Below are 57671 nucleotides of genomic sequence, written 5' to 3'. Positions count from 1 at the left end.
CTGGGGCGTCCGCCCTCGAGGCGCCTCCTCGGCGTCTCCGCCCAGCACTACTCGTTCGTCGTCGACGCGTTCGTGCGGATGGTGAAGGCGACGGATGCCGCGGAGTACGAGTTCTCTCTGCGCGAGACCCGCACCTTCGACATCATCGAAGACGTCCGGACGTTGCGCAGCGAGCTCGGCATCCTGTTCCGCAACGACTTCAATCGGAACGTCCTCGACAAGCTGCTGCGGGACTCGGGCCTCGCCTTCCACCCGCTCTTCCGTGCCGAGCCGCACATCTTCGTCTCGCGACGCAATCCGCTCGCCACGCGCGAGCGCGCGACCCTCGACGACCTGGCGGACCTCCCGCGTCTCACCTTCGATCAGGGCGCGAACAACTCGTTCTACTTCGCCGAAGAGATCCTCTCGACCCTCTCGAGCAAGCAGGAGATCCGGGTCTCCGACCGCGCGACGATCTTCAACCTCATGATCGGTCTCGACGGGTACACGATCTCGACGGGCATCATCAGCGACGACCTCGACCCCGAGATCGTCGCCGTCCCCCTCGACGTCGACGAGCGGATCGAGATCGGCTGGATCGGCCGCACCGCCATCCCCCTCACCGAGCAGGCCCAGCGCTACCTCGGCGAAGTGCGCGACGTGGTGGCGGGATTCGGGGTGGAGTTGCTGGATTGAGGCCTCGCTGACGTCGTGAGAGGCGACGACTCCTCACATGAGCCGCCGCCTCTCGCGAGCGATCAGCTCGCGCGGGTCCGCGGGCGACGCACCGCCCAGCCGGCCGCACCGGCAACCAGCAGCGCTGCTCCGAGCAGGGCGATGCCGAACGGAGCCTGTGCTCCGGTCGCGGCAAGAGTGCCCTTCGCCGAGACAGTGACGGGCAACTGCGCGATCTGCGTGCCGTCGGCGGCCCACACCACGATGTGGTGCTGACCGGTCGGCAGCGCCGCCGGGATGCGCACGTCGAAGCTCACGTGTCCGTTCGCGTCCGCGGTGGGGATTCCCGTGATGCGGATCGGGTCGCTGCGCAGCTCGGCTGCGACCTGCTCGCTGGCGGCGAGACCGCTGACGCTCACGCGCACGACGCCACCACGCTCAACAGCGCTGACCGACGACGTCGCCGAGCGCGGGGCGGAAGTGCCGCCCGTCGGCGAGCCGGTCGCCGACGGGCCGGGGCCTGTCGTGCCGGTCGGCTGCGGGCTGACAGTGCTGGTGGGTTCAGGGCTCGCCGTTCCCGTAGGTTCTGGGCTCGCCGTTCCGGTGGGTTCTGGGCTCGGCGCATCCGTGCGGACGACGGTCACCGTATAGGTCGTCTTCGTCCGGTGGTCCTGCGCGTACGCCTCGAGGGTCAGCGCCGGGCTCCCGTCGCCGATTGTCACCGTGCGCTCCTGCGTGTCGTCGATCAGGATGCCGTTCGCGAGGATCAGTCCGCTGGGAACGGCCGGGTCGGCGTCGAAAGAGACCTCCGTGCGGCCCTTCGCAACGCTCAGGGTGTACGAGGTGGTCGCCCCGTCGAACGCGGGCGAGAGCGTCCCGCCCTGGAAGGAGAGCTTGCTCAGCGCCGAGGTCGTACCGAAGGACGTCTGCGTGGCCGTGAAGACGCCGTAGACACCACCGACGTAGCTCGTACCGTTGCTCTGGAAGCGCACCGTGACGACGGGGATCTTCTTGCCCGCCGTATCCAGGACGTACTGCCCGTTGGCGTCCTTCCTGTAGCGGTCCTTCGCTTCAGTGTCGGCCAGGAACGATGCGGGGATCTCGTCGTACTGCACGTACCACTGGTCGGCGCCGGAGGCGTTGATGATCCTTTCGCTCTTGAGCTTCTGGTCGTTGACGTAGACGTCGAAGGTCCTCCCGTTGTCGCCGCCGTAATAGCGCACACCGAGGTAGTTCTTCGGTGCCGACGAGTCGACTTCCAGGTCGTACTGGAAGAACGCCGCAGGGTTCATCTGCGCGTCGCGGTAGCTCATGCCCCGCCACACGCCGACCTGCGAAAGGTTGGTCTTGTAGTTCTTCCCCGCCTCGCTGTTGTTGTTGTCGAACGAGACCAGGGAGTCGGTCGTGGTCTCGTCGATGCGGAGCTGCTCCTTGTCCTTACGGATCATCGCCTGGGCGGCGTCGGAGTCGGGCTCGATGAGGTTCATGTACAGGCCGTAACGGACGTTGTACATGCTGTAGTACGGCTCGAAAGTCAGGGCCGCCGAGGCACTGTCGACGTTCTTCAGACCGAACCGCATCACCGACCGCTTGTTGTTGTCGAGACCGTTGTCCAGACGCACCAGGTTGGCGGTGATGTTCTTCTTGAAGTCATCGACGTGGGACACCAGCACGTTGTTGCTGACCGACTTGTCGGCCACGCTCATCTGCACCAGGATGCCGGCCTCGTACGAGGCGTCGACATTCGTCGAGCTGAGCGCCGTCGACAGCACGACCGGACCGTACCGGAACGCGACCCAGTTCGGGTTCCCGGCGTCGGAGTCGACCGTGACGGAGGCGGGGAGGGTGTAAGCGAGCGTGTCGCCGGCCGACACCGGAACCACGAGGTACCCGTTCTCGCTCTTCCCGTCGAAGGCCTTGCCGTTCACCGTCAGCGTCGCGTTCGGCGACCAGCTCGGCACGCGCAGGCGCAGCGTCGTCCCGTCGACCAGGGCGGTGCCATCGAGCGCGGCGACCGAGAACTCCGCCACGTCGGTGTTGGGGATGTCCGCCGTCTGCGTGAGCTTCAGGTTCTGCTCGGGCGAGCTGAGCTCCGACGAGCGGAACATGTTCACCCACACCGAGGTGCCCTTGTGGAAGTAGATCGAGTCACCGAGCTTCGTGAAGCTCTCGGTCGCGGTGCCGTGGTCGCACCAGAACTCGTCCTCCTTCTTGCCGAAGACCTTGGCGTAGCCGGCGGTCTGCGGCTGGAAGTACGTCATCATGCCGGTGTCGGGGTTCTGCGAGGCCAGGATCGTGTTGATGTAGGTGTTCTCGTAGTAGTCCGCATACTTCACGTCGGGGTTCGCCCGGAACAGCGCCCGCGTGAGCTTGAGCATGTTGTACTCGTTGCAGCCCTCGACGGTCGAGTTCTCGCCGTACCCGCTGGTGTTGCCGTTCGTGGCGAAGTCGTACAGCGTACCGGGCTCCTGGAAGTGCTCGGAGTAGCTGTTGCCGCCGCCCACGTACGAGTGGTCCTTGACCACCATGGCCCAGAAGTTGTCTGCGGCCTGACGGTACATCCCGAGGTCGGCCTTCTCGGCGTCGCTGAGGCGGGCGTACAGCGCGGGGTTGTCGGTGAGGACCGTGTACCGCTTGAGCGCGCCGATCAGCTTCGGGATCGTGGTGTTCGCGTGCTTGCCGGCGAGAACGTCTTGACCCGCGGCGAGTTGGCGGAAAAGAGCCGTCTCGTCGAAGTACTGGGCGGCCTTCTTGTGGTTCTCGTCCATCGTGATGCTGTACAGGTCGTACAGCGCCTCGTTCATGCCTCCGTACTCGGTGTTGATCAGTTCACTGGGGTTGGCCTGGCGCGAGCCCCACGTGTTCAGCCACGTTCCGAAGCCCTTGGCAACGGTGAGCGCCTTGTCGCCGACCGCTTCGGGCGCGTACTGGTGCGCTTTGAGGAGTCCGGCCAGCACCTTGTGCAGGTTGTAGAACGGCACGATGAGGCCGTCGCGACCGCCGGGCAGGTACGACACCGGGAAGGGGGAGACGTAACCGGCGTTGTCGGGGTCCTTCTGCGCGTAGGCGTCCTGAGCGGCCTTCAGACCGTCGACGGCCGTCGTCAGCTTCTCCAGAAGCTGCGCCTTGCGCGTGGCATCCGTCTCCGTGGCGTACGCCTGCGACAGCGCGGAGAGGAAGTGTCCGAAGAAGTGACCCTGGAAGCGCGCACCCGTGGTGCGCTCCCATCCGCCGTAGGGCTGGGCGGTCGTCGGGATGCCTGAGAGCTGGTCGAAGGAGTAGAGGAAGCGCTTCGGGTCGAGGGTGAGCAGCCAGTCGACCATCTTGGTGTGGCTGTTCTGCAGGTAGGGGTCTCCGACGAGCACCTCGTTGAGGTCGGTGTCGTCGACGTACAGCGACGCGACCGAGCCGTCCGCCGGCACGGTGACCGTGAACGTCTTGGTCTTCGCGGCGCTACCGCCGTAGGTTGCGCTGGCCGTCAGGGTGACGGTCGCGTCGGCACCCTGCGGGCGCGCGACCGTGGCCTGACCGCCGTGAACGGAGATGGCGCCGGTGTTCGAGGAGGTCCAGGAAAGTTCGGACCCGTTCGCCGTCGAGGTCGGCACGCCGAAGTCGGTGGTGGCGTTGGTGGGGACCGATACGGAGTCGAGACCCTTCTGCGCGACGGTCGAGGGGTCGAAGGTCGGGTCGTTCTGCTTCTGCAGGGCGACGACGTCCGTCGTGGTGGCGACGGCGTCGTAGAGCGTGAAGTCGTCGAGGGCGCCGCGGGTGTACGCGCCGTTGTGGACGACTCCGTTGAAGCCGATCGTCTTCTCGACATCGGTGGTGCCGAGCACGCCCGAGGCGTTCGGGCCCACCGGGTTGATGACGGTCGAGGTCTGCTTCTCGCCGTTGCGGTAGAACGACACGGCTTTGGTGGCCTTGTCGTAGGTGACGGTGACGTGGGTCCACGCGTCACTCGGGAAGAACGTGTCGCGGGCGCCGGTGACCGCGATCTTGTAGGGCTGATTGTTCCCCGGACCCACCGAGAGTGCGAGCGGGGTGTTGGGACCTTCGGAGGTCAGGTACCACCCATCGGTGAACCACTCTCGCTTGTTCCAGGTGAACACCTGCTCTCCGTTGCCCATGCTGCCGTCGGGCTTGAACCAGAACGATGCGGTGAGGTTCTCGGGCTGCAAGGACGGGGACGTCCCCAAACCGAGCGCATCGTCTCCGGAGAGCTTCAGCGCCCGCCCGTCGATCCCCGCGGTGTACTCCGCCGTTCCTCGGATCATGGAAGTCGGGTTGTTGTTCGGACCGCTGTCGGCGATCGAATCGTCGAATGTGAGGTCGAGAACTTTGGAGCCGTCGAGCCCGGTGGCCGCCGCTGCGGCGGCGGGCACCGTAAGCGCCACCGCCCCGCTGGCGACCATGAGGGCCACGGCACCGAGCGCGACCGACTTTCGGATACGGGACATGCTGTTCCTTCCTGCGGCGTCGCAGAACGAGGAAGCCGGGCGTGCGGCGGAAGGCCTCAAGGCCTTTCACGAAAGGGGGCCGGACCTCCGAGAGGAGCGTCATTGCGCAGCGACGTCTTCGTCGCCTGAATAAAATGTTAACGCTCACAGTTTTCGTAGGACAAGGCCCGTTGTAAAAGAGTTACCTGATCGACCGACTATTCGACTGCAGGCGGGAGCGCCTAGATGAGAAACGGATGAGAAGGCTCTCCAGCTCCTTTCACACGCCTGCAAGATGCGTTTACTGTCTCAGGACGCGGCGCCGATGCCGCGGACCATTCGAAGGAGAATGACCATGCAGCACGTATCCCCCCGTCCTCGTGCCCTCCTGCAGCGCGTCGTGGTCGCCTCGGTCGCTCTGGCCGCGGTCGTCGCCCCGCTGACGGTGACGTCGACCCCGGCGGAGGCCGCGGGTCGGATGACCTACACCCTCTACACCGAGGCGAACCCGACGGCCGACCAGGCCGACGCGTACGACCGCATCCGAGCCGCCATGGATGCCGCGGTCTCGCGCTACAACGAGTTCAGCGACTTCGACCGGCACCTCAACGTCTACTACGTCCCCGGGGTGCCCACCGCCGAGGCGAGCATCGACGGGACCATCCGATTCGGTGACAACCGCGGCTTCATGCAGGAGCGCACCGCGCTTCACGAGATCTCGCACACCGTGGGCAACGGCACGGCCAACGCCTGGTACGCGATGTGCCAGAACGGGCGGTGGACCGGAGCGAACGCCAACGCCAAGCTCGCCGAGTTCGACGGCGCCGGTGCCGTGCTGAACTGCGGCGGTTCGCACATCTGGCCCTACGGCCTGAACTACGACAACGAGATGTCCGACCTCAACGCCGACCGGCACGTCCAGATCATCTGGGCGATGATCGCCGACGGCATGTGAGTGCCGCGTCCGGGGCACGCGGCCCGCGCTCAGGCGCACCAATCGGGCCGCGTGCCCCGGACCTCCGCCACGACCGCCCCCGATTCCGCATCGACGATGCGCGTCGACCGCCCCACACGGTCGGCGCGAGCGGGGTAGCCGTCGATGGACGCGCCGTCCGGCACGCTCCCGGCGGCCACGTGCCGGCCGCTCGCAGAGACGCACACCTCCTGCAGGCGCTCGCCGCCGGGCGCGGTGGCGAGAACGGATGCCGCGTCCTCCGGCGTCGACCGCGTCACCGCCGATGCGTCCCAGGTGAGGAAGGCGTCGGGCGTGAGGACCAGGCTCTGCAGGGTCGAGGTGGCGGCGGGGGCGCCCGGCACGACGTCCACCGATCCGTTGGTCAGGTCGAGGACCGAGGTCGCGGCATCCGACGACACCACGACCGACGTGGTCCCGGGGAGGATGCCCCGCAGGTCGCCCAGTTGGCCGAGCGCTCGTGGCGGCGCCACCCCCGTGGCATCCACCAGGACGAGACTGCGGTCGGCGGACTCCGCGACGAGATAGGAGGTCCCGGGCACGAAGAACCAGGCGTCGGTCCGCAGGGGCAACCCGTCGATGCCGATGACCGCGCGCGGCGCGGCGTCCGGGGCGCCGGGGTCCGCGATGAACAGGGCGTTCGTGTACTCGGCCGTCCCGTCGGCGGCGGGACCGGTGAAGACGTACCCGATTCGCCCGGCGTCCGCCGATGCGCGCAGCAGCCGGACGTCGCCCCGACCCGGGGTCGGAAGGGTACCCTCGACGCCCGCGCCGTCGACCGTCTGCAGGCGCGCACTGCCGTCGCCGTCCACGACGAGCGCCACGACCCCGTCCGGGGTGCCGGCATACTCCTGGATGCGCGGTGCCGCCAGCAGCGTGGTCTCGGTCCCGCGCGACAGGTCGTGTCGCACGACGCGGTCCGGGGTGTCGTCCGCCCGATCGAAGAGACCGGCTCGCTCGAGGACGGTGACCGTGGCCGGGGGCGTGGTGAAGGCGTAGTCGAGCGTGCTCCTGGCCCCGGTGGCGCGCGATCGCAGCTCGGGGGCGACGATGCGGTACGCCGTGTCGAAGGCGAGAAGTCCGGTGAACCGCACGCGCACCGCGGCGCCGTCGATCTCCATGTCGGCGGGTGCCTCGGGTTCGATGCGCAGGCCCTCGAGCGAGGAGTCGTCGAGGGGCTGGTCGGTGCGGAGCGTAAGGGTCAGATCGCGTTGCGAGACCGCGAGCGCTGCGTCACCGGTCACCGCGCGCACGCGGGGTCCGCGGTCCAGGGCGGCGGTCGCCATCGCGACGCTCGCGCCGATCAGCGCCAGGACGACGGTCGCGGCCACGAGCGTGAAGCGGCGCGAGCGCCGCCGGGGCTCAGGAGAGGTAGGGGTCATCGGGTTCCGGCACCTCCTCGATCGTGTCGGGGCTGAGCACGGTCGTGCCGTCGTCGTCGGTGAATGTTCCCGTGACGTGCACCCAGGTGCCGGTCTCGGCTCCGGCGGGCAGAGACGACCTCTCGATCCCGACCGCGAACAACTGGGCGTCGACCGTGCAGCACGTGACGGCGTAGCGGCCGACGCGCGCTCGGCCGGTGGCGGCGTCGAGGAGGACGAAGCCGGTCACATCGGCCTGCTGTCCCACGAGATCGGATGCCGAGGACCCTGCGCCGAGGATGGTGGCCCAGTCGCGCAGCGAGAAGCGCGTCGGGTCGCTTCCGACCAGCACGGGGGCTGCGACATCCCCTCCGCCGCTGGTCGCAGCCGTACTCGTGAGGGCGCGCTCGGCGCTGAGCACCGCGGGAGGAGTGACGAGCAGGGCGAGGGCCGCGGCCCCGACGAGCACGGCGCTCGTCACCGTCGCGACGGGGCGCTGGCCGGGAGCGTGGTCGTGGTCGTGGTCGTGGTCGTAGTCGTGGTCGAGCTGATCGCGCCGGGTCACCGAGAACCACACGGCGAGGGCGAGCAGAACGGCTCCGAAGAGCGTCACGAGGACGGTGAAGACCACGTACCGCGGGTGAATGTACAGGGTCAGATCGCCGTGGGCGGCGAGAGCGAGGGTGGAAAGGATGCCGATTCCGCAGAGGATGAGGCCCGTCCAGCGCGAGAGGAAGTCAGACAAGGAGGTTCACCGCCAGACCGATCGTCAGGGCACCGAGGGCGACGAGCACCGTGAGTCCCGCGAGGGCGCGGACGCGGAAGGTCGTCGACAGCATCGCGAGCATCTTCACGTCGATCATCGGTCCGAACACGAGGAACGCCACGAGCGCGCCCGGTGAGAAGGACGACGCGAGAGACAGGGCGAAGAACGCATCGACGTTCGAGCAGATCGCGATGACGAATGCCAGCACCATGAGCGCCAGGATGCCGATCACGGGATGCCCACCGATCCCGGTGAGGGTCTCGCGCGAGATCGCGACCTGGATGATCCCCGCAATCGCAGCCCCCAGGAACAGCGCCGGGAGCATCGCCGAGACCTCGTCGCGGAACATCCCGGCTGCACGCGCGAGAGTGGCGCGTTCGCGCGAGGAGGGAGCCGCGGCGCAGGCCGCCGCCCACGCGGGGGCCAGCAGCCGCTCGGGCTCCGGGTGCAGACTCACCAGCCATCCGACGAGGTTGGCGATGACGAATCCGCCCACCAGCCGAGACACCAGGATGCCGTCGTCCCACCCGAACGCCTGATAGGTCGTGACAAGGGTCACCGGGTTCACGATCGGGGCGGCCAGGAGGAAGGTGACCGAGTCGGCGACGGAGAACCCGCGCAGCATGAGCCCGCGCGCCAGGGGCACGTTGCCGCACTCGCAGACGGGGAGGATCACCCCGAGCAGCGAGAGCACGGCGCGACGGGCGATCCCGCGGCGGGGGATCACGGCATCCATGATCTTCGTCGGCACCCACAGCTGCACCGCGATCGAGATCACCACGCCGAGGAAGACGAAGGGGAGGGATTCGATCACGACGCTGGCGGCGAGGGTGATCCCATCCGACAGTGCGCTCGGGAGGGGGGAGTACGCACCGAGGGTGAGCAGTCGCACGGCCGCAGCGACGGCCACCACCGCCGCGACCACGAGGAGCGGGCGTGCGAGGCTTTTCCGCCCGGGGCCGGTCGGGGTGGTGGAGACCGGCGACCTGCGGTCCCTCACCTGCCCCGATCGGCCCTCTCTCACGAGAGGCGGCGGCGGCGCAGCGCCCGCACGGTGAGTCCCGCCAGGAGGGCTCCGGCGCCCAGCAGGCCCGCGGCGAATGCCACGTCGGTGCCCGTCTTCGCGAGGGACCCGGCCGCGACGACCTCGATGCCGAGGCGAGCGAGGACGCTGCCGTCGGCGCGCGTGACGTCGAGGGTGTGCGCGCCCGGGGCGAAGTCCGCGGGCACGGTGACGCGGAAGACGACGCGACCCGAGGCGTCGGCCGCCGGGATGCCGGTGACCGTCAGCGGGGTGCTGTGCAGGATCGCCGAGACCTGCTCGCCGGGCCTCAGCCCCGTGGCGGTGACGGTGAGCGACTCGCCCTGGGCGACGCGCGTCTTGTCTGCGGTCGCCGTGACGGCGGTGGTCGCGGTGCCGCCCGGGGTCGACGCGCTCGACGAGGGCGAAGGCGAGGGCGACGGCGGGTTCGTCGGCTCAGGCGTCGGCGTCGTCGTGCCGGTGGGGGTGATCGTCACCGTCATCGTCACCGTGCGCAGGGACGGCAGCACCTGCTCGCCCGTGCTCATGTCGAGCACGGGCCGGTCGCCGGCGGCCCAGTGCACGCGGCCGATGCGGGTGTCACGGCCGTTGCCGGCCACCCCGTCGCCCCACGTGTGGTACACGTACAGCTCGTTCCCGTCGCCGTCGGTGGTGACCGCGCCGTGGCCCGGGCCCTGCGGGTAGGTGAGGTAGTCCCAGACCCCCGCCGGCATCGGCACGCTCTTCATGAGCGGGGTGTTGTACTTGTGCCAGCTGTCGATGTCCGTGAGGTCGCTGTCGAGGTCGGCCCAGACCCCGCCGACCACGTAGCGCGGGCTCACGCCGTCGCTCGAGTAGATCAGGTAGATCTTGCCGTCGCGCTCCATCGCGAACGATCCCTCGGCCAGGCGCAGCTCCCACGACAGCGACGGCGAGATCACGGGCTTCGCCTCGCCGATGATCCGGGTCGGGTTCGCGGGATCGACCTTCGCGATCCACGTGAGCGGGTCGCCGAATCCGGGGGAGGTGTAGCGCTGCGACCACGTGTAGTACGCCTGGCCGTTCGCCTCGAAGTAGGTCATATCGAGGCTGATGTTGCTGTAGCCCTCGCGGCCCAGGGCGGTCCCGTCGGCCTCGAGTACCGGCGCCGGCTTCGACCAGTCCGCGGGATTCGCGGGATCCCCGCCCTCGCGCATCTGCATGATGTACGCCTGCACGGTGCGCCAGTCGGCGCCGTCGTTGGCTTGCGAGTCACCCGAGTTGAAGCAGGGCGAGAACAGGATCGACAGCTTTCCGCCGATCTCGTGGATCTCGGGCGCCCAGTAGCACCCGGCGATGGTCCGGCCGTCGGCGGTCGTGTCGCGTCGCGTCCACCGGTTGAGCAGGTCCACTTCGCGCTGCGCGCCGCCGGCGGCGTCCGAAAGACCGTCAAACGTGTCGGAGACGCGGATCGGCAGGTGCGCCGAGGCGATGTTGTTGTTGTTCGTGTCATCGGTCGCGATGAACAGGTACTGCGTCTTGCCGTCGCGCTCGTAGCGGTAGATGGTCGGGTCGGCGCGGTTGGCGGCGAAGGGGACGGTGTAGTCCTTCTGCCGGACCGTGCCCGTGACGGTGACGGTGCCCTGCGTGGCCGCGCGCGCCGCGGCGAGTTCGTCCGCGTTCCAGTCGACGGGGAGGGTCGCGGTCGATCCGTCGTTGTACGTCAGGTTCGCGCGGGTGCGGTCGAGGTCGGCGCCGGCGCCCGCGTCGATCGTGACGGGGGCGACCGAGACGGCCGTGTTGACGACGCGGTTGTACCGTTCGGTGAGGGCCGTGGCGATCGTGCCGCTGACCGGCAGGATGCCACCGGGCTCGGCGTTGGCGACACGACCGGCGAACGAGCCCCAGGACGGGTCCGCGACGCCGATGGGGGAGCCGGCGACGACGTCACCGCGGTTTCCCGTGGAGACGACGCGGCTGCGCGTGCCGTCGTCCTCGGCGTTGAACGGGTCGGCGACCTGCTCGGTGCGGGCGAGATCGGTCACGGTCGTGTACCGCGCGGCGCCCGAGGAGTCGTTCCACGACACGAGGTAGCGCTTCTGCGCGGAGTCCCAGACAGCGCGCGGGGCGACGACCCCGTCGGTGGTGCCCAGATCGATGGTTCCGAGCTCGTCGAACTGCGAACCCCGGTCGTCCTCGGCGCGGAACACGAGCGCACCGCTGGCTGCCCTGGAATCCGGAGTTCCCGACATCTCGACGCGCGTGGCGATGAAGCCCAACCGGCCGTCGGCGAAGAAGAACGGCGAGGGGGAGTCGATTCCGCGCTGCTCGACGTTGTCGACGCCGACGTGCTCGCCGCGCGCGAAGACCACGCCGTAGTTATTCTGCAGGGGCTGGGCCGTATCGGCCGACGAGCCCACCGCGAAGTGGATGCTGCGCGCGACCGTGTCCTGGTTCGCGTCGTGATCGTTGGTCGGCGTGCGGGTATACGCAACGAGGCTCTGCGCCGTGGCGGCGTCGAGCACCGTCACGGTGAAGGTCTTCGAAAAGGTGACCGCTCCCCAGCTCGCGGAGGCGGAGACCTGCGAGGTGCGATCGCCCGAGCCCGTATTCATCAGCGCTCCCTCCGCGACGGCGTCGCCGCTCCAGCGCAGATCGACGCCCGCGACGCTCGGGAGGGAGGTCCCGGATGCCACGACCGGCGGCACGATGAGCGAGGCGCTCAACCGTGCCGAGAGGTCGGCCGCGAAATCGGCCCGCACCGTGACCTGCACCGGGGAGCCGGTCGCCGTCGCGCCGGCGAAGGCCGCGGTGGGCGTCAGAGTGACGGTGGCGTCGGCGGAGCCGGGGGCCGGGCGAGTGACCTGTCCGTCAGCGGAGACGACGGTGGGGGCGCTCGAGGTCCAGGTGATGGCCGAGCCGCCCGCCCCGGTGCGCGGGAGCGCGAGGTCGGAGGCGACCGCGGAGGTGTCGCCGAGATCGATGGCCGCGGCGTCGCGGCGGGCGATGGCGTCGGCCGTGGGAGCGGCGATCGCGCGGATCTGCTCGGTATCGAGCACGGCGCGGTCCACGCGGACGTCGTCGAGGGCGCCGGCGAAGAACGGGTCCCCGGGGTAGAGCGACTTGCCGAGCAGTCCCGAGAAGACCGAGGTGCCGGCAGTGGCGGCTCCGGTGGCGGTCGTGGCGGTGGATGCCACGGCTTCGCCGTCGACGTACGTGGTCACGCGCTGCCCCGACTGCAGGGCGACGGCGACATGGCTCCAGCGCGTCGACGAGGCGGGGCCCTGACCGGTCGCACGCTGCTCCGAGCCCGATTTCACGGCACCGATGAGGTTGCCTCCGCAGCGCGGCGTGGCGAAGAGGTAGCGGTCGCTGGAGCTGCCGAGGCTGTACGCCCACGAGCACTCCTGGCCGCCGGACCAGCGGATCCACGCCGAGATGGTGACGTCGCCGGTCGCGGTGTCGGTGAGCCCCGGCGCGATCTCGACGAAGGCCGCCTGCGAGCTCGATGCTCCGCCCGGCAGTGACAGCGCGCGGTCGGAGTCACCGCGGGGACCCTCGACGATGTTCGCGCCGGAGCCGCGCACTGTCCCGGGGTGGGCTCCGGCGGCATCCTGGATCCGCGTTCCCGGGGCGAGAGGGCCGACGGCGAGGTCCTGGAAGCCGTAAAGAAGAGCGGCGGAGGGATCCGCGGCCTGGGCAGGAGCGATACCGCCGACCAGCCCTCCGCCCACCAGAGCGGCGGCGAGGGCGAAGGCGGCGGGACGACGTGAGCGCATGCGGAGGAGCCTTTCGGGCGTACGGCGATACGTCTCGTCCGAGCCGCCGTCGAGGCGACCAAGACCGCACGTCGTCGTGTCGGTCCGTGCCGGTGGTGCGGTTTCCGGCCTGGGTCGCGACCGACACTAAACACTGCGCCGGGTCGAATGCAAGACAAATGTGAACCTTCACTTTCCGACCGTTTCGTTACTTGACGGCAGTTCACGGCGCCTGTACCTTGGCCGCAAGTGTGAGCGCTAACAACGCGCCGACCCGAAAGATCAGCAAAGTTGCTGGCCGTTCGTTTCCGGTGAGGAGCGCCGCATCGCCCGCCCGTCCCCGCACCGAAACGGAGCGTCCTTCCTCATGCGCGTCCCCCGTCTTCTCGCCGCCACCGCCGTAGCCGCGGTAGCCGCGTCGACGTTCGTCACGATTCCCGCGGCCTCAGCCGCAGGCGTTCCCGAGCCCGGCCTGCATTACACGTTCGACACGCTCAGCGGCACGCTGGGAGCGGGTGCCGCGATTCCCGACACAGGCGCACGCTCACCTCGTGCGGACGGCATCGTGGGCAACGGCGGGATCACGATCGTTCCGGGCGTCACCGGGTCCGCCGGCGACTCGGCCATCCGCCTGTCCGGCGGGCGCAACGACGCCGATACGGTCGCGTCCTACGTGTCCCTGCCTGACGACATCGTTTCGTCGACCGACACTGCCGTGACGGTCAGCCTGTGGACGAAGTGGGAGGGCGCGGGCAACGGTCAGTGCCAGCTCGCCTTTGGTCTCGGCCGCTCGACCGTGAAGAACGTCCTTGCCTCGACCAGTTGCAATGGCACCTACGGGGCGGTGTCGGACGGAGCAGGGGAGCGTCGCGTCGGCAACGGGGGATCAACCCTCCCGGTAGGGCAGTGGGCCAACGTCACCCTCGTCTTCCAGCCCGGCCAGCGGTTGTCCTACTACGTGAATGGTCAGCTCGATGGTGCCGACGCTGACCTGACCGGGATCACACAGACCATCGACGCCGCTCTCGGGCAGAACGGCGTGGGCGGGTACCTCGGTCGATCGTTCTGGGACGACCCGTTCTACGTCGGAGCGATCGACGACGTGCGGATCTGGGACAGCGCGCTGTCGGCCGACGACATCCGCACCGTGGGCGCGGACGGGTACCGCGCGGTCCTGGCATCCGACTCCGTCTCGCTCGGCGACACGTCGGGCGTCGATCGCGATCTGCAGCTGCCCACCAGCAGCGCGGCCGGTTCCTCGGTCTCGTGGGCGACGAGCAACGCGGCTGTGGTGGCCGCGGACGGTAGCGTCACCCGACCCTCGGCCAGCGCCGGCGACACGACCGTCCAGCTCACCCCGACTTTTACCCTCGGCGGTCAGACGCGCGTGGGATCCCCCGTTGCGGTGACCGTGCGCGCGCTGTCGGCGACGGAGCAGGACGAGGCCGTCCGCCAGGTCGCCGATGCGCTGCCCGCACAAGCGGGGCTCTCCGGCGACGTGCGCGGCTCGATCACGCTCCCCGGGACCGGCGCCGACCTCAAGAGCACCTTCTCGTCGGCGCAGGCCGATGACGTCGCCATCTCATGGTCGTCGTCGAACACGTCAGTGATCACCGACGCCGACACGGGCGTTTCGCCCAACGTCGTCGAGAAGGGTCGCGTGACGCGCGGTGCCGCAGATACGGCAGTGACGCTCACCGCGACCCTGCGCCTGGGGGCGGCGACCCGGACCGTCGAGCTCCCCGTTACGGTGCTGGCCGCGGCCGAGCACACGCGCGACGACGACGAGGCGTACATGTTCGTCTACTTCCGCGACAACTCCATCGACGGCGAGAAGATCCGTTTCGCCGTCTCGGAGGGCAACGACGCGCTCAACTGGCGCACGCTGAACAACGCCAACCCCGTCCTCGAGTCGACGAAGGGCGACATGGGTCTTCGCGACCCGTTCGTGCTGCGCTCGAAGGAGGGTGACCGCTTCTTCCTCATCGCCACCGATCTGTCGGCCGCGCGCAAGGGCTTCCCGACCGACAACGGCAGCCGCTTCCTCGAGATCTGGGAGTCGACCGACCTCGTGAACTGGGGCGAGCAGCGCCACATCGAGGTCTCGCCGCCGAGCGCCGGCATGACGTGGGCGCCCGAAGCCCACTACGACCCGACGATCGACGCCTATGTCGTGTACTGGTCGTCGCGTCTGTTCCTCGATGACGCGCACACCCAGGAAGATGGCAACGGCCCGCAGATCCTCATGGCTACGACGCGTGACTTCGTGCACTTCACCCCGGCCATCCCGTACATCAAGTCAGGCGACATCGAGGGGCTGCGCAAGACGAACGCGGGCCTGATCGACACGACGATCATGGAGCGCGACGGCACCTACTACCGCTTCACGAAGGGCACCGAGCAGACCGCCTGCCGCCCCGACATCGTGGCCGAGAAGGGCACCGATCTGCGCGCTCCGTCGACCTCGGGGGAGTGGACCAAGTTCGACACCTGCCTCTCGGCGAACGCGGGCCTGCCCGAGACCGAGGGTCCTTCGGCTTTCCGTTCCAACCCCGGCGACATCAACGGCGATCGCAACTACGTGCTCGTCGACTGGTACGGCGGCGGCGGGTACATCCCGCTCTACACAGAGTCGCTCGAAGAGGGCAAGGTCGATTGGAAGGTCCCGGCGAAGTACTCGCTGCCGCCCTCCCCGCGCCACGGTGTCGCCTTCGGCATCACCCGTGAGGAGCGCGATCGCCTGCTCGCGAAGTACAACCCCGAGCAGCTCGTGACCTCCGTCGCGCCCCTGTCGTTCGAGGTGGCCCCGGGCACCTCCTCGGTCTCCCTCCCCGAGGCGGTCACGGCGAACCGGTCGGCCGGAGCGATCCAGGTCGGCGTCACCTGGGAGCAGCAGGACCTCTCGGCCCTGAAGGCCCCGGGCGACAGCGTGCAGATCCGCGGCGCACTGAACGACGGCTCCGTCGCCCCCGCGATCGCCACCGTCACCGCGGTGGGCGGCTCGGTGGCATCCACCTCGGTGTCCATCGGCTACGACTCGCGTGCTCTCGTCGTCGGGGCGACCACCTCGCTCACCGCATCGGTGGCGCCCGCGAACGCCGACCAGAAGGTCACCTGGACCTCGAGCGCCCCCGCGGTGGCGACGGTCGACGGCTCCGGCCGGGTGGTGGCAGTGTCGGCGGGTACCTCGACCATCACGGCGAAGACCCCCGACGGCCGCACCGCGACGCTGGCCCTGACCGTGGTGAGGGCCGAGGCCGATCTGCTGCTGCGCTACAGCTTCGACGGACTGGATGCCACGACCGACGGCTCCCGTGTGACCGATGTCTCCGGGCACGGGCACGACGCCACGATCCGCGGGACGGGCGCGACCATCGCGACCGGCGCGCGGACGGCGGACGGCGACTCCGCTCTGTCGTTCCCGGGCGGTCGGGCCGGCTCAAACGCGGCGTTCGCGACGATCGCGGGAGACGTGGTGCCCGACGGCACGCGGGATCTCACCGTGTCGACGTGGATGAAGTGGGACGGTGCCGCTCCCTGCGAGTGGCCCCTGTCGCTCGGTTCGAGCACGTCGAACTACCTGTTCACCAGTGCCGACTGCGGAGGCGTCGCCGCCGCGATCAAGTCGGGCTTCACCGAGAACAAGTCCGGCGCGGCCGCTCTGCCCAAGGACACCTGGGCGCAGGTCACCCTCGTGCTCACGGGCAAGAACACGCTCACCACGTACGTCAACGGGGCCAAGGTCGCCGAGATCGCCACGATCTTCGACGCCTCCGACCTCGAGGCGACCGGTGGCATCGGCGGTCTGCTGGCCAAGTCGCAATACGGGCAGGACAGTCTCTATGGCGGCGACCTCGATGAGGTGCGGGTCTATAGCCGGGCGCTGGATGCCACGGAGGTTGGCACGCTCTTCACGAAGGGGACGCTGGCGACCGAGGTCACCCCGTCGCCGGAGCCGTCTCCCGACCCGACCTCGTCGGACCCGTCCGCGTCGCCCGACCCGTCGGCTTCGCCCTCGCCGAGCGTCTCGTCGTCGGGCCAGCCTTCGGCCCCCGGCCAGCCCTCGGCGTCGCAGAGCGCCTCTGCGGGGCCGACGGCGAAGGCGAGCGCGTCGCGCGTCGAGCAGGGCGGGTCGTTCACCGTCTCGGTCACGGGGCTCTCGGCCGGCGAGCAGATCAGCGCGGTGCTGAACAGCCAGCCGCTGACGATCACCGGCATCCCCGCCGCGGACTCCCGCGGTGCAGTGACGTTCCTCGTGACTGTCCCCGCCGACTTCGCGACGGGAGCTCACACGCTGGTCATCACGCGTGCGGACGCGTCGACCCTCAGCCGGATCGGCATCGAGGTGGTCCCGGCCGGATCCCTCGCGCGGACGGGCGCAGAGCTGCCCTGGGGTCTCGGCGTCAGTGCCTTCGCGCTGATCGCGGCCGGTACGGTCCTGGTGGGTCTGCGGCGTCGTCCGCGTCAGGTCTGAATCAGACCCGTGGGGTTCCGTCCGTCGCGGCGGGGCCCCACGGCGACGGACGCGCACGGAGCATGGCGGGATGGGTGGGCACGGTAGGACCAGCCTCCAAAAAATCAGGAGGGCTGCTTCCACCCCTAAAAAAACTGCAGAAGCTGGCTGAACTCGCAGCAGTCGTGCCTGCAGACTTCGTCGATGACCTGGACGAAACGGGTCGCTCGTGGCTCATCCGCCGGCGCCTCAGCGACGAGCAGGTCACGGAGTTGGTAGAGCTGTACCAATCGGGCGTTGGCACGCCGGAACTGTCCAAACGCTTCGGCATCTCGAAGCCAAGCATGCTCGAGCTGCTCCACGATCGCGGCGTGCAGATGCGTCGCCAACCACTGACCAAGACGCAGCGAATTCGGGCCGTGCAACTGTACGAGGAGGGTCTCGCTATCAAGCCGATCGCGGAAACACTCGGTTCCAGCTTCGGTGCTGTCCATCGCGTGCTGAAGGCCGAGGGTGTCAGGCTGCGTCCGCGTCCTGGTCGGTAGGAATGGCCTTCACGGCTGCCTGGCTACCAGTCCTGCTCCTGCTCGCCTTGGAGAACATCTCTTAGCTGAGACTCAAGATACTCAACCAGCTTTCGACACCATCGCCTGGCCCCCTCTGACTGACCCGGTTGCGCAAGCCACCGCTTCACCTGAGCAACTTGACCCAGGATTCGGTCTGATTCGTTCCCTGACCACATCCCAGAGGTGAATCTACCCACAAGTGCTGAGCTGACACCTTGCTCATCCCCGAAGCGACGCAGCAGGAAAGATGCCACGGGGCTCAATTCGTCCGAGCCTACGGACGTAATGGAGGCAACTGTCTTGGCGCGATCTGTTGAGTCGCCGACCCAGCCTTCGATCACGTCGAGGTCGATAACGTCAGCGGCCCAACCCTGCATTGAAAAGGCTAGCTTCCACGACCTACGTTCCGCGAGCCTGTTCAGAATTTCCAACCAGGCCTTTTCGCCTGCGAGTTTCAGCGCCCGGCCGAAGAGCCCCCGATTTTGAGAGCTTGAGTACATCCTGATCGCATCTAGTTCGACAAGCTGAATGAGAAGCCGCACGATACGCATCGGATCGGTATCGATCTGTAGCTCTGCAAGCCGCGACCAGTCGTGTTCTTGTTGACCGAGCATGGGGAACCGCAGCCGACAGTCAACGACCTCCGCGATCGCCTGTTGCAAGGCCGGTGACACCTCTGGACGGTCGTGCACTACGAACGCAAGGAAGTCTACTAAAGCACGGTAATCATCCTCGGAATTAATGCGGGACTTCCAGTCAGCGATGCAGCGCTGAAGAAAGTCTTCGTCATCAAGATCGCGCAGCCAGTAGAAGACGGCTCGAGCGCCTTCTGCGACTGAGATTTGCGGGAGCAGCTCGGTCACTCTTGTCTCTGCACGTGTGGTGCGTGGGCCCTGCGTGGTGAGGCGGAGCTTCATAGTCGGGTCAGTCTTCAACTCGTCTACGTACTGGTCGTAGAAGCCAGGCGTTGCCTCTTCAAGGCTGATGAGGAAACCCACTAGTGCACGCGGATTAGGCCCCGACACCTGATTAAGTAGCTTCGGAGCCGTCTCCTCAATGTCTGCGCCACACCTAGCGAGCATCCGACCGATTGTGAAGTCGGTAGGAACACTCTCGGCTAGCAACGCAAGAAGCTTGAGAGTGGCTGAAGCCGATTCAGTGCCTTCAAGGACTCGGGTGAACTCTGATTCGATGTCTGAATTGCGTCTGTCCCAGGGTGAAGAATGCGCAAGTACCCATAGCTGATCGTCAAGAGTCTCGGCAGGCAGAGCGGCGACAAATACGTCAATGTCCTCGGCATACTTCTTTTCATCGCCGGCACGGTCGTACAAGGACGCAAGTTCTGCAAGCTTCGCGCGCGCATCTTGAAGTTGCGCCGGGGCAAGGCTGGCGAGCGCTGACGCTAGGTGGTCTCGGAGTACCGGTTCGCCTAGCGAGTCGTGAATAGCCTCGGTGAGTGTCTCCACGGCGGACGATGCAATATCCACATCTGAGTCGTCGGTGAGAACTCGGAGAACGTCGATGACCGCGTTGCGGTACTCCCAAGACTCGCCCCAAGTTTTAGCCGCTCCGCGGGGCTCGACGACGACTCCGCCCTGAAGCTCGCCGGACACCATCGTGTGCTCCTGCGCATCGAGGGCGCGATGCGCAGCCTTAACGACGAGCGCCCGTACGGAGGGATCGTCACTCGTCGCCTTCGACCGCAAATACGTGAGGCGTTCACTTGGTACGGCTGCCGTTGACGGAAGCATCGTTCCGAAAAGATCAACCCATACGCCAGTTGAATTATTGGAGAATGATTCGTTTTCGACGAGTGCAAGCCGGAGCAGAGAGTCTGCTGCTTCGGCGAAGGTTGACGAGTGCCATGCGAGCTTTTGTAGCGCCCAAACTAGGGGGCGGCGTGCGCTTTGGGCTGTTCGAAGGACATCCGCATCCGCTTCCGCGAGCATGTCGGCTATCCGTCCAGACACCCGCTCTGGCGAGAGAATAGCGAGGTAGTCCAATAGTTTACGGCGTCTATCGCCCGCGACGGCTTCAAGTGAGGCGAGTGGACCGTCGGGGCCAAGCATTTGATCGACGACAGCCCGAGGCAACGCGGAATCGCCGATCTCGGCGGCGCGTCGGAACAGTCGCTCGGTTAGGTCCTCAGAGAGTATGGGAAGAAGGTCTATCACGATGCGTGACCCGAACTCGGTCCAACCTCTAGAAGCCAAATAAATGGCGACTGGGTGGGGGCCAACACTTCGATACCTTCCCTGCGTAGTCAGCAGGCCGCGCGAAGAGAGATCTGCTGCTGCAGATCGAAGATCCGATTTGGATATTCCTATTCCCTCACTGAGGATGTCGATTTCTATGGAGAGCTCGGCGTCAAACCCAATGCGGCTAAAGAGCGCGAGGGCGGATGATGCTAAAAAGAGTGCCCCTCCAGGAAGCTCATCAACGATGAACTGACGGATATCATTCGGATCAATCAGTTGTCGTACAGTGCCGGGGCGCTGGGCTACAAGTGCCTTTGCGCACTTAAGCGCGTAGTCGATGTTTCCCGCAGCCACTTCGACGATGACTCTGGCCGCCTCGGGCCAGAGTGTCGGTTCGTTCTTTCGCAAGAGTTGAGTGAGCGGCTCGTCCTCGAATGCCTTGATTCGTAGCGATGCTGCACGGGTTGCGCGCTGCGACAGTTCGCTAATGGTGACAAGTCGGATCTTTGTACCCGTCTGCAACATCGCCGCGAACGTGTCGTGACGTTTGGCGTCGCACTCGTCGATGACAATGATCGCCGAGCGCCCCTGGGTTTGAAGCTGACTCAAGACGGCGGGAGGAAACTGATCCTCGCTAGGCACATATAGTACGAGAGCCTGATTCGCCTGAGCGCGCAGCGACTCCATGACAAGTCGCGTCTTTCCGAGTCCGCTCACACCTTCAACGTGAACGCCGGACTCATCACCAGACAGTATGGCCTCTTGCAAGCTTGCGATCTGCTTCGTGCGTTCTTCCGACGGAACCCAAGTCGTCTTGTGGCTGACTGACGACGACCATTCATCGAAGGACTGGCCGATGATGCCAATACCGCGAATCAGTGGGCTGATGGCAACCGCTGGGAAGACTTCTGCCCATCGCGCGAGGTGGTCAGCATTGAAGACCTTAATGGTGTCAGCGTCGACCTGGATGTCGACAGAGCGGGCAGCTGCCTCCAGCGCCTCCTTGCGTTTGGTGATTTGGGCAGGAGTCAGCGAGCGCCCAAGTACCAAGCGGTAGGAGCCGCCATTCTTCAAAACTTCCAGTGCTGCGGTTGCGCCGAGAAGCTCTGCCTTGCATGCGGCTGGAGCCAGATTTCCAGCCTTGAACTGCCAAGCTGATTGTCCAAGAGGAATCCAGGCTGTGGCTCGGTCGGAGTCCAGTCCTGCATCGACACCTTCATCGGGTGCGTTTGTGCGGTAGGTCTGTGTGAGGGCGGCTCCCGCAAGCCCTGCACTCGCCAGTTCGGCTTCAAGCAGGCGTCCTACAAGCTCAGCAAAAGCCGAGCCCTCAAGACCCTCCACCTGACGCGGATCAACCGAGTAGGGCCCGTGGTCACGCACCTGGCGTTGTCCCTGTCATGTGTGTCGAAGCAGTCACGTCTATTCCCAAATTATGGCGCTTGGGACAATGCTTGTCAACAAGTTACTCGAACGTCGTGTTTTAGGTGAATTAAGGAAGGGTCGATAAGTTCTCGGGGAACATCGCAAAGAAGTTTGGCACGTGATAACCCCAGCCCGCGTTGTAGTCCATATCCTTCGACTCTGTCTTGGCAACTTCGTACTTGCGTAGAAGGTCATCGGTGTCCCGACTCCCGAACATCTTCGCAATCGCGTTGGCGCGTTGCTCAGAGATCATTTCATGAAGCGGTGGGGTGACGTGTGAATAACGCTCCGCATACACGGAAGTCTTGGGAAACCACCACTTGTACCGATCAGCAGGAAAACGGAACCTCAGGAGAAGATAGATGAGGCAGTCCGCTTGCACAAATTGGGCAAAGGAGACGATGCTCGCCTCTTCCGTGAACTCTTTCAAGAAGTCGGCGACGACACTCAGTCGTCGCAACTCTAGACGCTTGTTGCGGTACTCGTCGAGAATTGAGCTGTATTGATAGAAGTCCCCGAGTGTTGCGGCGCGTACACCTTCGAATCGGCGTTCGTAGAAGTACGTGTGATCTACAAGCTTCCATATGAGGTCGTACTCGCGATTCTTTACCAGAATTGCTAAAACAGAGACGATGATCTGTTGGGCCAAAAATCCAATATGTTCATAATCAGAGTCACGAAACGACTGGACTCCGGGGAGTGGGCCTTCCTGGGACTTGATTTGACAGAACAGGTCGTCTAGAAAGTCGACGTACTTCTCGGTTGCTGTTGAGTCCAAGGTCTGGGCTTGCACCAGTCGCAAGACGTCCGCCACGTATGGCTGGGCGTCACGAATCTTTCTAACTAAAATCTCGTCCACCTCGACAGGTACATCTTCGGAAATAGATCGCGAGCCACGGAGATGCTCCATCAAGTTCTCGACCGCAGAATAAACAGTCCCTGCACTGTGGCGGGAAACTACGATGGATTCGGACGGATGAGTGGACGAAGGCTCGAACGTCGGACGTGGCCCAAGGCGGGGCTTGACATGCTCGGGTTGTCCGTAGATATGACGTACGAGTTCGTCAAATCTCACGTGAAATTCGCTCGCATCTGAGAAGTCGATGTAGTGGCGGCCCTTCATGTATGCTGGCAGGCAAGGATGCCCGGAAGCGTCTCGCTCGAAAATTAGGGGGACAATCTTCTCCTGATCAATCTTGTTATATACCTCGCGACTGATCAGTTGAGTTTCTGCGCCGACACCTCCTTGGCGTCCATCCGCTTTCGTAACGTACGTTGCGTCAGAGATCACGAGAACGTGCGACACCTGGGGGTCAGTCACAACTCGCTCCATGAAGGCGTCGAGATCGTGGCCGGGGCGGTTGTCGTAGATGTCGAGGATCGTGTCGATCCCCTGGGAGATCAGTCGATCGGCAAAAGCCTTCACTCGTTCTTGATGGCGGGGGTCGGACCACGCGTAGGAGATGAAGGCTCGTGGCGCGTCTTCGCTCCCTTGATTTATGGTGTCCAGCGGGTGGGGGCCGGTTGCTTTCAGTGTTTCTGTAGGCTCTTCCACCGTAGATTCCCCCTGTATCACGTCGAGTCGTCTTTGAATCGATTCGGTGTGCGTTTCTGCCGGCACGTCACTCCAGCAAGTGCACCGATGAGTTGACTACTGCCAGCGTAGTGCGCGTTGTGGACCCCGGGCCGGGGCGCAGGCTGAGACAGCCGGCGGAGTGGTTCTCGTGGATCGTAGAGCGCAAACAAGGTCGGGTAGTCGGTGCGGGGGAGTGGATATGGGGCGGCCGGCGAGCAGCGTCCGGATGGACGTGCTCGAGCCGACCGCCCGTGAGGTGGAGCCGTCAGATGCCCTGGGGCTTCGGCGGCGTGCGCGGTGTCTTTGGTGACGGTGTGGCGTCGAAGATGGCGGCAATGGCGTCGCGTTTGCCTGCTGCCTCTCGCTCGATTTCTTCGCGGGCGGAGCTTGACCCGGTTTCCCGGACGGTTCTTGTGTGGTGATCATGCCGCGATTTCGACGGTGGCGTGTAGGGCTTCGTAGTCGGCGGGGCTGAGGTAGTCGAGCGATGAGTGCCGGCGGCGAGGGTTGTAAAAGCCCTCGATCCCCTCGAACATCGCGGACGCGAGTTGCGCCCTGGGGTCCCAGTTCGTGCGGTCCAGCAGTTCCGGTTGCATCGTCGACCAGAAGCTCTCGATCAGGGCGTTGTCGACGCTGGAGGCGACTCTGCCCATCGATCCGAGGAGTCCGGCTTGGCGCAGCCGGTGTCCAAAGAGCCACGAGGTGTATTGCGCTCCTCGATCGGCGTGGACGACGGTTCCGGGTTCGGGACGACGGCGCCGGGTTCGGGACGACGGCGCCAGCGGGCCATCTCGAGCGCGTCGACGACGATCTCCGCGGTGATCCGGTCCGAGATCGACCACCCCACGATCCGCCGCGAGTAGGCGTCGATGACGGCTGCGCAGTAAACCCAGCCGTCTTTCGCCCTGTGCTGGGTGATGTCGCAGAACCAGAGCCGGTTCGGCGCGTCCGCTCGGAACTGTCGCTTCACGAGATCCTCATGCGTCGCAGTGTTCGGCTTCCCGCCTCGCCGTTTGCGACGGTGGGACACGCCGGTGAGGCCGTCGAGGCGCATCAGCCGGGCGACGCGCTTCTTCCTAAGGCGGACGCCGAGCCCGAGTCGCAGTTCTGCCAGCACCCGTGGGGCGCCGTAGGTCTCTCGCGAGTCGGCGCGGATGCGACGGATCGTTCTCGTCAGCTCCTCGTCCGCGACCGCTCGCGGCGATGGCGGTCGGCTCGCCCAGTCGTAGTAGCCCGATCGGGAGATGTTCAGGAACCGGCAGGCCACCGCGACAGGGGTCCACCGGCGGCGAGCTCCTGGACCAGCCGGAACACTATTTTGGGAGCACGTTCTCCCTGGCGAAGGACGCCGACGCGCGCTTGAGGATCTCGATCTCCATCTCCAGCACCCGGTTCCGGCGCCGCAGCTCGACGAGTTCTTTGTGCTCCTCGGTGGTGACACCGGCCTTGCGGCCAGCGTCGATCGCGTCGCGGTTCATCCAGTTCCGAAGACAGGACTCGCTGATCCCCAGATCACGGGCGGTCTGGCCGACGGGGTTGCCCTGCGCGACGAGATCGAGGGCTCGACGCCGGAACTCCAGCGGGTGGGCAGCAGGCATCTCACGGACTCCTTCCGAGACGATCAGGGCCTCAACTCAGGTGTCCGGGAAACCGGGTCAAGCTCCTCTTGCGATCAAGCCCATCGCCGCACGGTTGAACTCAAGCTTCGGCGCCGTGCATCGAGTGCTGAAGGCGGAGGGCGTCAGGCTGCGTCCGCGTCCTGGTCGGTAGGCGCGGCCTTTTCAGCTTCGTTGCGGGCGCGCTCGAGCAGTGCCCGCGCGAGTTTGTCGTAGTCCGGTGTGGGTCGGGCGAGCCCACGGACACGGATGTTGTAGATCCGCTTGTGTCCAACGCGTCGAACGGGTGCCGCAGGTTGAGGATGGCGTTGTCTCTCCTCCGCGTGGGCAATCTCACGGAGGAGTAGTGCACTGCATCGACCAGCCAAATACTTGGTCCAATCCCCTTGTCGGCGGTACGCCACATAGGGTGCCCCGCAATGAGTGGGACACCCTATGTGGTTTATGGGCGTTACCGTCGAGTGGCGTCACCCGTCGTTGAGCCGTACAGCTTAGCGGTGGATGGGGTTCGACCGCGTGACGTTCAGACTTTCAGGGGTGACCTCAATCGCGAGCAAATCAGTTTGCGAGTCCACGTAGATTTCCTCCTCAACGTGTACCACGAGAAGTGCCAGCGCCGCGGTGACACCACTTGGGTCGTCACCGACTTCCCCGAGGGCGAGCAACGCATCCGAAGCGGTCCTGTGCAGGTATTTCTCAAGCGCCGGAGGAGGAGCGATAAACTCCACAGGTCTCACGTCAGAAGCATTCCGCGGTCGAAGGTTGTAGGCGACAGCGTCGATCCTCGATACCTCACAGATCTCGCCCAGTCTATTGACTAACTGCTCGTGTAAATTCAACGCCATCCTATTCTTGTCCAGTGCAGTAGCCAGACGACGGGAACGCGGTCACGATGTTGTTGCTCCGGTTGCCGGCGACGACGCGAACGATAGTTTCACCGACGGTCTGATTATTCTGCGTGTTCACCAGGAAGATCTTGCGAGAGTAGCACGTGGTGTCATTGGAGTCTCGGGGTTTCGTGATGACGGGATCCCGGAGGGCGGCGTCGATGCCGATGTCCGCGATATCGCGCCAATTCTGGTTCGTACCAGCAGCCTTGGCCTGCCAGTCACCTTCGTGGCGCGCCTTGATATGGAAATAACCAAAATTTGCATTCCCGCATCGGAGGATTTTCGACCTGGGGAAACTGCGGACTGTCTTGTTCGGATCCACCCCAACTCCGCATCCCGCCCACGTTTGTGCAGCGCTTGCCGCCTGGAGAGACCGAGACGACACTGTAGAAGGATCCGTTGTCCAAACAAGTGTCGCTCCAGAGTCCGCCGACGCCTGTGATTGGACGGTCGCGTTCGCCCCTGCGACCCCGGAAGAGAGGCAGACGCCCAGAGCTGCGATCAAAGCGGCAGTCCTGAACCGGTTCTTAGTAAGCATTCCTATCAGCCTTTCATATAGCCCGCGGGGCTGTATCTCAACCGCTCAGCGCTGACTACCCTCGATGAAAGAACGTTCACGAGTGCGAAACAAGTAGCCGTGACTACTTGAGTCCTGTTGGCGAAAGAGCTATAGGGCAAACAGCGGCTTCATGCTTAGTGCGTCATATATCCGCAAGAGTGTGTGCAATTTTGGGTTTGGAAGCGCGCCCGATGGGGTGGCGCATCGCTCAAGATGTCCGTACGTAACAACTGCGATACCTGCAGCTTGTGCCACCATCTCTTGAGATATCCCTTTTGCCTCACGCTGGTCGCGAAAAGACCTGCAGATGTAATGCACCGATGGCGCTAGTTCAATAGTGCATTCCTGGATCTTGACTTCCGAACTGAACATCGGTCGATTGAGTAATCGCTTTCCTCGATCCGTGGCGATCGATCTCTGTGTGCTGTACATGTGGCGGGACCCCCTCTTAATCGCTACCTATCCGACTCCCAAACTGTTGCAAGTTCGTCTCGTGCGATCAAGCGGATGCCTCCTGAACCCAGCAATTTTGGGCGACTAGCGGGTCAATTGCAAGAGAACTGCCAGGCTCGACTTGTAAGGACCGCCGCGAGCGCAGGCATGAGACGCGAAACTCTGCCGCGGTGAGACGTTCTATACGCCGAGAGATACCGCATGGAAGGCGATGACGATCGACAGAAACGAATCGACCGCGCAGCAGGGTTTCAGGCAGATAGCAGCCGCCGCGAACGCACCCTGAGCCGTGAACAGCGCACGGGGCGTGACTGGGCGCCGCCGGGTTCTCCCCACTCACATCTATGGATAACTTCGTCCGGGCCTGGCGAGATTCCACTCTGTGCGATCACCGAATGTTGAACGGAAGGCTCTCGGTGTCTCACGCCCCGCCCTCCGCTCAGGACGTTCGCCCTGAGTGGTGCGGTGCCGATCGCATGCGTCAGATCCACCCTGCCGATGAACTGAGCTGGGGCGACGTCGGCAACGTCAGATCCGTGGAATTCTCGTCAGCCCCCGATGGGTTCGACCCCTACGAGCGCAGGCTGCTGACTGATGCCGCCGTGGAGAGGGGCTGTACCGCCGACACAGCCTATGTGTCGTTGGTTGTGGCGACCTTCACTCCCGGTCGTTCCTAAGAGCCCTTGATAGTGCTCGCCGCCTGTCCCAGGCGGTCGGACGGGCGGCAACTGCGGCTGGCGCACTCGCCCCTGCGGACGAAGATGGGAGAAGTCTCATCCAAATCTTGGACGCATCGTCATAAGGTCGAGTGTCCGAAATGCGAAGGGGGCTCGCATGGTCTGGGGTGCTGACGAAGCGGTGCAGCGAGTACAAGACGATGTTCGTCGGGCGCAGCAACGCGCGGAGCGGTATCCCGCACTGCAGTCCGCCATCGACGGCGTACGCGGCAAAGCCGTGTCCATCCGCCGTGACCTGTCGGTCGAGGTCGACGCCGCCGGCGTGCTACGCGACCTCCGGATCGGCGACAGCGCGCTCGACCGTGGTGGCGACCGCCTGGCTGCCGAAATCTTCGAGCTGATGGGCAAGGCGACACGGCAGGCTCGTGCCGACACGCTCGCCGCGACGACAGAAATCATGGGGGACGACGATCCGATCGTGAAGACGATCGCCGCGGATCTCGAGGCCCGCAATGCGGGTGACGAGCTCGGACCGTCAGGAGGCATCCGATGAGCGGGGGCAACATCCGCATCGACGCCGAGCTTCTGAACCAGCACGCTGGGCACGTCGATCAGCTCGCCTCTGACGCTGCGCAGGCGCTCTCGGCGGTGCAGTCCATCAACCTCTCTGGTGGTGCGTTCGGGCTGCTGTGCGCGTGGATGGTTCCGCCTGTTGGCGTGGTATCACAGGCCGTCGGCTCTGCGATCCAGCAGGGCAGTCGGACTATCGAGCGCACCGCATCACAAATCCGCGATGCAGCTGGGGACTTCCAGCGATACGAAGACTCCGTCGTCGACGTCGTTCGCAGCCTCGAGCGAGGACTGGGCTGATGAGTGACAATCCGCTCGTTGCTGCTCCCGTCGCATCTGAGCCCTCAGCGTTCGGCGGCGCCTATCTTCTACAAGACGGCGCTGACCTGGCCAACGCCATCCAATCTGGCAACTGGGTTGAGGGCGGCATGGCGGCCTTCTCGACGGCAGTGGACACGATCGCCGCGGTGATCGACCCCATCGGCACCCTCCTTGCGAACGGGCTGGGATGGGTGCTCGATCACATCGAGCCCCTCCGTGGCTGGCTGCAGGATCTCACCGGCAATGCCGCCGAGGTCCAGGCATTCGCGCAGACCTGGGCAAACGTGTCAAACCAGCTCAATCGCGTCGGCGGCGATCTGCAGCACCGGCTGGCGGATCTCGATGACATGAGCGGCGAGACCATCACCGCCTACCGCGCCCACGTGCAGGCGCTGGCGGACACCGTCGCGTCAACTGGCACATGGTCGGGCGCTGTTGGGTCGGGCCTCGAGATCGCATCCACGCTCGTGCAGGCCGTCTACGAGCTAGTGCGTGACGGTATCGCTCAGGTCGTGGGTACGGCTATCAGCGCGCTGATCACTGCGGGGGCGACGCTCGGTCTCGGTACCCCGGTGGCTGTCGGGCAGATAGTGGCGCGCGTTTCGTCCGTTGCGACGCGGGTCGGCCGGTTCATCGAGAACCTGCTGTCGTCGGCTCGGAAGCTGATGCCACTGTTCGACAAGCTCTGTGCGGTGCTTGGCAAGCTGTTTCGGCGTGGGGGCGAGATTGCGCCCCCGAAAGGCCCCGACGGGCGCTTTTACTCAGTCGCGTACGAGATGGAGCTGGATCCGAGGGATTGGGCGAAGTCGAGAAAGGTCCACTCGAACCGTGCTAACGCGGCCCTCGACGAGGCCATCCGTTCCGACCCCGACTTCGCACGCGGTATGGAGGAGATGGTTCCGGGGGTCTCGGACCGAGTCGCCGCTGAGGGCGGCCGTAAGAGCCCCGATCCGACCCTCTTCACCTGGCACCACGCGCATCCCGATACCGTGGATGGTCGGTATGGTGTCACGCAGCTGGTTCCGAAGGATCAACACACGAAACCCTCGATTTTCTGGGACACACTGCACCCCGACGGTAGGGGTGGATATTCGATTTGGGGAGGCGGAAATTGATGCGCAGCGTGTGGTTCACCGACCGGTACGGTGCAGAGATTGAAGAGGACATCACCCTCGAGCATCAGGCGGCGCTTCTCTCGACGATTGCCGTTCCGGACGGCGACGACGAGCACAGGAGTATCTCCGTTTCTGATTCGGACGAGTGGAACCTGGAGTTTTATCCCGATCGGGTTCTTTTCGAGAACGTTGATGAGGATGGCGAGAAAGTAGGCAACCTTCGTGGCTTGAGCGAGGACGAACGTCTCGTCCTGGCGGACGAATTCATCCGCGGCGACTTCGTCGCGCTCCGCGCGCATTCTTGGGGCGACTGACGTGCCTGACCTCGCAGCTCGCTACGAAGGCAAACCCGTCCTTCGACTGCTCGACGCATACGTGCTCGACGCGCTGGGTGCGCTCGATGAGAAGACGGCCCGCGCAAACGAGCAGATGGCTCCGAAAATCATTTCAGCGCTGCATGTGGAAGCTTCGTCGTGGCAGGAAGCGATAGAGCGTTCGATGGAGATGCCTCCCGGGTCGGCTGACGAACTTCGCGCACGCTGGGAGCAATATGTCCACGAAGCTCTCGCAGCGGGCGTAACTCCCGACGTGATTGCTTGGACTCACAAGATGGTGGATGTGCGCTTCGAGAACGATTGACGGTTCGACCTTGCGAAGTTACGCCGTTTCACTGCCCTGAAACACAACGACGCCTCCGCCGATGGGCGGAGGCGTCGTTTCTCGTCTATCGCAATGGACGCTTCAACGAGTGAGTGGGGTGGTTACGCGGTAGCAGCTTTATAGGCGTCCACGATGGTGGCAGGCACGCGTCCGCGGTCGCTCACGGTGTGACCGTTGGCGCGTGCCCATTTGCGTACCGCGCCCAGGTCGAGATCGCTCTTGGCGCGAGCGCTTCCACGGGATGCTCGCCCACCGGCGGCGGATCCAGTTGCGCGGGCTGCGTCGACGAACGGGGCGAGCGCCTTGTAGAACTTGTCGGCGTTGCTGTCGGAGAGGTCGATCTCGTATGCGCGGCCTTCGACAGAGAAGGTGATCTGCTTTCCCTCACCCTGCTCGAGGACGGTGCCGTCGAGGTCGTCGGTGATCTGCGCAATGTGTTTGGTAGCCATGATGAGCAAAACCTTACACCCGAAGGTAACAATTCACGATCGAGTTGGATCGCGACTTTCGAACGTCATTCAAAGCTGCAATTTCGAAGACAACTGGCTCGTCGATCCGTGCATCTCTTGTCCTTCAACTGGCGGAGCGGCAGTAATCGGAGTGTGGTCGTTCGCTCGCAGCTACCTCGACTTGAAGATGCTGTTGTGCGCTTTTGGCAACGGCAACGGGTGACGGAAGCGTTCTCGAAGGCCCTTCGGGAGGGGATACAGCGCACCGTGGATAACGACCAGCGGGCCACGCGGTCACTGCACAAGCAGGTCAGTGCGAACTTGAAGAAGCTGGATACGCAGGAGCAAAACCTGCTGGATCTGGCCGCGGACGGGTTGATCCCACGCGCGACCATCCAGAGGCGCATCTCCGCAATTACCAAGCAGCGAGCCATCATGGCGGCGCAACTCGAGAATGTCGAACGCAAGCTCGCGGACGTCCTGGATTACATCGACGCCGCCGTGTCGTTCCTCGAGCGACCAGGCGAGGTCTATGCGAACGCCACAGACGAGATTCGCCGACTCATGAACCAGGCGCTGTTCCGGCGCATCTACGTCGAGGTTGACGAGGTGACGGGAGCGGAGCTCCACGCGCCATTCGACGCACTCCTGGCCGCGGACGCCGCGTTCCAACAGGAAAGCACCCTCGCTGGCAGCAAGGGTGCTTCAAGGTCGGACGAATCACGCGAAATTCTAACATCGCTTTGGACGATATTTCGAGTAAGCGCAACATGGTGGGCCCCGTGGGGCTCGAACCCACGACCCGCGGATTAAAAGTCCGATGCTCTACCGACTGAGCTAGAGGCCCTCGCCGTCCAGCCTACCGGCCCCGCGGGGGCGCTCGTGCTCACCGGCGTCGCCGCGACACGATCCAGAACAGGTAGGCGCCCCCGACGACGGCGGTGAGCAGGCCGACCGGAATCTGCAACGGTGCCAGGGCGCGCTGGGCGATGACGTCGGCGACGAGGAGCACGGCTGCGCCCGTGACCGCGGAGCCGACCAGCGGGATCCCGCTGGTGCCCATGGTGCGTCGGGCGAGTTGCGGTGCGGCCAGAGCGATGAAACCGATGGGACCGGCGACCGCGGTCGCGGTCCCGGTGAGCAGCGCGGCGACGACGATGAGCACGAGTCGTACTCGCCCGGTGCGCACCCCGAGGGCGACAGCGGTGTTGTCGCCGAGCTCGAGAGCGCGGAAGTCGCGGTACACGACGATCAATACGAGTGACAGGATGCCGATCGACGCGAGCAGCAGCGCCACATCGTCGAGAGATGTCGCCGCCAGGCTCCCGTGAAGCCATTGCGTCGCGTTGCGGGCGATCTCGAGCGGGGCCCGGGTCAGGAGGTAGTCGTTGACCGCCGACAGCAGGGTCGAGAGCGCGATCCCGGCGAGGATGGTCCGCTCTCGCGAGACGCCCACGCTGCGGGCGATGGCCATGACGACCACGACGGTCAGCAGACCGCCGATCCATGCCCCGGCGGCGGGAGAGGCGGTCGGCGCGAGAAAAGTGAGCCCGACGAGCGCCCCGGTGGCCGACCCGGCGCTGAATCCGACGATGTCGGGGCTCGCGAGCGGGTTGCGGGCGAGCGTCTGGAACACGGCCCCGGCCACGCCGAGGGCGGCGCCGATGGCCAGAGCGGCCAGAACGCGCGGGACGCGCAGGCCCACGACCACGACGGTCGTCCGTCCGTCACCCTCTCCGGTCAGCGCGGATGCCACCTGCCCGATGGACGCCTGGAAGGAACCCGTCGTGAGCCCGACCACCGCGGCTATCGCCGCGACGACGAGCGTGCCGACCAGGACCAGTGCGTATCGGAGGCGCCGTCGCGAGCGCGCGGGAGTGCGGAGGAAGGTTGCTGTGCTCACGGCATCCGCTTCTTCCGGAGGATGAGCCACAGCAGCAGCGGGGCCCCGAGGAAAGCGGCGACGATCCCCGCCTCCACCTCGCCGGGAGGGGCGATGACCCGACCGAGGACGTCGCTCGCGAGCGTCAGCGCTGCCCCGGTCACGGCGGCCAGGGGGAGCGACGTCCGGACGGACCCGCCCACCGCGCCGCGAACGGCGTGAGCCACGAGCAGTCCGATGAAGGCCAGGGGTCCCGCTGCCGCGGTCGCGGCGGCGCAGAGCAGGGTGATGGCGACGCCCGAGCCGATCATGACCAGCGGGGGAGAGACCCCGAGCGCCCGCGCCAGGTCGGCGCCGAGCTGCAGCTGATCGAGGCCCCGCGCCACGACGACGGCGAGCAGGAGGCCCACGACGGCGAAGGGCAGGAGCTGGAGCGCGACGTCGGGATCGCGGCGCTCGAACGAACCGACCGCCCAGAACCGGAACGACTCGAAGGTGTCGTCGTCGGCCAGCGTGATGATGCGGACGACGGCGCCCAGACACGCGCTGAGCGCCACCCCGGCCAGGACCAGACCGATGGTGTCGTCGCGCCGCTCGCCGCGGACCGCGGTGTGCACCAGCAGCGACGCCCCCGCCGCGCCCGCGAAGGCGAACCAGACGTATCCGCTCGCCGTCGCGACCCCGAAGAACCCGATGGCGACGACGACGCCGAGGGCGGCGCCCGCGTTCACCCCGAGCAGGCCCGGGTCGGCGAGCGGGTTCCGCGTCGCGGCGCGCATGAGCACGCCGGCCACGCCGAGACAGGCCCCGGCGAAGATCGCGGTGAGGGTGCGCGGTAGGCGGAGCTGATGGACGATGACGCCGGCGGCATCCTGTCGATCCGAGAAGAGGGTCGACACGACATCGAGGGGGCTGAGGGCGCGAGATCCCACGGCGAGACTCGCGAGGACGAGTCCGACGAGGATGCCGCTGACGACCAGGAAGAACATGACCGCGCGTCGTCGCGACGACCGTCGACTCGAATCCCGTTCCGCCACGCCCGGGACGGTGGGCGGCTGGACGACGATCACATAGGTAAGGATAACCTAACCGGGTGATCGACTTTCGTTTGTTGTCCTCCCGTGCCCGATTCCGTCCTCGACGACTCGTCGGCGTCGGCCTCGCTGCAGCCGTGCTCGCCCTCGCTGGATGCGCCGGCCCCGCCGCGGGCCCTTCGGCGGTGGATGCCGAGGCCGGCTCGACCGGGGAGTGGACCGTCTCGCGCGACCTCGAGCCCGGCATGGGCTCCGCGCAAGCCGACGGCGTCTTCCCCCGCGAGGTGACGCACTTCGCCGGGACGACCGAGATTCCGTCCGAGCCGAAGCGTATAGCGGTCGTCTCCACGGGGCAGCTCGACGCGCTCCTCTCTCTGGGCCAGGTGCCGGTGGCGGCGACACGGGCCGAGAACAGCGGACTGGTGCCCCGGTATCTGCTCGACGCGTTCCCCGAGCGGGCGCCGGCGCTGGACGCCATGTCCGACATCGGCCAGCGGACCGAGCCCGACCTCGAGGCAATCGCGCAAGCCGCGCCCGATCTGATCTTGATCAACTCGACCCGGGGCGCCCAGCTCTACGACGCTCTCGCGGCCATCGCGCCCACCGTGGTGACGAAGGGCAACGGGGTGAACTGGAAGAGCGACTTCCTCCTCATCGCCGACGCCCTGGGTGACGAGGGCGATGCCCGCGGCATCCTCGACGATCTTCAGGCCCAGAGCGCCGCGTTCTCGCAGACCCACCCGGCGGGGGAGCCGGCCGTATCGTTCCTGCAGTCGACGGGCGACCGCACGCGCATCATGGGAGTGCCGTCCTTCGCGGGAGGCATCGCGGAGGATCTCGGTCTCGGACGCCCAGAGTCGCAGCGGTTCGACGAGACGTCGCAGGAGATCAGCGCCGAACAGATCGACCTCGCCGACGCGGATCACGTGTTCTATGGCGGAACGGGGCAGGGCGTGTCGTTCATCGAGCAGGCGCCGCTGTGGCAGACCCTTTCCGCCGTCGCCGGCCAGAAGACGACGACCGTCGACTTCGACCCGTGGTTCATGAACGCCGGGCCCGTCGCCGCCCGGCTCGTGCAGAACGAGATCATCCGCACGGTCGCGTTCTGACGAACGAAAGCGAGCGCCGGACCCCCTCGCCTGGGGTCCGGCGCTCGCCGTCAGGATCGGTCGATCATCGACCGGTCGAAAACGCGATGACTCGCGCTTTCGTGAATTACATGGTGGGGGGCATCAGCACCGTGTCGATGAGGTACACGGTGGCGTTGGCCGTCTGGACGCCACCGCAGATGACGCTGGCGCTGTCGTTCACCTTGATGGAGTCGCCCGAGCCCGAGACGGTGACGTCCTGGCCCTCGACCGTGGTGTGCGTGCCGTCGATCGCGTCGGGGGCGATCTGGCCGGGGACCACGTGGTACGTGAGGATCTTGGTCAGGGTGGCCGAGTCGGTCTTGAGGCCGTCGATGGTGGCGGCCGGGATCTTGGCGAACGCGTCGTCGACCGGGGCGAATACCGTGAACTCCGAACCGTTCAGCGTGTCGACCAGGTTGACGTCGGGGTTCAGCTGGCCGCTGACGGACGCGGTGAGCGTCTTCAGCAGCGGGTTGTTCGACGCGGCGGTGGCCACCGGGTCAGCAGCCATGCCGGCGACCGAGCCGGAACCCGAGGGAACGGCGGCGGCGTAGTCGGCGCAACCGGGGCCGACGAGGTTGGCGGCGGGGTCCATCGCGCTGGACGACATCGACGGCGAGGCCGACATCGAGGGCATTGCGCTCTCCTCGGTGGTCGAGCCACCCGAGGTGGTGCCACCCGAACATGCGGTGAGAGCGAAGGCCGAGCCCAGAACGAGGGCGAGACCAGCGACAACGGGCTTCTTGTTGGTGAGCATGACATTCCTCCGAAATCATCCGGATCGCGTCTGCGACCCGTCAGGGACACCCCGGTGCGAGGGGCGGTTCGCCGTGGAGCGGCTTACACAGGGTCTTCGGGACCCCCTCGGGATCGGATTGCGAAATGTTGCGGATTTGACCGGTCGCCGGCATTCGAGGGCTTTAAATCCCTGGTCAAGCGAGAATAAATATTCTTCAGAATGTTTTTCGATCGAATCCGGTGACGCCCGGAAGGCCGCGGAGGCTCAAGATAACGGTTTGCCCCGAGCTGTCTCGCCACGCGCACACACGCGCGCGGGGGTGCGCGGGGCGTAGGCAATGATGGGGTCATGGTGATCGACGGTTTCGACCTTCCCGACGACGGGACGGAGAACGCCGACCACGTGGGTGTCCTCTTGCAGCGCGTCGCCGCCGGCGACCGCGCCGCTTTCGCCGAGCTGTACGACTCCCTGTCGGCCCGCGCCTTCGGTCTGATCCTCCGTGTGCTCGTGGACCGCTCGCAGAGCGAGGAAGTGCTTCAGGAGGTCTTCCTCGAGATCTGGCAATCCGCTGGGCGCTTCACTCCGAACAGAGGTCAGGGAAGATCGTGGGTTCTCACGATCGCGCACCGTCGAGCGGTGGACCGCGTGCGGTCCTCGCAGTCGAGCGTCGATCGAGATGTGCGCGCGGGCTTCCGGGATATGGACGTCGCATACGACGCCGTGTCCGAGAAGGTCGAACTGAAAATGGAAGGGCGGCGCGTCGTCGATGCACTGGCGACGCTCCCCGAGGCGCAGAAAGAAGCGCTCACGCTCGCTTATTTCGGCGGGTACAGCCAAAGTGAGATCGCGACCCTCGTCGGGGCGCCGCTCGGTACGGTCAAGACACGAATGCGCGACGGATTGTCGCGCTTGAGAATGGAGATGGGGGTGGACAAGTGAACGAGAGGGATTTCGCCGACCTCGCCGTCGGACACGCGCTCAACGCGCTCTCCGAGGCTGATGAGCGCGCGTACCAGGAGGCTCTCGCGGGTAACCCGAGCTGGGACCACCACGTGCGCCACGCCGTCGACGCGGTAGCCGCGATCGGCGACTCCGTCGAGCCCGTCGAGCCTCCGCCGTCCGTGCGGGCTTCGCTGTTCGCGCGCATCTCCGACCTCCCGCAGGAGTCAGCGGCATCCGCTTCCGCCGCCGAATCCGTCGACGACGTCGAGGACTTCGCCGCGGCCAGCCCCGCTGTCACCGAGCCCGAGCGCGAGGCCGTCACGGTCGGCGCGTCTCCGGGATCCGGATGGGGCGCCCGTCGCTGGTTCGCACTGGCCGCATCATTCGCCGCCGTCCTCGTGCTCGGCTTCGGCGCCGTCACCGTCAGCCAGTTGTTCGCTCCGCCCGCCGCGGTCGTCGCCCTCCAGCAGATCGAAGATGCACCCGACGCGCAGTCGGCCTCGGCCACCATGCCCGACGGAACGGTCGCCACGGCGCACTGGTCGCCCTCGAGCGGAAAGAGCGTGCTCGTCGCCGACGGCATGCCGGCGCTGCCCGACGGCAAGACCTACGAGCTGTGGTTCGTTCGCGGTGAGAACCAGATCGCGATCCCGGCCGGGATCTTCGAGCCGGATGCCGATGGCAACGCCACGGCTCAGCTCTCGGGTGAGATGCACAGCGGTGACGTCATCGCCGTGACGGTCGAACCCGCGGGTGGTTCTCCCGACGGCACGCCGAGCTCGGCCCCCGTGCTCGCCGTCGCCACGGCCTGATCACCTTCAGACTGCCTGTTCCGGTGCAGTCGCCAGCGGGTACCTCGCGTGCGGCCCGCCCCGCGAGGGGGACGCTCTAGCCTGGATGCATGAGCGATTCCCCCCGCGAATTCCACAAGCCGGTTCGGCGTCCCGCAGAGCTGTTCGACCGTCTGTTCTCGGCGGAGGACCCGGCCGAGGTGTCGCGGGTCGCGCACAGCACGGCGCAGGCGCTCTTGTCGCGCGTCCGCGCCGATCCGAGCATCGACGTGGTCGAGCGGCTGGTGGCGTTCACCGACGATCACGGCATCGACGACATCGCCGAGCTGTGGTCGCGCTCGCCCGCTCGCTCCCTTCCCGGCTCGCTGTGGCGCCTCTACCTTCTGCAGCTGATGATCCACGACGACGCCGCCACGGCAGCCCTGCTCTACGAGCGCGGTCGGGTGGAGATGGCGACGGTGGATGCCGTGGTGGCCGGGGCTCCGGCGCCGGCGGGCCCCGAAGAGCTGGTGCAGCTGATCGACACCATCCTGCGCGGGCTCTTCGAAGGGGACTTCGCCGTGGCCCTCGATCGCGCCGCGGCGTTCTGCCGCGTGCAGGCGGCGGGGTCCACCCATCTCGCCGACGACTACGAGAACACCGAGTCGGAGCGGGCGTCAGCTCTCACCACGCGCGCTCTGCGGCTCGCCACGTACGCGGAGGACCTGTCGGCGTCGGCCGCTCTCTGGCGCCGTGACGCGCTGACCTGAGCGGAAAAGATAAGTGCCGGACCGCAGAACGCCTCTCGGCGCATGGCCGCTCATAGCGGCAGAAGATGGAGCCCGGGGTTACTGCGGCCCGGCTAGGAAAGTGTAACAAGCCCCGCCCGCGGACATTCCCTCGAACAGCCCGGTTGACAAGACCCGGGCGTGTCGGCGGTGCGGCGTAGGCTCGGCTCATGGCTTGGCGCTTCGCTCTCGTGATCGACCCTGCGGCATCCGATGACGAAGGCGTCGACTACCGTGACACGCTGCACGAGATCGACCCACACGGTCCCGCCCTCGGGGTGGGTGAGCTCAGTGCTCAGCGCGGAGACGGCGTGTTCGAGAGCCTCGGCGTCGTCGACGGCCATCCGCAAGAGGTCGGACCGCACCTCGCGCGCCTCGCGCATTCCGCGGCGCTCTGCGACCTCCCCGCGCCGAACCTCGCCCAGTGGCGCGTCGCGATCGAGCGCGTGGCGCGCGAGGCGGGGGCGGGGGAGAACGTCATGAAGCTGCTGCTCAGCCGCGGCGTCGAGCACGGCCCCGCGCCGACGGCGTGGATCACGCTCGCCGACGCCCCCGACAACACGAGCGGACGAACGACAGGTGTCGCTGTCGCCACCCTCGATCGCGGCTACGCCCTCGACGTCCCCGCGCGCGCTCCCTGGCTTCTGCTCGGGGCCAAGACGCTCTCGTACGCCGTCAACATGGCCGCCATCCGCGAGGCGAAACGTCGCGGGGCCGACGACGCCGTGTTCGTCACGAGCGACGGCTACCTGCTCGAGGCGCCCACGGCATCCATCGTCCTGCGTGTCGGCGACCGCTTCGTGACGCCGGAGCCGCAGGCCGGCATCCTGCACGGGACGACACAGCTCAGTCTGTTCGCGTACCTCGAGGGTCGCGGCTTCACCACGGCGTACGAGACGGTGCCGGCGAAAGACCTCGCCACAGCGGATGCCGCCTGGCTGCTGTCGAGCGTGCGGCTCGCGGCCCCGGTCCGATCCGTCGACGGGATCGAGGTGCCGGTGGACCGCGCCTTCACCGATGAACTGAACGCCTACCTGCTCAGCCCCCGCGACTGAGCGGCCCGGGGAACGACGAAGGCCCCGCCGGAGCGGGGCCTTCGCACGGGACTGCTTATCCGAAACGGCCCGAGACGTAGTCTTCGGTCGCCTGGACGCTGGGTGCGGTGAAGATCGACGCGGTGTCGTTGTACTCGATGAGCTTTCCGGGCTTGCCGGTGCCGGCGATGTTGAAGAACGCCGTCTTGTCGCTCACACGCGAGGCCTGCTGCATGTTGTGCGTCACGATGACGATCGTGTACTCGCTCTTCAGCTCGCCGATCAGCTCTTCGATCGCGAAGGTCGAGATCGGGTCGAGGGCCGAGCACGGCTCGTCCATCAGCAGCACGTCGGGCGAGACGGCGATGGCGCGCGCGATGCACAGACGCTGCTGCTGACCGCCCGAGAGGCCGCCGCCGGGCTTGTCGAGACGGTCCTTGACCTCGTTCCAGAGGTTGGCGCCCCGCAGCGACTTCTCGACCAGGGCGTCGGCGTCGCTCTTCGGCATCCGCTTGTCGTTGAGCTTCGCGCCGGCCAGCACGTTCTCGCGGATCGACATCGTCGGGAACGGGTTGGGGCGCTGGAAGACCATGCCGACGTGGCGACGCACGAGCACGGGGTCGACGCCCGGACCGTAGAGGTCGTCGCCGTCGATGAGCACGCGGCCCTCGACGCGACCGCCGGGGATGACCTCGTGCATGCGGTTCAGCGTGCGCAGAAACGTGGACTTGCCGCAGCCCGAGGGGCCGATGAAGGCGGTGACCGAGCGGGGCTCGATGTCGATCGAGACGCCCTCGACCGCGAGGAAGTCGCTGTAGTAGACGTTGAGGTCTTGGACCTCGATGCTCTTGGACACGAGTGAGTGCCTTTCTGGGCTCAGCGCGCCTTGGGCGCGAACACCGCCGCCACGATACGGGCGATCAGGTTGAAGATGACGACGAGGACGACGAGCAGGAAGGCCGCACCCCAGGCGTTCGCCTGAGACGCATCGATGTCCTGACCGGGGAAGCTGTACGCGGTGTAGGCCATCACGGGGAGGGTCTGCATCGGGCCTTCGAACGGGTTGGCGTTGAAGTTGTCGGTGAAGCTCGCCGCGATGAAGATCGGCGCGGTCTCACCGACGACGCGGGCCACGGCCAGCACGACACCGGTGATGATGCCCGATGCGGCGGTACGCAGCACGACCTTGATGATCGTCGCCGAGCGCGGCACGCCCAGCGCGAGGGACGCCTCGCGCAAGTCGGCCGGGACGAGGCGCAGCATCTCTTCGGTGGAGCGGATGACGATGGGGATCATCAGCACGCAGAGGGCGATGGATGCCGAGAACCCGCTGAACGCCTTCGGACCGACGACCAGGCTGAACAGCGAGAACGCGAACAGACCGGCGACGATCGAGGGGATGCCGGTCATCACGTCGACGAGGAAGGTGATCGCGCGACGCAGTGGGTTGTTCGGCTGCGCGTACTCGACCAGGTAGACCGCGGCGAGGACGCCGATCGGCACCGAGATGAGGGCGGCGATACCCGTGATGATGAGCGTGCCCGTGATGGCCTGCCAGGCGCCCGCCGTCGCGACGACCTCGAGGGTGTCGGGGTTGAAGGCGGTGCCGCCCACCTGCGTGACGAAGTTCCAGTTGACCACCGCGAGGCCCTTGGAGACCACGGTCCACAGGGTCGAGATGAGGGGTGCGACCGCGAGGAGGAACGCGACGGTCACCAGGCCGCGGACGACGCGGTCCACCGCCTTGCGGCGATTCTCGACGATCGAGGACCCGACCCCGATGGCGATCAGGTACAGCACCGCCGAGAGGATCAGCCACGTCGCGAGGGCGAAGCCGCCCAGCAGGAGCTGGATGACCGCGACCACGACGGCCACGCCGACCAGGAGCGCGGGCTCGATGAAGCGGGGCAGCTGGCCGCTGGTGAGGGCCAGGGGAGACGAGGACGAGGGGGCCGTGACGGTCATGAGCGCTTGCCCTTCTTGCGACCCTTCGCACCGGGGCCCGTCGCCCCGATGATGTAGCGGGCGAGCATGTTCACCGCGAGAGAGACGACGAACAGCATGAGGCCGGTACCGATCAGCGCCGAGCGCTGGAGGTCGGTGGCGATCGGGAAGTTCAGCGCGATGTTGGCCGCGATGGTCTGCGAGTTGTATCCGTCGGTGAGCAGCAGCACCGAGTAGATCAGGGTGGGCGAGACGATCAGCGCGATGGCCATCGTCTCTCCGAGCGCGCGGCCGAGACCGAGGAGCGTGGCCGAGACCATGCCACTGCGGGCGTAAGGGAAGACCGCGAGACGGATCATCTCCCAGCGCGTGGCGCCCAGCGCGAGGGCGGCCTCTTCGTGCAGGCGCGGGGTCTGCAGGAAGATCTCGCGCGTGATCGAGGTGACGATCGGGAGGATCATCACGGCGAGGACGACACCACCGGTGAACATCGTCGAACCCGTGGTCGAGACCGGGCCCTGGAAGAGCGGGATCCAGCCGAGGTACTGGTTGAGGAACTCACCGACCGGCACGAGCAGCGGGCGCATGACGATGATGCCCCACAGGCCGAAGACGATCGAGGGGACCGCGGCCAGCAGGTCGACGATGTAGCCGAGGAAGCCGGCGATCCGACGCGGGGCGTAGTGCGAGATGAACAGCGCGATGCCGATGGCGACCGGCGTGCCGATGACCATGGCGATGAGCGCGGCCCAGATGCTGCCGAACAGCAGCGGACCGACGTACTCCCAGAAGTTGGTCCAGCTGCCGTTCTGGTAGCCCGCGAGGTCGCCCTCGGTCCAGTTGCCGGTGATCGCGGGGATGCCGCGGATGATCAGGAAGATCGCCACCCCGGCGAGGATGATCATGATCGACACGGCGGCCGTGGTCGACAGCCCCAGGAAGACCGAATCGCCGACGCGGCGCTTGCCGACGATCGACGTCCGAGGCGGGGGAGGGGAGGACGGGGCGGTCTCTGTGTCAGCGACGGTGTCAGTCACGGGGGACCTCACGCTCGGCACGGGTCATGGTTCTCCTCGGTCGGGTGTTCTCTGAGGATGCTGGCTCAGCGGAGCGTTCGAGCTGGTCGACCGCTCCGATCAGCCCGGCCCGGTCCGCACACGAGGTGCGGGCCGGGCCGAGTCCGAAGAGATGTTTACTTGATCGACGCGAGCGTCTCGGCAGCAGCCGAGAGCACCGAGTCGGGCAGCGGCGCGGAGCCGGCGTTCTTGGCCGCGACCTGCTGGCCGAGCGTGCTGGTCACGAAGCCGAGGTACGACTTGACGAGCTCGGACTGCTTGGCGTCCTTGAACGTGGTGCAGGTGACGGCGTACGACACGAGCGGGATCGGGTACGTCTCAGCGGTGAGCTTCGAGTAGTCGAACTTCTTCGACAGGTCACCGGCGACACCGTTGCTGGCGTCGACCGCGGCGGCCGCGAAGGTCGCGGTGACGGCCTCGGGGCTGTAGGCGATGGCGGTGCCGTCCTGGATGATCGATGCGGCGTTCAGGCTGCCGATGGCGGAGTGGTCAGCGTAGCCGATGGTTCCGGTGCCGGCCTTGACGGCCTCGACGACGCCCGAGCCACCCTTCTGCTTCGACACGTTGCCCTCGATGGGCCAGTCCTTGCCCGCGGGCGAGGTCCAGACCGACGACTGCGTCGCGGCGAGGTAGTTGGTGAAGTTCTGCGTGGTGCCCGAGCCGTCGGAACGCGCGACGGTGGTGATGGCGCCGGCGGAGAGGGCCGTGCCGTTGTCCTTGGTGATGGCCGGGTCGGACCAGTCGGTGATCTGCAGAGCGAAGATCTTCGCGATCGTCTCGCCCGAGAGCTTCAGGCTCGTGACGCCGGGGATGTTGAAGATGATGGCCACGCCATCGAGGTAGACGGGGATGTTGACGCCACCCTCGGTGCAGAGGGCCTTGGACTGGGCCGTCTGGTCCGCGTTCAGCGGCGAGTCGGAGCCGGCGAAGTCGTACGCGCCGCTGAGGAAGTTGGTGACGCCACCGCCGGAGCCCTGCGACTTGTCGTAGTTGATGGTGACGCCCTTGGCCTGGGCGTTGTACGCGCTGGTCCACGCGGCCTGCGCGTTGGCCTGGGCGCTCGAGCCACCCGCGGTGATCGTGCCCGAGAGGTTCGGGTCGACGGTGAACGCGACGTCGGACGAGGTCGACGAGGGGGTCGAGCCCGCGGCGTCGCCGGAGCCCGAGGGGCCGGCGCAGCCGGCGAGGGTCAGGGAGGCCACGGCGGCCACGGTGCCCAGCTGGGCGAGTCGGGAGAGCTTCACGGTGTGAATCCTTCGCATGTCGGGAACAGGAACCCGGTGCAGGGTTCGTCGTGAACGGTAAACAGCGACTGCTAACAGACTGCGTTGCACGGGTGAACGGAAGGTGAACCGGGGCGGCCGTTCCGGGGTGTTTTCCCGGGGGTTGTACTGTTCATCCCCGTGACGACCTCCGCTTCCGAAGCTCAGGCCCCGCTCGACCGTACGGGGGCCGCGGCTCCCGCGCGCACCCTCATCGACATCCTCGCAGACGTCGCGTCTCGGCATCCGGAGGCCTCCGCGATCGACGACGGATCCGGAGCCCTCAGCTACCGCGAATTGCTCGCGCGGGTGAGGCGGACGGCGGCGGCCCTGCACGAGGCGGGCGTGCGTCGGGGCGACCGGGTGGGCGTGCGCATGCCGTCCGGGTCGAAGGAGCTGTACGTCTCGATCCTCGCGGTCATGGCGGCGGGCGCCGCTTACGTGCCGGTGGATGCCGATGACCCCGACGAGCGCGCGCGCCTGGTGTTCGGCGAAGCCGGGGTGCGCGGCATCGTCGCGGGGGAGGGGGAATTCGTCGCGGCCGAGGGTGATCTCGTCCGTCTCTACGACGGAGAGGCGCCGCACCCCAGCACGAGCGCCGTCCCCGTCGTCGCCCCGCCCACGATCGACGACGACGCGTGGATCATCTTCACCTCCGGATCCACGGGCGTCCCGAAGGGCGTGGCGGTGTCTCACCGTTCGGCGGCGGCGTTCGTCGAGGCGGAGGGGCGGATCTTCCTGCAGGGCGAGCCGCTCGGCCCCGGCGACCGCGTGCTGGCCGGACTGTCGGTCGCGTTCGACGCCTCGTGCGAGGAGATGTGGCTCGCCTGGGGACACGGGGCGTGCCTCGTGCCGGCTCCTCGTTCTCTCGTGCGCTCGGGGGAGGACCTGGCCCCGTGGTTGCTGCGGCAGGGGATCACGGTCGTCTCGACCGTTCCGACCCTCGCCGCGATGTGGCCGGCCGACTCGATCGAGAACGTGCGCCTGCTGATCTTCGGCGGAGAGGCGTGTCCGCCCGAGCTCGCCGCTCGCCTCGTGGCCGAGGGGCGCGAGGTGTGGAACACCTACGGTCCGACCGAGGCCACCGTCGTGGCGTGCGCGGCTCCGCTCGACGGCTCTCTGCCCGTGCGCATCGGCCTGCCCCTCGACGGGTGGGCCCTCGCGGTAGTGGATGCCGAGGGACTCCCCGTCCCCGAGGGCGCGGTGGGCGAGCTGATCATCGGCGGTGTCGGCCTCGCCCGGTATCTCGATCCCGCGAAGGACGCCGAGAAGTACGCACCGATGCCGACCCTCGGGTGGGAGCGGGCGTATCGCTCGGGAGACCTCGTGCGCTTCGAGCGCGAGGGGCTGGTGTTCCAGGGACGCGCGGACGATCAGGTCAAGGTGGGCGGCCGCCGGATCGAGCTCGGTGAGGTCGAATCGGCGCTGCAGGATCTTCCGGACGTGAGCGCGGCGACCGTGGCCGTGCGGACCACTGAAGCGGGGGTGCCGGTCCTCGTCGGCTATCTCGTGATGGAGCTCGGAGCCGAGCTCGATCGCGGGGCTGCCCGTGCGGCTCTCGCGGAACGCCTCCCGGCCGCGACCATCCCCCTCCTCGGCGTGGTGGACTCCCTGCCGGTCCGCACCTCGGGCAAGGTCGACCGCGCGGCCCTCCCGTGGCCTCTGCCGGGGGTGGAAGCCCCCGCCGCGACGGACTTCTCGGTCGACGAGGCCTGGTTGGCCGAGCAGTGGCAGGCCGTCCTCGGTATCCCCGTCACCGAGCGCAAGGCCGACTTCTTCGATCTCGGTGGGGGGTCGCTCGCCGCGGCGCAGCTCGTCTCGCGCATCCGGGCACGGGTGCCGGAGTTCTCGGTCGCCGACATCTACGACGTTCCGCGCCTCGGGGCCATGGCCAAGGCGCTCGGGCCGCAGCTCTCCGACGAGACGCCCGCCGCCTTCCACCGCGCCGAACCGACGCCGCGCACCACCCAGTGGGCGCAGACCCTCCTCGGCGCTCCGCTGTTCATCCTCTCGGGTGTGCGGTGGCTGCTGTACCTGCTCACGGCCTCGGCGCTCCTTCGGCTCGTCCCCGGATTCGACGTGCTGCCGTCGGTGCCCTGGCCGGCTCTCGTCGTCGGTCTCCTCGTCTTCGCGACGCCGTTCGGGCGCATGGCGATCGCCGTGGCATCCGCTCGACTTCTTCTCTCGGGCGTGCGCCCCGGCGACTATCCGCGGGGCGGGTGGGTGCACATCCGGCTCTGGCTCGCCGAGCAGATCGCCGATCAGGTGGATGCCGTGGGTCTGGCCGGAGCCCCCTGGGTGTCGTACTACGCCCGGGCGCTGGGCGCGCGGATCGGTCGGAACGTCGACCTGCACGCGTTGCCTCCCGTCACGGGAATGCTCGTCGTCGGCGACGGGGCCTCGATCGAGCCCGAGGTCGACCTGACCGGGTACTGGATCGACGGCGATCTCGTCCGCATCGGCGAGGTGCGCATCGGCGCCGAGGCCACGGTCGGCGCTCGCTCGACGCTCGCACCCGGCACCCGCATCGGTCGCCGTGCCGAGATCGCGCCGGGCTCGGCCGTCTTCGGACGCGTCAAGGCGGACCAGTCGTGGGCGGGATCGCCCGCCGTCCGCGTGGGCGGGACGGCGAAGGGGTGGCCGACGCACCGGCCCCCGGCGCCCACCCGCTGGCTGTGGGCCTACGCGGCATCGGCGGTGGTGCTCGCTCTTCTCCCGCTCGCCTCCTTCACCGTGGGCGGTCTCGTCGTGGCGCAGGGGATCCGCGGGGCGGACGATCTCGGCCACGCGGCCGCGGGCGCCTTCGCCTGGCTCGTCCCGGGTGTCGCCGTCGCGGGCCTGGTGTTCGCGGCATCCGTGGTGCTTCTCGTGCGCGTGATGTCGATCGGCCTCACCGAGGGCACCCATCCGGTGCGCAGCCGCGTGGCGTGGCAGGCGTGGACGATCGAAAGACTCCTGGATGCCGCCCGCACGGTGCTCTTCCCCCTCTACTCCTCGCTGTTCACGCCCGTGTGGCTGCGCCTGCTGGGTGCGCGCGTCGGACACGACGTCGAGGCCTCGACGGTTCTTCTGATCCCGTCGATGACGCGCATCGAAGACGGGGCGTTCCTCGCCGACGACACGATGGTCGCGTCGTACGAACTGCGCGCGGGGTGGATGCGCATCGGGCCCGTACGGATCGGCAAGCGCGCCTTCCTCGGCAACTCCGGAATGGCCGCGCCCGGCCACCGCGTTCCGCGGGACGGGCTGGTCGCCGTGCTGTCCGCGGCGCCAATGAAGGCCAAGGCGGGATCGTCCTGGTTGGGCTCGCCCGCGGTGCGCCTTCGCCGGCTCTCGGCCGAAGGTGACGAGTCGCGCACCTATCGACCGACCGCGAGCCTGCGTCTCGCGCGGACGCTGTGGGAGCTGTGCCGCTTCGTGCCGGTCGTCGTCACCTGCGCGATCGGCCTCGGCGTGATCTTCGCTCTCGCCGCGCTCTGGGTCGTGCTCGGTCCGGTGTGGACGCTGCTGTTGTCGGGCGTCGTGCTGCTCGCGGCGGGGGCTGTCGCCGCGGGGGTCTCGACCGCGGCGAAGTGGGCCATCGTCGGCGTGATCCGCGCGGGCGAGCAGCCGCTGTGGTCGAGCTTCGTCTGGCGCACCGAAGTGTCGGACACCTTCACCGAGATGGTCGCTGCCCCGTGGTTCGCGCGCGCGGCGGCGGGAACCCCGGCGCTCGCCGTCTGGCTGCGCAGCCTCGGCGCGAAGATCGGTCGCGGCGTGTGGTGCGACAGCTACTGGCTGCCCGAACCCGACCTGGTCACGTTGGGCGACGCGTCAACCGTCAACCGCGGATGCGTCGTTCAGACGCACCTGTTCCATGATCGAATCATGAGTATGGATACCGTCGAGCTGGAGCCGGGGTCGACCCTCGGTCCGCACAGCGTCGTCCTCCCCGCCTCCACCCTCGGCGCGCACGCGACCGTGGGGCCCGCCTCGCTCGTCATGCGCGGTGAGACCGTCCCGGTCGGTTCGCGGTGGAGCGGCAACCCCATCGGTCCGTGGCGCGCGGTGAAGGTGCGCGCGTACCAGTCGACGACGTGAGCGTGGCCGACCCCTACGCCCCGCAGAGCGGCGACCTCTCGTACGACGTCGAGTCGTACGACCTCGCGATCGGCTATCGCGTCCGCACGAACCGCCTCGACGGCGTCGCCACGATCGTCGCGGTCGCGCGCGAGGACGTGTCGTCGTTCGCTCTCGATCTCGTCGGCCTCCGAACGTCGCGCGTGCGCGTCGACGGGGCGGTCGCGCGATTCTCGGCGGGGCCGCGGACCCTGCGTGTGACGCCCCCGCACGCTCTCGCCGCCGGAGACCGCTTCGAGGTCGAGGTGACCTACGCGGGTGCGCCCGCTCCCCGCCGGTCGCGGTGGGGAACCGTGGGCTGGGAGGAGCTGACCGACGGCGCTCTCGTCGCGGGGCAGCCCATCGGCGCCCCGACGTGGTTCCCGTGCAACGACCGCCCCGACAACAGGGCGCGCATGCGCCTCGAGATCACGGTCGACGACGGCTACGCCGCCGCCGCCACCGGCGTCGCGGGGTCGAGCACGCGGCGGGGTGGTCGGACGACGACGACGTTCGTCTCCGACGTCCCCACGGCGACGTACCTGGCGGCCGTGCACGTCGGTCGGTACCGCACGCGTCAGCTCGAGGGCACCGGTGACGCCCTGGTGCCCGCCGTCACGGTCACCGCCCCTCCCGCCCTGACCGCCGCGGTCGATCGCGCCTTCGCGACGGTGCCCGACATGCTGCGGGCCTTCGACCGCTTCTTCGGGCCGTACCCCCAAGAAGCGTGCACCCTCGTGGTGACCGCCGACGAGCTCGAGATCCCCCTTGAGGCGCAGGGGCTCGCCGTGTTCGGGATGAACCACCTCGTTCCCGCCGCGCAGCGTCTGGTGGCGCACGAGCTGGCCCACCAGTGGTTCGGCAACAGCGTGGGCATCGCCCGGTGGAGCGACATCTGGCTCAACGAGGGCTTCGCCTGTTACGCCGAGTGGCTGTGGTCGGAGACCTCGGGAGGGGCCTCCGTCGAGTCGTGCGTCGCGGACTACTACGCGCGACTCGCCGCGAAGCCGCGCGACCTCCTGCTGGTCGATCCCGGGCCCGATGACATGTTCGACGACCGGGTCTACAAGCGCGGGGCCCTCACGCTGCACGCGCTGCGGCGCACGCTCGGCGACGAGGCGTTCTTCGATCTCCTGCGGTCGTGGACGGCGGACCACCGCCATGCCCTCGTCACCACGGATGATTTCCGCGCCGCGGTCGAGCGCGCCGGGGGACCGGATGCCGCGGCGGTGCTCTCGCGGTGGATCGACGACGTGGCATTGCCCGTGCGACCCTGACGGCCGGCTCGCGTCGTCGTCAGGGTCAGAGGCCCGAGGCGCTCTCCACCGCCACGGCGAGCACGACGTTCGTCGGACCATCGAGGTCCCACCCGCGCCATTCGCGCGGGAGGCCCTCCGCGGGGGACGGACCGCGTGAGGCGGACGGGAGGATTCGAGCCACCCACGTGTCCCCGTGCCCCTGGACGGCGACCCGTCGAGCATCGACGGTCAGCCCGCGTCCGTCGGCTTTCAGGACGGCCTCGACGCGCGCCCACGTCCGGGCGGGCGCGGCGCTCGACCCGCCGGCATCCGCCCACGCTTCCGGAGCAGGCGACTCGAGATCGTCCGGTCCTGGGGGCGCGAGCCGGGGAAGCACCCGCTCCAGACCCCCCGCATCGGTGGGCACCGCATCCAGACCGACGCGCTCGAGACCCTGCGCTGCCACCGCGACGGCCCACCCCTCGACGTACGACACCGAGACCGCGGCATCCGCCCCCTCCACGTGGATGCGGCCATGGTCTCCGCCGCACGCGGGGCATCGCGAACGGAACCGCGCGCCCGGCAGGAGCTCGGTCAGGAGCGCCCGCGACACGTCGCGACGCGGGGCACCAGCAGGGACCTCGCGCCAGGCGAGTCGGATGCCGGTGGGGAGCGTCACACCTTCGGTTCGTGCGTCTCGATGGCCACGATGCCGGCGCCGGGGTGCTCGACGGGGATGTGCACGACCGAGAACGCCGCGGGCTCCAGCGCCGAAGCGCTCCCGAGGTACGAGCCGCCCATGGTTCCGGTCGCGAGCGCGAGCTCGTGCAGGATGTCGGGCAGGACGGGTCGGTGGCTCGACACGACGACCGGCTTGCGCGCGCGCACCCGTTCGCCGATGAGCGACCGGGCGTCGGCGCGGCCCTCTTCCCACGCGTCCTGGCTGACGGCCTCGGTCAGGTGGACGCGCTGGCCAAGCGCCTGGGCGAGGGGAGTGGCGGTGCGGACACAGCGCTCGGCGGGGCTCGAGTAGACCCGACGCACACCGAAGGCGAGGAGGGGACCGACGATCGCCTCGGCCTGGCGGCGCCCGCGCGGGGTCAGGGGGCGGGCGCTGTCGGAGCCCTCCCACCCCTCGCGGGCCCGCGCCTTGCCGTGGCGCAGCACGACGATCGGGAAGGTGGGCAGGGCCCCCTCTTCGACGATCCGCGTGAACTCGTCGAGGATCTCGATGTCGACGGGGTAGCTGAGGTTCTTGCGGGCCTTCTTCAGGCTCACCCACTCGATCGCCGCGACCTCTTTGTTCGGCACGAACGTCGAGCTGCGCACGGCGGCATCGGTCGCCTCGGCCGCCCAGTAGTGCACAATCTTGGTGCGTGAACTCGGCATCCGGTATCGAGAGACCCCGACGGGCACCCCCAGCGAGACGCGGATGCCGGTCTCCTCACGGATCTCGCGCACCGCGGTCTCGGCGAGCGTCTCGCCGGGGTCGACCTTGCCCTTCGGGAGGGTCAGATCCCGGTACTTCGTGCGGTGGATGAGCAGGATGCGGAGCTTCCCCTCGACCTGCCGCCACACCACACCGCCGGCCGCGTAGACAGCGGTCTCGATCTCGGTCTTCGTCACCGCGCCGTCCGGGCCCGACGCTTGCGCTGGACGAGAGTCATCGTGTGCTCCTGCAGGTCGATGAGGGGCGCCCCGGCATCGTCGACGCTGTGCCGCGTCCACTCGCCCTCGGACCCCAGGTGCCATGAGCTCGTCCCGTCGTCCATCGCGAGGGTGAACAGGGTCGTCAGCTCCTGCACCTGCACGGGGTCGACCACGCGGACCAGGGCCTCGACGCGGCGGTCGAGGTTGCGGTGCATCATGTCGGCGCTGCCGATGAACACCTGCGGGTCGCCGTCGTTCTCGAACGTGAAGATGCGGGAGTGCTCGAGGTAACGGCCGAGGATGGAGCGCACCGTGATGTTCTCGCTCATCCCGGGGACGCCGGGCTTGATCGAGCAGATGCCGCGCACCCACACCTCGACGGGCACGCCCGCCTGGCTCGCGCGGTACAGGGCATCGATGATCTCTTCGTCGACCATCGAGTTGACCTTGATCCGCACCCCCGAGGGCTTGCCCTCGAGAGCGTTGCGGCGCTCCTTGTCGATGTGGCGCAGGAGCCCTCGGCGCAGGTGCAGGGGTGCGACGAGCAGACGCTTGAACTTCTTCTCGATCGCGTACCCGCTCAGCTCGTTGAACAGACGCGTGAGGTCGCGACCGACCTGGTCGTCGACGGTGAACAGGCCGAAGTCCTCGTAGATACGGCTCGTCTTGGGGTTGTAGTTGCCCGTGCCGACGTGGCTGTAGTGGCGCAGGCGCCCCTCTTCTTCGCGGATGACGAGAGCGAGCTTGCAGTGGGTCTTGAGGCCGACGAGACCGTAGACGACGTGGACGCCCGCCTTCTCGAGCTTGCGCGCCCAGACGATGTTGTTGGCCTCGTCGAAGCGGGCCTTCACCTCGACGAGCGCGAGCACCTGCTTGCCGGCCTCGGCCGCGTCGATGAGCGCCTGCACGATGGGGCTGTCGCCCGAGGTCCGGTACAGCGTCTGCTTGATCGCGAGCACGTGCGGGTCGCGGGCGGCCTGCTCGAGGAAGGCCTGCACGCTCGTCGCGAACGACTCGTAGGGGTGGTGCACGAGCACGTCGCCCTTGCGGATCGCGCCGAACAGGTCGGCGCGGCCGTTCTGCTCGGGCGGCTGGAAGGCCAGAGCCGTCTTGGGCACATGCGGCGGGTAGCGCAGATCGGGCCGGTCGATGCGCGAGAGGTCGAACAGGCCGCGCAGATCGAGGGCGCCGGGCAGCCGGTAGACCTCCTGCTCGGTGATGTCGAGCTCGCTCAGCAGCAGCGAGCGGGTCACGTCGTCCATGTCCTCGGTGATCTCGAGGCGGATGGGCGGGCCGAAGCGGCGACGCAGGAGCTCGGCCTCGAGCGCCTGGATGAGGTTCTCGGTCTCGTCCTCTTCGATCGTCATGTCCTCGTTTCGCGTCAAGCGGAACGCGTGGTGATCGAGGACCTCCATCCCGGGGAACAGGTCGCCGAGGTGGTTCGAGATGAGCTCCTCGAGCGGCAGGTAGCGCACGCCGGGCCCGTCTCCGCCGATCTCGACGAAGCGGGGGAGCATGGGGGGCACCTTGAGACGCGCGAACTCCTGGCGGCCCGTGCGGGCGTTGCGGATGCGGATCGCGAGGTTCAGCGACAGGCCGGAGATGTACGGGAACGGGTGCGCGGGGTCGACGGCCAGCGGCATGAGCACCGGGAAGACGTTGCGCTGGAAGTACTCGGTGAGCCGCTCGGCGGTGGGCTCGTCGAGCGAGCCCCACGTGACGACCTCGATACCGGCGTCGGCGAGAGCGGGGCGCACCTTCTCGGTCCAGGCGGCCGCGTGGCGCAGCTGCAGGCGGTGCGCCTCGGCCGAGATGTCGGCGAGTACGTCGAGCGGGGCCCGACCGACGTTGGTCGGGACGGCCAGGCCCGTGACGATGCGGCGCTTGAGGCCGGCGACGCGCACCATGAAGAACTCGTCGAGGTTGCTGGCGAAGATCGCGAGGAAGTTCGCGCGCTCGAGCACGGGGACCGTGGGGTCTTCGGCCAGTTCGAGCACGCGCTGATTGAACGACAGCCAGCTGATCTCGCGGTCGAGGTAGCGGTGGTCGGGAAGCTGGTCGTCCTCGGCCTCTACGGCCTCGTCGAAGTCGTCGTCGTCGGCGTCGCCGAGACCGGCATCCAGCGAGTCGTGTTCCATCATCCCCACATCATTGCAGGGGTCGGTGACACGGGAGTGAACACGCGGTGCGTGTGGCTTTATGCGGAGGGGGATGCCGCGGCGGGGGCGTCGTCTTCGTAGACGTTGAACCGGTAGCCGACGTTGCGCACCGTACCGATGAGCTGCTCGAGATCGCCGAGCTTCGCGCGCAGGCGTCGCACGTGCACGTCGACCGTGCGCGTGCCGCCGAAGTAGTCGTAGCCCCAGACCTCGCTCAGCAGCTGTTCGCGCGTGAAGACGCGCGAGGGGTGCGTGGCGAAGAAGTGCAGGAGCTGGAACTCCTTGTAGGTGAGGTCGAGGGGCTTGCCGTGCACCTTCGCCGAGTAGGACGACTCGTCGATCGTGATGCCCGAGGTCTGAATGCGCGTGGAGACCTGATCGGCGGCGCGACGGCCCATCGCGAGTCGGATGCGCGCGTCGATCTCGGCGGGACCGGCGCCGACCAGGACGACGTCGTCGATGCCCCAGTCGGTGGAGACCGCGGTGAGTCCGCCCTCGGTGACGATCAGCACGAGCGGCGCCTCGACGCCGGTGGTCGTCAGGATCTTGCTGAGCGACTTCGCGCCGACCAGGTCGAAGCGCGCGTCGACGAAGATGACGTCGGCGCTGGGGGCGTTCACCAGCTGCGCGGCCTCGGCGGGGATCTGTCGGACGCGGTGGCTCAGCAGTTCGAGCGCAGGCAGGGCCGCGCCGCCGCCCGGGGCGGAGCTGAGTACCAGAAGCTGTGCCAAGAGGACCTCCCGTGCGGCGTGCCGCGCACCCGATCATCTTAGGGTGACGGGCGCAGCCCCTCGACACCGGCGCTGCGCGTGCGCGTCGGGGGCGTCGTGGGTGATGATGGGGGCATGTCCACGCCCGACCTCGCGCCGCGCCGCACCTTCGGCGGCGTCGTCGCTGTGTGGGTGCTCGCCGCCGTCGCGGGTGTGCTCATCGGTTTGTTCGCCCCCGAGCCCTGGCGCGCGCAGTGGATCACCGTGGCCCTGGGCGGCTGCATCATCGTGGCCTTCGCCGTGCAGCTCTGGTACGGCCGATCGCAGGCCTTCATCCAGCGCATGGCGCTGAGCAGCGTCGGCGCCATGGTGGTGCTCGGCATCATCACTGCGGGGTTCGGTCTCGCCGCGCTGGTGTCGGGCTAGGATCGAGCTATGGACCTTTTCGCGCTCGAAGCGTTCTTCGTGGGACTTCTCGGCCTCGCCTCGCTGGCGATCGCCTTCGTGTCCGGGACGGTCATCTGGAACCTCTACCGCGGCCAGCGCTGAGCGCGTCGTGATCGAGATCCCGACCGATCTTCCGGCCGACCTCGTTCCGCTCTCGTGGTTGGTCGGCGTCTGGGAGGGCACCGGCGTCATCGACTACGAGGTCGACGGCCGATCCTTCTCGGGTGAGTTCGCCCACCGGGTGAGCTTCAGCCACGATGGCGGTGCGTTCCTGAACTACTCCGCCGACGCGTGGCTCCTCGAGGGAGAAGAGCGACGACCGCTCGTCTCCGAGATCGGCTACTGGCGCCTCGCACGGCCGGTCGGCGACGCCGATGCCGGTCCGGGACTGCTCCCGGCGACCGCGGCCCCGGTGACCCGGACGGCCGACGACGTCGAAGCGCTCCGCAACGCCGACGGTGGCTTCGACATCGAGGTGAGCCTGGCGCACGCAGACGGCATCCTGGAGCTTTACGTCGGGCAGGTGAAGGGCCCGCGCATCGATCTGGCGACGGATGCCGTCGTCCGCACGGCCGGAGCGAAGTCCTACACCGCGGCCACCCGCCTCTACGGTCTCGTCGACAATCACCTGCTGTGGGCCTGGGACATCGCCGCCCTCGGTCGCGAGCTCGGCTCGCACGCCTCGGCTCGACTGGCTCGGGCGGAGTGAGCATGACCTCGTTCTCGGACGTCCCCGGTGCGGTCGTCGACGACCGGGGCCTCCGCCACGTCGGTGCTCCCGTCGCGGAGCAGCGCCGCTTGGCATCCGGATCCGCCCTCGCCCCGCTCGGTGACCGCCGTATCATCACGGTATCGGGCGAGGATCGCCGTAGCTGGCTCGATTCCCTGTCGTCGCAGGCGCTCACGCACCTGGCGCCCGGGGTCTCGACCGAGTTCCTCATCCTCGACCCGCAGGGGCGTGTCGAGCACGCCGCTTCGGTGGTCGACGACGGCGAGATCACGTGGCTCCTCGTCGACGCCTCCGACGCCGAGGCCCTCGCGACCTGGCTCACGCGCATGCGGTTCCGCCTGCGCGTCGTGGTGACGGATCGTTCGGACGAGCTGTTCGTCCTCGGTGGCACGCGCGAGGCCGTCAGCGCCCTCACGACCGTCGCCCCGGTCTGGGTCGATCCGTGGCCCGACGTCTCTCCCGGCGGCTGGGCGTACGCCCGTGTCGACCCGCACCCGGGTGCCGACCGCGACTGGGCCGAAGCGATCGTGGATGCCGCGGAGTACGAGCGCGTGATCGCGTCCGCCGCGGCGGGGCAGACGGCTCTGGCCGGTCTCGACGCCGTCGAGGCGCTGCGCGTGGCCGCGTGGCGTCCCCGGGTGTCCGTCGACGCCGACGAGCGGCTCCTCCCGCACGAGATGGATTGGCTCCGCACGGCGGTGCACCTGTCGAAGGGCTGCTACCGCGGCCAGGAGACGGTCGCCAAGGTGCACAACCTCGGTCACCCGCCGCGTCGCGTCGTGGCGTTGCAGCTCGACGGCAGTGACAACGTCCTCCCCTCTCGCGGAGACGTCGTCCGCGCGGGCGACACCGTGATCGGCGCCATCACCTCGGTCGCCGTGCACCACGAGGAGGGCCCCATCGCCCTCGCCCTCGTCAAGCGCACCGCCCCCGAGGGCGAGCCCCTCGTCGTCGACACCGCTGATGGCCCGCTCGCCGCCGCAGCCGAGACGGTCGTGCCGGCCGACGCCGGGGCCACCGCCTCGGTTCCCCGCTTGCCGCGCCTCGGGCGCCGCCGCGCCGCGGAATGAGCACCGACGACTCCTCGACGACCGTCGGGGTCGTCGTCGCCCGTTCGCGCTGGCGCACGACGCTGGGTCGTCGCTTCGTCCGCGTCCGCGAGTCGCTCCCCGCGATCGCCCAGATCGTCGTCGCCGCCACGGCCGCCTTCGCGTTCGCCCACGTCGTCCTCGGGCATCCGGTGCCGCTGCTGGCGGCGACCGTGACGGTGTCGAGCCTGGGCCTCGTTCGCGACGCACGTCCGTGGCGGGTGGCCGAGACGGTCATGGGCATGCTGGTCGGCATCCTGATCGCCGAGGTCGTGCTGATCGTGGCGGGCGCGGGATGGTGGCAGATCGCCCTCGCGATGACGGTCACGCTCGTGGTCGCGCGCTTCCTCTCGCCGCAGCCGGGGTTCGCGCTCGCCGCGGTGGTGCAGTCGCTCATCGCCCTCGTCCTGGTCTCGGGCGTCCCGTTCCTCCGCCTGGTCGACGGCGCGGTCGGGGGTGTCGCGGCGCTGATCGTGACCGCGCTCATCCCGCGCACTCTGCGTCGCACCGAGCTGCGCGACGCCGACGAGCTGTTCGACGCGATGGACGCGGCCATGGACACGATCGTTCGGGCCCTGCGCAAGGGCGACCGGGCTCGGGCGGAGCGCGGTCTCGAGCGTGCCCGTTCGCTGCAGACCTACGTCGACGCGTGGAGCGGGTCGCTCGAATCCGGTCGCGAGGTCGCCCGCATCTCGCCGTTCCTGCGCCGCCAGCGGACCGAACTCGACCGCCATGAGCGAGTGCGCGGGGCGCTGGATCTCACGACGCGGAATCTGCGCGTCGTCGCTCGGCGTGCGGCGTACCTCTGCGCCGACGGCGAGAGCCGGCCCGTTCCCGCCGACCTTCTGGCCGAGCTGGCCCGAGGGGCGGGGCTCGTGCGCGACGGCCTCGACGACATCTCGCTCGAGCCCGTCGCCCGGGAGGCGATCGGGGCGGTCGCTCGGCGGCTCGATCCGGCGGCCCTCCTTCCGGACGGACGCGTCGGCGAGCTCAACCTGATCGCGGCCCTGCGTCCGCTCGCCGTCGATCTGCTCGTCGCCGCCGGGATGCCCTCGGCCGACGCGCGCGAACTCCTGCCGCGCGTCTGAGGCTCAGCGCGGAGCGACGGCCTCCCACGCCACGCCCACCTCGCCGAGTCTCCACCGCTCGCGGCGCAGCAGGGGCCACCCCGCGTCTGCCAGGGCCCGCATCGCCGTGCGCCAACGGTGGACCGGCCCGAACGGGGCGACCACCGCAGCGCGGGTCCACTCCCGATCGAGGGATGCCACGAACTCGTGCACGCGCTCGCCCTCGACGTTGCGGTGGATCAGGGCCTTCGGCAGACGTTCGGCGGCGATCGCGGGGGAGTCGAGCTCGGCGAGACGCAGCGAGAGGGTGAGGCTGCGGGGAACGGCATCCGCCCCCACCTCGGCCCAGGTCGCGATGCGACCGATCTCGTCGCAGGTGCCCTCGACCAGGATGCCGTCCGGCTGCAGCCGCGCGCACATGCGGCCCCAGGCGTCGGCGACGTCGTCCTCGTCGTACTGCCGCAGGACGTTCATGGCGCGGATGACCGCGGGACGACGGCTCCCGGGCAGCGGCACCTCGAACCCGCCGCGCGCGAAGGACACGCCCTCGACGCCGACGGCCTGCTCGCGCGCCCGAGCGACGCGGTCGGGGTCGATCTCGAGACCGAGGACCTCGGCATCCGGTCGCTGACTGCGCAGACGGGCGAGAAGCTCGAGGGGTGTCACGGCGCTGGCTCCGAAGCCCAGGTCGACGACGAGGGGGTCATCGGCGCGGCGGAGGACGGGGTGACGGGCGATCCAGCGATCGATCCGGCGGAGGCGGTTGACCCCGGTCGTGCCGCGTGTGGGCCGGCCGACGGGGGAGGGGGTCACCCGAACATTTTGCCAGGCCTCGCGGCCCCGGTCCGCGGCGCTCGTCTCGGTAGCATGGAGTCATGCCTCACACGCTGATCCTCCTCCGCCACGGGCAGAGCGAGTGGAACAAGACCAACCAGTTCACCGGCTGGGTCGACGTGCGACTCACCGATCAGGGCAAGGCCGAGGCGAAGCGCGGCGGCGAGCTGCTCGCCGAGTCCGGCGTTCTGCCCGACGTGCTGCACACCTCGGTGCTGAGCCGCGCGATCCAGACGGCCAACCTCGCCCTCGACGCCGCCGACCGCCTCTGGATCCCTGTCAAGCGGTCGTGGCGCCTCAACGAGCGTCACTACGGCGCTCTGCAGGGCAAGGACAAGGCGCAGACCCTCGAGGAGTTCGGCAACGAGCAGTTCATGCTCTGGCGCCGCTCGTTCGACGTTCCGCCGCCGGCGCTGCCCGCCGACGACCAGTACAGCCAGGTGGGCGACCCCCGCTACGACGGCATCGACGGCGCGGTGCCCGACACCGAGTCGCTGAAGATCGTCATCGACCGCATGCTGCCGTACTGGCACAGCGACATCGTCCCCGACCTGCAGGCGGGCAAGACCGTGCTCG

At 67.6% G+C, this 57671-nt stretch carries 48 protein-coding genes and 1 tRNA gene (2 of these 49 running past the window's edge); 21 read left to right on the top strand and 28 right to left on the bottom strand.

Features of this window, described 5'->3' with window-relative positions; all coding sequences use genetic code 11:
* Positions 1-675, top strand: partial view of a LysR family transcriptional regulator gene (locus ASE56_RS11340; protein ID WP_056229404.1) — the 3' portion only. 267 nt of this gene lie to the left of the window's left edge; 675 of the gene's 942 nt are visible here — the last part of the coding sequence; its start codon lies beyond the left edge, outside the window; its stop codon occupies positions 673-675.
* 62 nt (positions 676-737) lie between these two features.
* On the opposite strand, the gene ASE56_RS11335 is transcribed toward ASE56_RS11340, so the two are convergent.
* Complete coding sequence (locus tag ASE56_RS11335) at positions 738-5111, bottom strand: beta-L-arabinofuranosidase domain-containing protein (RefSeq protein ID WP_056229401.1); 4374 nt, start codon at positions 5109-5111, stop codon at positions 738-740.
* Positions 5112-5445: 334 nt separating this feature from the next.
* Between ASE56_RS11335 and ASE56_RS11330 the strand changes: the two genes are divergently transcribed.
* Positions 5446-6045 carry a hypothetical protein gene (locus ASE56_RS11330; protein WP_200914174.1) on the top strand — a complete coding sequence of 200 codons (600 nt, stop codon included), beginning with the start codon at positions 5446-5448 and terminating at the stop codon, positions 6043-6045.
* A 29-nt stretch (positions 6046-6074) separates the two neighbouring features.
* On the opposite strand, the gene ASE56_RS11325 is transcribed toward ASE56_RS11330, so the two are convergent.
* From ASE56_RS11325 to ASE56_RS11310, 4 genes are all read right to left on the bottom strand, one after another.
* Positions 6075-7445 carry a hypothetical protein gene (locus tag ASE56_RS11325; RefSeq protein ID WP_156371688.1) on the bottom strand — a complete coding sequence of 457 codons (1371 nt, stop codon included), beginning with the start codon at positions 7443-7445 and terminating at the stop codon, positions 6075-6077.
* A complete protein-coding gene (locus ASE56_RS11320) occupies positions 7426-8169 on the bottom strand; it encodes a TIGR03943 family protein (RefSeq protein ID WP_056229388.1) in 744 nt (247 codons plus the stop codon). Before ASE56_RS11320 ends, ASE56_RS11325 begins: the two co-directional genes overlap by 20 nt.
* On the bottom strand, positions 8162-9103 hold the full coding sequence (locus tag ASE56_RS11315; RefSeq protein WP_235556982.1) for a permease: 942 nt from the start codon (positions 9101-9103) through the stop codon (positions 8162-8164). The genes ASE56_RS11320 and ASE56_RS11315 overlap by 8 nt, the downstream gene beginning before the upstream one ends.
* Positions 9104-9210: 107 nt before the next feature.
* Positions 9211-12969, bottom strand: a complete 3759-nt coding sequence (locus ASE56_RS11310) for a family 43 glycosylhydrolase (protein ID WP_056229382.1) — start codon at positions 12967-12969, stop codon at positions 9211-9213.
* Between the two features lie 346 nt (positions 12970-13315).
* Between ASE56_RS11310 and ASE56_RS11305 the strand changes: the two genes are divergently transcribed.
* Both ASE56_RS11305 and ASE56_RS16995 read left to right on the top strand, forming a co-directional pair.
* Complete coding sequence (locus ASE56_RS11305; protein ID WP_056229379.1) at positions 13316-17422, top strand: LamG-like jellyroll fold domain-containing protein; 4107 nt, start codon at positions 13316-13318, stop codon at positions 17420-17422.
* A 74-nt stretch (positions 17423-17496) separates the two neighbouring features.
* Positions 17497-17946 (top strand): helix-turn-helix domain-containing protein, encoded by a 450-nt coding sequence (locus ASE56_RS16995; RefSeq protein WP_156371687.1) that lies wholly within the window; start codon positions 17497-17499, stop codon positions 17944-17946.
* A 23-nt stretch (positions 17947-17969) separates the two neighbouring features.
* On the opposite strand, the gene ASE56_RS16990 is transcribed toward ASE56_RS16995, so the two are convergent.
* The 8 genes from ASE56_RS16990 to ASE56_RS18050 all read right to left on the bottom strand — a co-directional run bounded on the left by ASE56_RS16990 (position 17970) and on the right by ASE56_RS18050 (position 26600).
* Positions 17970-21545, bottom strand: coding sequence for a hypothetical protein (locus tag ASE56_RS16990; protein WP_156371686.1), 3576 nt, complete (start codon positions 21543-21545; stop codon positions 17970-17972).
* A 109-nt stretch (positions 21546-21654) separates the two neighbouring features.
* Positions 21655-23208 (bottom strand): toll/interleukin-1 receptor domain-containing protein, encoded by a 1554-nt coding sequence (locus tag ASE56_RS16600; RefSeq protein WP_082450454.1) that lies wholly within the window; start codon positions 23206-23208, stop codon positions 21655-21657.
* Between the two features lie 377 nt (positions 23209-23585).
* Positions 23586-23816, bottom strand: coding sequence for an integrase core domain-containing protein (locus tag ASE56_RS16595; RefSeq protein ID WP_082450452.1), 231 nt, complete (start codon positions 23814-23816; stop codon positions 23586-23588).
* Complete coding sequence (locus tag ASE56_RS11285; protein WP_162234507.1) at positions 23780-24430, bottom strand: IS3 family transposase; 651 nt, start codon at positions 24428-24430, stop codon at positions 23780-23782. The genes ASE56_RS16595 and ASE56_RS11285 overlap by 37 nt, the downstream gene beginning before the upstream one ends.
* Positions 24431-24476: 46 nt before the next feature.
* A complete protein-coding gene (locus ASE56_RS11280) occupies positions 24477-24761 on the bottom strand; it encodes a transposase (RefSeq protein WP_056229365.1) in 285 nt (94 codons plus the stop codon).
* A 509-nt stretch (positions 24762-25270) separates the two neighbouring features.
* The gene (locus ASE56_RS11275; RefSeq protein WP_156371684.1) at positions 25271-25624 is read right to left on the bottom strand and encodes a hypothetical protein; all 354 of its coding nucleotides are present in this window, start codon (positions 25622-25624) and stop codon (positions 25271-25273) included.
* A gap of 1 nt (position 25625) precedes the next feature.
* Positions 25626-25991: a hypothetical protein gene (locus ASE56_RS16985; RefSeq protein WP_156371683.1), complete on the bottom strand. Its 366-nt coding sequence runs from the start codon at positions 25989-25991 to the stop codon at positions 25626-25628.
* Between the two features lie 345 nt (positions 25992-26336).
* A complete protein-coding gene (locus ASE56_RS18050) occupies positions 26337-26600 on the bottom strand; it encodes a helix-turn-helix domain-containing protein (protein WP_369111403.1) in 264 nt (87 codons plus the stop codon).
* 915 nt (positions 26601-27515) lie between these two features.
* Here ASE56_RS18050 and ASE56_RS11265 point away from each other — a divergent pair.
* From ASE56_RS11265 to ASE56_RS11245, 5 genes are read left to right on the top strand one after another with little or no spacing between them, the layout of a single operon-like run.
* Positions 27516-27911, top strand: coding sequence for a hypothetical protein (locus ASE56_RS11265; protein WP_056229356.1), 396 nt, complete (start codon positions 27516-27518; stop codon positions 27909-27911).
* On the top strand, positions 27908-28228 hold the full coding sequence (locus ASE56_RS11260) for a type VII secretion target (RefSeq protein WP_056229355.1): 321 nt from the start codon (positions 27908-27910) through the stop codon (positions 28226-28228). Before ASE56_RS11265 ends, ASE56_RS11260 begins: the two co-directional genes overlap by 4 nt.
* The gene (locus ASE56_RS11255) at positions 28228-29364 is read left to right on the top strand and encodes an HNH endonuclease (protein ID WP_082450446.1); all 1137 of its coding nucleotides are present in this window, start codon (positions 28228-28230) and stop codon (positions 29362-29364) included. The genes ASE56_RS11260 and ASE56_RS11255 overlap by 1 nt, the downstream gene beginning before the upstream one ends.
* A gap of 8 nt (positions 29365-29372) precedes the next feature.
* The gene (locus tag ASE56_RS11250; RefSeq protein WP_156371682.1) at positions 29373-29678 is read left to right on the top strand and encodes a hypothetical protein; all 306 of its coding nucleotides are present in this window, start codon (positions 29373-29375) and stop codon (positions 29676-29678) included.
* A gap of 1 nt (position 29679) precedes the next feature.
* Complete coding sequence (locus tag ASE56_RS11245) at positions 29680-30003, top strand: hypothetical protein (protein WP_156371681.1); 324 nt, start codon at positions 29680-29682, stop codon at positions 30001-30003.
* A 122-nt stretch (positions 30004-30125) separates the two neighbouring features.
* Here ASE56_RS11245 and ASE56_RS11240 read toward each other — a convergent pair whose 3' ends face one another.
* The 5 genes from ASE56_RS11240 to ASE56_RS11220 form a co-directional block, all read right to left on the bottom strand.
* The gene (locus tag ASE56_RS11240; protein ID WP_056229882.1) at positions 30126-30473 is read right to left on the bottom strand and encodes an Lsr2 family protein; all 348 of its coding nucleotides are present in this window, start codon (positions 30471-30473) and stop codon (positions 30126-30128) included.
* A 294-nt stretch (positions 30474-30767) separates the two neighbouring features.
* Positions 30768-31103, bottom strand: a complete 336-nt coding sequence (locus ASE56_RS17285; RefSeq protein ID WP_056229343.1) for a hypothetical protein — start codon at positions 31101-31103, stop codon at positions 30768-30770.
* 141 nt (positions 31104-31244) lie between these two features.
* Positions 31245-31320, bottom strand: a tRNA-Lys gene (locus ASE56_RS11230).
* A 39-nt stretch (positions 31321-31359) separates the two neighbouring features.
* Positions 31360-32376, bottom strand: a complete 1017-nt coding sequence (locus ASE56_RS11225; RefSeq protein WP_056229340.1) for an iron chelate uptake ABC transporter family permease subunit — start codon at positions 32374-32376, stop codon at positions 31360-31362.
* Positions 32373-33425, bottom strand: a complete 1053-nt coding sequence (locus ASE56_RS11220) for an iron ABC transporter permease (protein WP_156371679.1) — start codon at positions 33423-33425, stop codon at positions 32373-32375. Before ASE56_RS11220 ends, ASE56_RS11225 begins: the two co-directional genes overlap by 4 nt.
* A gap of 23 nt (positions 33426-33448) precedes the next feature.
* On the opposite strand from ASE56_RS11220, the gene ASE56_RS11215 reads away from it, so the two are divergent.
* Complete coding sequence (locus tag ASE56_RS11215) at positions 33449-34498, top strand: iron-siderophore ABC transporter substrate-binding protein (protein ID WP_235556981.1); 1050 nt, start codon at positions 33449-33451, stop codon at positions 34496-34498.
* A 106-nt stretch (positions 34499-34604) separates the two neighbouring features.
* Here ASE56_RS11215 and ASE56_RS11210 read toward each other — a convergent pair whose 3' ends face one another.
* Complete coding sequence (locus tag ASE56_RS11210; RefSeq protein WP_056229332.1) at positions 34605-35276, bottom strand: fasciclin domain-containing protein; 672 nt, start codon at positions 35274-35276, stop codon at positions 34605-34607.
* A 330-nt stretch (positions 35277-35606) separates the two neighbouring features.
* Between ASE56_RS11210 and sigK the strand changes: the two genes are divergently transcribed.
* From sigK to ASE56_RS11190, 4 genes are all read left to right on the top strand, one after another.
* Complete coding sequence (gene sigK, locus ASE56_RS11205; RefSeq protein WP_056229327.1) at positions 35607-36197, top strand: ECF RNA polymerase sigma factor SigK; 591 nt, start codon at positions 35607-35609, stop codon at positions 36195-36197.
* The gene (locus ASE56_RS11200) at positions 36194-37012 is read left to right on the top strand and encodes an anti-sigma factor (RefSeq protein ID WP_056229324.1); all 819 of its coding nucleotides are present in this window, start codon (positions 36194-36196) and stop codon (positions 37010-37012) included. Before sigK ends, ASE56_RS11200 begins: the two co-directional genes overlap by 4 nt.
* A gap of 89 nt (positions 37013-37101) precedes the next feature.
* Positions 37102-37740 carry a hypothetical protein gene (locus tag ASE56_RS11195; protein ID WP_056229321.1) on the top strand — a complete coding sequence of 213 codons (639 nt, stop codon included), beginning with the start codon at positions 37102-37104 and terminating at the stop codon, positions 37738-37740.
* A gap of 188 nt (positions 37741-37928) precedes the next feature.
* Entirely contained in the window at positions 37929-38813 is an 885-nt protein-coding gene (locus ASE56_RS11190) for an aminodeoxychorismate lyase (RefSeq protein ID WP_056229318.1), read from the top strand.
* A gap of 55 nt (positions 38814-38868) precedes the next feature.
* On the opposite strand, the gene pstB is transcribed toward ASE56_RS11190, so the two are convergent.
* From pstB to ASE56_RS11170, 4 genes are all read right to left on the bottom strand, one after another.
* Positions 38869-39648, bottom strand: a complete 780-nt coding sequence (gene pstB, locus ASE56_RS11185) for a phosphate ABC transporter ATP-binding protein PstB (RefSeq protein ID WP_056229315.1) — start codon at positions 39646-39648, stop codon at positions 38869-38871.
* A 20-nt stretch (positions 39649-39668) separates the two neighbouring features.
* Positions 39669-40757: a phosphate ABC transporter permease PstA gene (gene pstA, locus ASE56_RS11180; protein WP_056229312.1), complete on the bottom strand. Its 1089-nt coding sequence runs from the start codon at positions 40755-40757 to the stop codon at positions 39669-39671.
* Positions 40754-41773, bottom strand: coding sequence for a phosphate ABC transporter permease subunit PstC (gene pstC / locus ASE56_RS11175; protein WP_056229309.1), 1020 nt, complete (start codon positions 41771-41773; stop codon positions 40754-40756). Before pstC ends, pstA begins: the two co-directional genes overlap by 4 nt.
* A gap of 155 nt (positions 41774-41928) precedes the next feature.
* Positions 41929-43056 carry a phosphate ABC transporter substrate-binding protein PstS gene (locus ASE56_RS11170; protein ID WP_056229305.1) on the bottom strand — a complete coding sequence of 376 codons (1128 nt, stop codon included), beginning with the start codon at positions 43054-43056 and terminating at the stop codon, positions 41929-41931.
* Positions 43057-43215: 159 nt separating this feature from the next.
* Between ASE56_RS11170 and ASE56_RS11165 the strand changes: the two genes are divergently transcribed.
* On the top strand, positions 43216-47154 hold the full coding sequence (locus ASE56_RS11165; protein WP_082450443.1) for a Pls/PosA family non-ribosomal peptide synthetase: 3939 nt from the start codon (positions 43216-43218) through the stop codon (positions 47152-47154).
* The gene (locus tag ASE56_RS11160; RefSeq protein WP_056229298.1) at positions 47151-48449 is read left to right on the top strand and encodes a M1 family metallopeptidase; all 1299 of its coding nucleotides are present in this window, start codon (positions 47151-47153) and stop codon (positions 48447-48449) included. Before ASE56_RS11165 ends, ASE56_RS11160 begins: the two co-directional genes overlap by 4 nt.
* A gap of 25 nt (positions 48450-48474) precedes the next feature.
* Here ASE56_RS11160 and ASE56_RS11155 read toward each other — a convergent pair whose 3' ends face one another.
* The 4 genes from ASE56_RS11155 to ASE56_RS11140 are packed head-to-tail and all read right to left on the bottom strand — an operon-like array spanning position 48475 to position 52950.
* Entirely contained in the window at positions 48475-49089 is a 615-nt protein-coding gene (locus ASE56_RS11155) for a hypothetical protein (RefSeq protein WP_056229294.1), read from the bottom strand.
* A complete protein-coding gene (locus tag ASE56_RS11150; RefSeq protein WP_235556980.1) occupies positions 49086-50036 on the bottom strand; it encodes an NUDIX domain-containing protein in 951 nt (316 codons plus the stop codon). The genes ASE56_RS11155 and ASE56_RS11150 overlap by 4 nt, the downstream gene beginning before the upstream one ends.
* Positions 50033-52201 (bottom strand): RNA degradosome polyphosphate kinase, encoded by a 2169-nt coding sequence (locus tag ASE56_RS11145; RefSeq protein ID WP_056229292.1) that lies wholly within the window; start codon positions 52199-52201, stop codon positions 50033-50035. The genes ASE56_RS11150 and ASE56_RS11145 overlap by 4 nt, the downstream gene beginning before the upstream one ends.
* Positions 52202-52257: 56 nt before the next feature.
* A complete protein-coding gene (locus ASE56_RS11140; protein ID WP_056229289.1) occupies positions 52258-52950 on the bottom strand; it encodes a winged helix-turn-helix domain-containing protein in 693 nt (230 codons plus the stop codon).
* Between the two features lie 114 nt (positions 52951-53064).
* Here ASE56_RS11140 and ASE56_RS11135 point away from each other — a divergent pair, with 114 nt between their 5' ends.
* From ASE56_RS11135 to ASE56_RS11120, 4 genes are all read left to right on the top strand, one after another.
* Positions 53065-53355: a hypothetical protein gene (locus ASE56_RS11135; protein WP_056229286.1), complete on the top strand. Its 291-nt coding sequence runs from the start codon at positions 53065-53067 to the stop codon at positions 53353-53355.
* A 130-nt stretch (positions 53356-53485) separates the two neighbouring features.
* Entirely contained in the window at positions 53486-54085 is a 600-nt protein-coding gene (locus ASE56_RS11130) for an FABP family protein (RefSeq protein WP_056229283.1), read from the top strand.
* Positions 54086-54087: 2 nt separating this feature from the next.
* Positions 54088-55176, top strand: coding sequence for a folate-binding protein YgfZ (locus ASE56_RS11125; protein ID WP_056229280.1), 1089 nt, complete (start codon positions 54088-54090; stop codon positions 55174-55176).
* Complete coding sequence (locus ASE56_RS11120) at positions 55173-56282, top strand: aromatic acid exporter family protein (protein WP_176786384.1); 1110 nt, start codon at positions 55173-55175, stop codon at positions 56280-56282. Before ASE56_RS11125 ends, ASE56_RS11120 begins: the two co-directional genes overlap by 4 nt.
* A gap of 3 nt (positions 56283-56285) precedes the next feature.
* On the opposite strand, the gene ASE56_RS11115 is transcribed toward ASE56_RS11120, so the two are convergent.
* Positions 56286-57074 carry a class I SAM-dependent methyltransferase gene (locus ASE56_RS11115; protein WP_056229272.1) on the bottom strand — a complete coding sequence of 263 codons (789 nt, stop codon included), beginning with the start codon at positions 57072-57074 and terminating at the stop codon, positions 56286-56288.
* 62 nt (positions 57075-57136) lie between these two features.
* Here ASE56_RS11115 and ASE56_RS11110 point away from each other — a divergent pair, with 62 nt between their 5' ends.
* A protein-coding gene (locus ASE56_RS11110) for a phosphoglyceromutase (protein WP_056229269.1) crosses the window boundary here: on the top strand, positions 57137-57671 show its 5' portion. Its footprint extends 212 nt past the window's final position; 535 of the gene's 747 nt are visible here — the first part of the coding sequence; it begins with the start codon at positions 57137-57139; its stop codon lies beyond the right edge, outside the window.

It is taken from the genome of Microbacterium sp. Leaf203 (genome assembly GCF_001421275.1).
Taxonomy (GTDB): domain Bacteria; phylum Actinomycetota; class Actinomycetes; order Actinomycetales; family Microbacteriaceae; genus Microbacterium; species Microbacterium testaceum_A.
Note: the sequence above shows the minus strand (reverse complement) of the source record. Positions and strands in the feature narration are given on the sequence as shown.

Bases quoted from the DNA above. Each gene is read 5' to 3' on its own strand.
- sigK (WP_056229327.1), top strand. From the start codon at position 35,607: ATGGTGATCGACGGTTTCGACCTTCCCGACGACGGGACGGAGAACGCC.
- ASE56_RS11260 (WP_056229355.1), top strand. From the start codon at position 27,908: ATGAGCGGGGGCAACATCCGCATCGACGCCGAGCTTCTGAACCAGCAC.
- ASE56_RS11305 (WP_056229379.1), top strand. From the start codon at position 13,316: ATGCGCGTCCCCCGTCTTCTCGCCGCCACCGCCGTAGCCGCGGTAGCC.
- ASE56_RS11265 (WP_056229356.1), top strand. From the start codon at position 27,516: ATGGTCTGGGGTGCTGACGAAGCGGTGCAGCGAGTACAAGACGATGTT.
- ASE56_RS11120 (WP_176786384.1), top strand. From the start codon at position 55,173: ATGAGCACCGACGACTCCTCGACGACCGTCGGGGTCGTCGTCGCCCGT.
- pstA (WP_056229312.1), bottom strand. From the start codon at position 40,757: ATGACCGTCACGGCCCCCTCGTCCTCGTCTCCCCTGGCCCTCACCAGC.
- ASE56_RS11190 (WP_056229318.1), top strand. From the start codon at position 37,929: ATGGCTTGGCGCTTCGCTCTCGTGATCGACCCTGCGGCATCCGATGAC.
- ASE56_RS11210 (WP_056229332.1), bottom strand. From the start codon at position 35,276: ATGCTCACCAACAAGAAGCCCGTTGTCGCTGGTCTCGCCCTCGTTCTG.
- ASE56_RS18050 (WP_369111403.1), bottom strand. From the start codon at position 26,600: ATGTTCAGTTCGGAAGTCAAGATCCAGGAATGCACTATTGAACTAGCG.
- ASE56_RS11280 (WP_056229365.1), bottom strand. From the start codon at position 24,761: ATGCCTGCTGCCCACCCGCTGGAGTTCCGGCGTCGAGCCCTCGATCTC.
- ASE56_RS11330 (WP_200914174.1), top strand. From the start codon at position 5,446: ATGCAGCACGTATCCCCCCGTCCTCGTGCCCTCCTGCAGCGCGTCGTG.
- ASE56_RS11255 (WP_082450446.1), top strand. From the start codon at position 28,228: ATGAGTGACAATCCGCTCGTTGCTGCTCCCGTCGCATCTGAGCCCTCA.
- ASE56_RS11325 (WP_156371688.1), bottom strand. From the start codon at position 7,445: ATGACCCCTACCTCTCCTGAGCCCCGGCGGCGCTCGCGCCGCTTCACG.
- ASE56_RS11335 (WP_056229401.1), bottom strand. From the start codon at position 5,111: ATGTCCCGTATCCGAAAGTCGGTCGCGCTCGGTGCCGTGGCCCTCATG.
- ASE56_RS11240 (WP_056229882.1), bottom strand. From the start codon at position 30,473: ATGGCTACCAAACACATTGCGCAGATCACCGACGACCTCGACGGCACC.
- ASE56_RS11135 (WP_056229286.1), top strand. From the start codon at position 53,065: ATGTCCACGCCCGACCTCGCGCCGCGCCGCACCTTCGGCGGCGTCGTC.
- ASE56_RS11195 (WP_056229321.1), top strand. From the start codon at position 37,102: ATGAGCGATTCCCCCCGCGAATTCCACAAGCCGGTTCGGCGTCCCGCA.
- ASE56_RS11310 (WP_056229382.1), bottom strand. From the start codon at position 12,969: ATGCGCTCACGTCGTCCCGCCGCCTTCGCCCTCGCCGCCGCTCTGGTG.
- ASE56_RS16595 (WP_082450452.1), bottom strand. From the start codon at position 23,816: ATGGGCAGAGTCGCCTCCAGCGTCGACAACGCCCTGATCGAGAGCTTC.
- ASE56_RS11145 (WP_056229292.1), bottom strand. From the start codon at position 52,201: ATGATGGAACACGACTCGCTGGATGCCGGTCTCGGCGACGCCGACGAC.
- ASE56_RS11275 (WP_156371684.1), bottom strand. From the start codon at position 25,624: ATGGCGTTGAATTTACACGAGCAGTTAGTCAATAGACTGGGCGAGATC.
- ASE56_RS11125 (WP_056229280.1), top strand. From the start codon at position 54,088: ATGACCTCGTTCTCGGACGTCCCCGGTGCGGTCGTCGACGACCGGGGC.